Genomic DNA, 49,166 nt, shown 5'->3' with positions numbered 1-49,166 from the left:
ATTAGAGCGCCGGGCGGTCATATAGAATCGCGATCATTCTCCCTCCCCCTTGTGGGGAGGGATTAAGGGTGGGGGTCCCCGGGCTCAGGTCTTGGAGAATTGGACTCGTGGGCCCCCCACCCCTACCCCTCCCCACGAGGGGGAGGGAAATCCTAATGGAGTCAATTGACCGCCCGCCGCTCTAATGGAGTCAATTGACCGCCCGCCGCTCTAGGGGGTGGTCTATTTCTTGTCCAGGTCCCGCTGCACTTCCGGGCTGCGGAGAATCTCGTCAATGTGGCTGGCGTAGTCGAGCGCCGTATCCACGCGATAGCGAATCTCCGGCGTGAACCTCATCTCGAGCTTCGGCGCCACGAGGCCGCGGATGTAGCGCCTGTTGCGGTTCAAAGCTTCGAGCAGCGCCTGCTCCTTGCCGGGCTGGAGCGTGCGGACGAAGGCGGTGGCAATCTTGAGGTCGGGCGAGATCTGCACCTCGACCACCGTCGGATTCAGCCGCTCGAGATCGGGGTCACCCGATTCGCCGCGCAGGAAGATGTCCGCCAGCGCATGGCGGATAAGCTCTCCGGCGCGCAGCTGGCGTTGGGAGGGGGCACTGGCTTTGCTCATGTCTCGGATCAGTCCAGCGTGCGCTGGACTTTTTCCACGCGGAAGCATTCGATGACGTCGCCGGCGCGGATGTCCTGGTAGTTCTCGAAGGCCATGCCGCATTCCTGGCCCACGGGGACTTCCTTCACCTCGTCCTTGAAGCGTTTCAAGGTCGAGAGTGTGCCTTCGTGGATCACCACATTGTCGCGGATCAGGCGCACCTTGGCGCCGCGCTGCACGGCGCCTTCGGTGACCTGGCAGCCTGCAACCTTGCCCACCTTGGTGATGTTGAAGACCTCGAGGATTTTCGCATTGCCGAGGAAGGTTTCGCGCAGTTCGGGCGCGAGCTTGCCAGCCATGGCCTGCTTGATGTCGTCAACCAGGTCATAGATGATGTTGTAGTAGCGGATCTCGATCCCCGCGCGCTCGGCGGCATCGCGCGCCTGGGACGAGGCGCGGACGTTGAAGCCCAGCACCACGGCCTTGGAGGCCTCGGCAAGACCGATGTCGGACTCATTGATGCCGCCCACCGCATAGTGGATGACGCGGGCCTTGATCTCGGCGTTGCCGATCTTTTCCAGGGCCTGCACGATCGCTTCCGCCGAGCCCTGCACATCCGCCTTGACGAGGATCGGGAACTCGCTGGCGCCCTCCTTGATGGCTGACATCATCTGCTCGAGCGAGGAGCGTGCGGAGGCCGCGCCGCGGGTCTCGCGGCGCTTTCTCTCGCGGTATTCGGTGACTTCGCGCGCGCGCGCCTCGTTCGCCACCACGTCGAACTGGTCGCCCGCCTCCGGCGCCGAATTGAGGCCCAGCACCTCCACCGGCGTCGAGGGCGATGCTTCCTTCACCTGCTGGCCCTTGTCGTTGACCAGCGCGCGCACGCGGCCCCATGCCGAGCCCGCGACGAAGATGTCGCCGAGCTTCAGCGTGCCGCGCTGCACGAGCACGGTGGCGACGGGGCCACGGCCCTTGTCGAGCTGAGCTTCGACCACCATGCCGCCGGCCTCACGGTCCGGGTTGGCCTTGAGGTCAAGGACTTCCGACTGCAGCAGGATCACGTCCAGAAGCTTGTCGAGATTGGTGCCCTTCAAGGCCGAGACTTCGACCTCCAGCGTGTCGCCGCCCATGCTTTCGACCACGATCTCGTATTTGAGGAGTTCGTTCCTCACGCGGGTCGGGTTGGCGGCGGGCTTGTCGATCTTGTTGATCGCCACGATGATCGGCACGTCGGCCGCACGGGCGTGGTTGATGGCCTCGACCGTCTGCGGCATGACGCCGTCATCGGCGGCGACGACGAGGACGACGATGTCCGTCGCCTTGGCGCCGCGCGCGCGCATCGAGGTGAAGGCCTCGTGGCCGGGCGTGTCGATGAAGGTGACAACGCCGTTCTGTGTCTCGACCTGATAGGCGCCGATGTGCTGGGTGATGCCGCCGGCTTCGCCCGAGACGACATTGGTCTTGCGCAGCGCGTCGAGCAGCGAGGTCTTGCCATGGTCGACGTGACCCATGATGGTGACGACCGGCGGGCGCGGCTTCAACTGCTCCGGCGCATCGGTATCGCCCGCGAGGCCTTCGACCACGTCGGATTCCGACACGCGCTTCACCTTGTGGCCCATTTCCTCGGCCACGAGCTGGGCGGTGTCGGCATCGATCACGTCGTTGATCGTATGCATCTCGCCCTGCTTCATCAGGAACTTGATGATGTCCACCGCGCGCTCGGCCATGCGGTTGGCGAGTTCCTGGATGGTGATCGCTTCCGGAATGGTGACCTCGCGGCTCACCTTCTCGGTGGGCATCTGGAAGCCTTGCGTCTGCTTCTTCAGGCGCTCGGTGCGGCGGCGGAAGGCGGCGACCGAACGGGCGCGCTCGTCATCCTCGTTCAGCGCATTGCCGACCGAGAGGCGGCCGCGGCGCCGGTCGGCATCACCAGCCTTGGTGGGCCGCGCCGGAACGGGCGCCTTGATCTCGCGTTTCACCGCACCCGGGAAGGAGCGGCGCGGCGCCTCCTCTTCGTCATGGACGCGCTTGGCGGGGGCGGGCATGGCCCTGCCGGTGACCGGCTTGGTGGGTGCGGTGGCCGGCGTGACGATATTGGCCTGGGCGGACCTGGGCGCGAGCTTCTTGGCGGCTTCGTCAGCCTTGCGGCGGGCTTCATCCTCGGCGCGGTGGCGGGCATCATCCTCGGCCTTGCGCCTGGCCGCGGCCTCACGCTCGGCATGGTCGCGCACCTCCTGATCGGCGCGGCGCCGGGCCTCCTCCTCCTGGCGCTTGCGGTCTTCGGCCTCGCGCACGCGGGCGCCGGCAAGCGCCCGGTCACGCGCTTCCTTTTCTTCGGCGGTCAGCGTGCGAAGCACCACGCCGGAGCGCTGGGTGGACTGCGGCCTGGGCGCGGCGGGGGTCTGGGTATTGGATGGAGGAGCAGGCGTCACCGGTGTGACGCGCGGGGCTGCCTTGGGCTCAAGCGGGGCGGCGGGCTTGTCGTCACCGAAGCGCTTGCGCTTGGTTTCGACCACAACGGTTTTTGAGCGTCCGGCGCCGAAGCTCTGCCTGACCTTGCTCTGCTCGATCGACGGCCGCTTGAGGGTCAGCGTTCCCCCAGCCGGGCGGTTGCCCTCGGGCCTGCGGTCTTTGTCGTTGTTATCAGTCATCTTTTCTCTTCAGGTCCTCGGCTGGGCCGGTCATACGGCCCGCAAACGTCTCGATCCGGCGCACGGCTGCGGAGAGCTTTTCGGCAAGCCCTCCCTTGGCAACGGCAGCATGTACCACATTTGGGCGGCCAAAAGCCAAATCCAATTCGCGGATTTCGAAAAGAACGATCTTTTCGACGGCTCCGGGTTGCGCGAGCTTGTCGAGCTTGCGGCAACCATCCGGCCTGGCATCGGTTCCATGAAACAGCAGCCGCGCCCGGCCGCGCCCCAGCATGTCCTCGACCTTGGTGAAACCAGACACGGCCTCGCCCGCTTTCTTGGCGAGCGAGAGCAGCGACAGCGCCTGCTGACGGAGGACCGCCGATACGATGTCGGGGAGACCGGGCGGGATGGCGGTCTCCGCTCCGAAGCCCCTGGCGAAGAGCTTTCTGGCGATGGCCTGGTCCAGCAGCTTGCGGTCAAGGCTGACCCACACGCCACGCCCCGGAAGGTTCCGGGCGAGGTCGGGCACGGCCACGCCTTCCGGGCTGCGGACGAAGCGGATCAGTTCCGCCTCGTCCTTCACCGTGCGTGTGACGATGCACATGCGGTCCGCCAAGGGCTGGTCCGCCTCCCCGTTGACGTGGGCCCCGGTCAGGCTTCCACCCCGCCTTCTTCTTCCGTTTCGGGTTCCACCGGCGCCTCGATCCAGCCTGCATGGATGCGGGCTTTCATGATGAGGTCATTGGCTTCTTCGGCGGAGACCTCAAGGTCGGAGAAGGCGCCCTTGTGCTTCACCGCACCGCCGGCCTTGCGCTCCGTCCAGCCGATCAGCTCGTCGGTGTCGCAGCCGGCGAGATCCTCTATCGACTTGAGGCCGGCTTCGCCGAGCGCCACGAGCATGGCGGGGGTGAGGCCCTCGATCTCCTTCAGCTCGTCGAGCACGCCCAGTTCGGCGCGGCGCGCGTCGAGCTCGGCGGCCTGGCGGTCGAGGAACTCGCGCGCCCGGTTCTGCAGCTCTTCGGCGGTCTGCTCGTCGAGACCTTCGATGGAGGCCACTTCGCGGGCATCGACATAGGCCACCTCCTCGACCGTGGCGAAGCCTTCTGACGCGAGAAGCTGGGCCAGCGTCTCGTCGACGTCGAGTGCGGAGACGAAGAGCTCGGTGCGCGCGGCGAATTCCTTCTGGCGGCGCTCCGACTCCTCGGCTTCCGTCATGATGTCGATGTCCCAGCCGGTGAGCTGGGAGGCCAGCCGCACGTTCTGGCCGCGGCGGCCGATGGCGAGGGAGAGCTGCTCGTCCGGCACCACCACCTCGATCCTCTCGGATTCCTCGTCGAGGACGACCTTGGAAACTTCGGCGGGGGCAAGGGCATTCACCACGAAGGAGGCCACGTCCTGGGTCCACTGGATGATGTCGATCTTCTCGCCCTGCAGCTCGTTGACCACGGCCTGGACGCGGCTGCCGCGCATGCCCACGCAGGCGCCGACCGGATCGATGGAACTGTCCTTCGAGCGCACCGCGATCTTGGCGCGGCTGCCCGGATCACGGGCGACCGACACGACCTCGACCACGCCATCATAGATTTCCGGCACTTCCTGGCCGAACAGGCGGGCCATGAATTCAGGGTGCGTGCGCGACAGGAAGATCTGGGGCCCGCGCTGTTCGCGGCGCACGTCATAGACATAGGCGCGCACACGGTCGCCGGGGCGGAAGGTTTCGCGCGGCAGCGATTCATCGCGGCGGATGATGCCTTCGCCTCGGCCGAGGTCGACGATGACATTGCCATATTCGACGCGCTTCACCGCGCCATGGACGATCTCGCCGATCCGGTCCTTGTATTCGGCATACATGCGGTCGCGCTCGGCATCGCGCACCTTCTGCACGATGACCTGCTTGGCGTTCTGCGCGGCAATGCGGCCGAACTCGATGGGGGGCAGGCTCTCGGCGATCTGGTCGCCGATGTTGGCGGCGGGGTTCCTCCGCTGCGCATCGGCCAGGCTGACCTGGGTGGCTTCGTTCTCCACCTCCTCGACGACGAGAAGCAGGCGCTGCAGGCGGGTTTCGCCGGTGCGCGGATCGATCTCGGCGACGATCTCGTTCTCCGCGCCATAGCGGGCCTTGGCGGCCTTGGTGATCGCCTCTTCCATCGCATGCAGCACGACCGACTTGTCGATCGACTTCTCGCGCGCCACGGCGTCCGCGATCTGCAGCAGTTCGAGCCGGTTGGCGCTCACGCCATAATCAGCCATTGTCTTCGCTCCTTTTCTGCGAAATCTGGTCTTCGTCGATCTCGGCGCCGTCGCCATAGCCCCTGGCCGCCAGGCGGGTCTTGGCCGCCGCGATCAGCGCGTCGGTCAAAACAAGCTTGGCATCGGAGATATCGGCGAAGGGCACGCCGATCAGCACAGGTTCCTTCGATGCCCCTTCCGGGTTCTCGATGAACAGGCGAACCTCGCCCTCATGGCAGCCTTCGAGGGTTCCCTTGAAGCGCTTGCGGCCGGCGACCGGCACGGCCATCTCGACTTTCACCTCATGGCCTGCCCAGGACTCGAAGTCCGACGGACGCACCAGAGGCCGGTCGATGCCGGGCGAGGACACCTCAAGGTGATAGCGCGAGGAGACCACATCCTCGACGTCGAGAATGGGCGACATGGCGCGGCTGACCGCCTCGCAGTCGTCGATGGTGAAGGTGCCGTCCGGCCGCTCCGCCATGATCTGCAGGGTGGGGCCGCTCATCTTCACCCGCACGAGCCTGAAGCCCATGCCGGCGAGCACGGGTTCGGACAGGGCCGCCACCCGCTGCGCGGGGCCCGTCTCGCGGGCCAGTCTGGTGTCCGTTTCGGTCGTCATCGAAGCCCTTTCAGGCAATAAAAAAAGCGGGCCCCGGGACCGGGACCCACTCCCTATCTCCACTTTCGTGGCTATGTGAGTGAACCTAAGTTGGACCGGACATACGCGCTTCCAGGCCATTTCGCAAGGGGCGGTGTTGGGGGCGTTCGGGAGGGTCGCCGACAGGCCAGCTTCGAGCTTGGTTCAGCCCTTCCGCCGGAACCTCAGATAGTTCGATCCCCTGCCCTCGTGCCGCGCCTTGGTCTCGTAGCGCGTCCCGATCCAGTTCTCGTATGGCGCAAGCGGATCGCCCTCCTCCGTGAAGCCGCCATGGGCGGCCACATGCTGGCGCGTCCAGGACACATAGCCGCCGAAGTCGCTGGCAAAGAGGAACAGTCCCCCGGGCTTCAGCACGCGGTGGAACTGCGCGAGATTTTCCGGGCTCACGAAGCGGCGCTTGTTGTGGCGCGCCTTGGGCCAGGGGTCGGGATAGAGGAGGAATATGCGCTCAAAACCCGCCGCGGGCAGTGCTTGCAGCAGCGGGCGCGCGTCGGCGTCGTGGATCCGGACATTGGCGAGGGTTTTCTCCTCCACAAGGGCCAGCATCTTGGCAACACCGTTGACAAAGGGCTCGGCGCCGATGAACGAGACATCCGGATGCAGTTCGGCCTGGTGGGCAAGGTGCTCGCCGCCGCCGAAGCCGATTTCCAGCCAGCGCCGGTCAGCCATGCCCGCCAGCGGATCATCGAGAGCCACGCGCAGATGCGGCAGCAGCTGGTCCATCAGGCCGGAATGATGACGGCGCAAGGATTTCCCCTTGCGCCGCCCGTAGAACTGGAACCGCATTTCGGCCGGGATGATCACTTCACCGCGGCTTTGAGCGCCTTCGCGAGGTCGGTCTTCTCCCATGAGAAGCCGCCATCCTTTTCCGGCGCGCGGCCGAAATGTCCATAGGCCGCGGTGCGCGCATAAATCGGGCGGTTGAGGTTGAGGTGCGCGCGGATGCCGCGGGGCGACAGGTCCATGACCCTGGCCAGCGCTTTTTCGAGCTTCGCCTCCGGCGCCTTGCCGGTGCCATGGGTGTCGACGTAGATCGACAGCGGCTGGGCGACGCCGATGGCGTAGGAGAGCTGGATGGTGCAGCGCCTTGCGAGGCCCGCTGCGACAATGTTCTTGGCGAGGTAGCGCGCGGCATAGGCCGCCGAACGGTCAACCTTGGTCGGATCCTTGCCGGAGAAGGCGCCGCCGCCATGGGGGGCCGCACCGCCATAGGTATCGACGATGATCTTGCGGCCGGTGAGGCCGGCATCGCCATCGGGGCCGCCGATGAAGAACTTGCCCGTGGGGTTCACGTGCCAGACGGTGTCCTTGGTGATCCAGCCCCTGGGCAGGGCCTTCCGCACATAGGGCTTCACGATCTTCAGCACGTCAGCCGAGGTCAGGTCCTCCTTGGTGTGCTGGTGGGACACAACAATCTGCGAGGCGCCGACAGGCTTGCCGTTCTTGTAGATCACGGAGACCTGGCTCTTGGCGTCTGGCCCCAGGTGCTTCTCCTTGCCGGAATGGCGCGCCTCGGCAAGGAGCTTCAGAATCTTCTGAGAATAATAGAGCGGCGCCGGCATCAGTTCCGGCGTCTCGTCGCAGGCATAGCCGAACATGATGCCCTGGTCGCCCGCGCCCTCTTCCTTCTTTTCGCCGGCGGCGTCCACACCCTGGGCAATGTCAGCCGACTGGCTGTGCAGCATGATGACGATTCTGGCGTCCTGATGGTGGAAGCCTTCCTGTTCGTAGCCGATGTCCCTGATGGCCTTCCTCGCCGCAGCCTCGATTTTGGCGTGGGTGACCGTGGCGGGACCGCGGGTCTCGCCGGCGATCACCACGTGATTGGTGGTCGCGAGTGTCTCGCAAGCCACGCGCACAGCCCACGGATCGAATCCCTGCGCGAGCGCCTCGCGGTAGAACAGATCGACGATCTCGTCGGAAATCCGGTCGCACACCTTGTCCGGGTGGCCCTCGGAGACCGACTCGCTGGTGAACACGTAATTCTTGCGTGACATGTGATTCTCAGGGCCCCTCTTGCGTCAAGCCGCGCGCTTTTTGACAGCGTTGCGGACGCCGGTCAAGGCGGCCCCGGCTAAAGGGAGACCCGCAAAGTCACTCCTTGGTTTCGGCAATCACGCGGGCGATGGTGGAGATCAGCTTGCGTTTGTTGACGCTGTCGGCGTCACGGAAGGCCTTGGCCAGCGTCACGCCCTCGACATTCATCAGGGCGGCGAGCACGGCATCCTCGTCGCGGGCCTCGCCCATGCCGCTGCGCTCCTCCACGCCCGGCAGTTCCTCGAAGAAGAACTGAACCGGAACGCCGAGAATCTTGGCGGTGAAATAAAGGCGGCTCGCGCTGATGCGGTTGGCGCCCTTCTCATACTTCTGGACCTGCTGGAAGGTGATGCCAAGCAATTCGCCCAGCTTCTCCTGGCTCACGCCAACGAGCTGGCGGCGCATGCGGATGCGGCTGCCCACATGAACGTCTACGTAATTAGGATCGCGTCGTGTCATTTTGTCCTCAGACCTGATGCTTGCCGGTCTGATGCCTGGTTCTGCAACAAAGCTGCCAGTCATTACGTTGCTCGCCAAATCTCAAGCATGTCAACGTGTAGTCTACAAAACCATAGCGCGCAATTGCTTTAACCCCAAAACCGGGCCGCGTCGCCGAAAAAGAGGCTGCCTTGATCATTCTATCTCCCCGAGGCCGAAAATCTCGCGAGAAATGCGGGGCTGATTGCAAATACAGTCAAAAAGAGCAACCAGAAGTCGCCCATCCGCGCATAGGCTGTGACGGAAATCGCCATCGGCAGCGGAGAATCAACCACCCCTTTCTCCATCAGCGGCAACATCCGCAGTATTCGGCCATAAGGGTCGATGACGGCGGAAATGCCGGTGTTCGCAGCCCGGATCATGGGCAGCCCCTGCTCGATCGTGCGCAGCCGCGCCTGTGCCAGGTGCTGCCAGGGACCGGTGGAGCGCCCGAACCAGCCGTCATTCGTGACATTGACGATCACCTGGGGCCGGTCGGCGTCGTCCACCAGCCGGTCCGGGAAAATCGCCTCATAGCAGATGGTGAGGCCGGCCCTGATTCCGCCCGGCAGGATGACGGTGCGCGGGCCGATGCCGGGAACGAAACTGCCCGGAGTCTGCACAACCTGGCGGAAGCCCAGGGGCTCCAGCGCCCAGGCCAGGGGCAGAAACTCGCCGCCCGGCACCAGCCGCCACTTGTCATAGCGTGCTGCAACCTCTGCCATGCCGTCGAATACGATTATGCTGTTGTGCGCAGCGGGCTCCGCGCCATCGCCTTCACGGCTGGCCCGGACCGCGCCGGTGATGAGCGCGGTGCGGCCGCCGAGCAGCGGCTTCAGCTCCGATTTCGCCACCGGACTCTCGTCGATCAGGAAGGGCACCGCCGATTCGGGCCAGATCAGATGGGTGACGCCGTCGATGCCGTCCGGCCGTTCCGCCGTGGGCAGCATCGACAGCTGCAAGAGGTCGTCGAAGATCCGGCGGGCATTGTCCTCGCGCCATTTCTCTTTCTGCGGCAGGTTGGGCTGGACGATGCGGATGGCGACGCCCGGCGCCGTGGCGTCCGTGGCGCCCGCGAGACGCAACTCGCCCCAGCCCCACAGCGCGGGCAGCAGCAGGAGGATGGCCCCGCCCGCCAAACTCAGCCGCCGCCCGCCGGAGAGAAAGACATAGGGCAGCGACGCCCACAGCACGATGAGCAGCGTGAGCCCTGTCATGCCGATGACCGAGGCCGCCTGTGCGACACCGCCCATGCCATCAACGAGGAGCCCCGGGGCGGCCCAGGGAAAACCGGTGAAGAGATGGCCGCGCAGCCATTCCGCCGCCGCCAGCAGCGCGGAGAAGGCGAGCGCCAGCTGCAGCCCGCTGCCGCCGAAGCGCCTGGCAAGAAGCCCGGCGAGACCCCAGTAGATCGCCATTCCGCCGGACAGGATGCCGAGCATGAAGGGCATCATCCACAGATAAGCGTCCGCCTCGACAAAAAAGGCAAAGCCGATCCAGTGGAAAGCCACGGCGAAATAGCCCAGCCCGAAGGCCCAGCCGAGGCCGAAACCGCGGTGCCAGCTGGAGCGCTTCGCGGTATCGAGCAGCGCGAGGAACAACGGAAAACCGATGAAGGCGAGCGGCCACCCGTTGAGCGGCGGCAAGCCCAAGGCGATGAGCGCGCCGGCCATTGCGGCGAGCGCGCCCCGGACCGGTGCGGGCAGAAGCCCCAGGCGTCGGAACAGTCGAATCATGCGGCGGGGACTATAGGGGGCGGGCCGTTTCTCTGACAGGAATCATGGCGTTTCAGAACACCGCGCGTGAACGGCGGCCCGCCATCCGCCGTCGCCTGCGGCTGCACTTCCGCCGCAATGGCGATCGAGGCCTGGGCGAAAGTTCCCATCACCCCCTCCAACCACGCGATGGCCCGGCACGCGCTGCAAAGATCGGCTGAAATCAAGCCTTCAGCTGCTGCATGATGGTCTCCGCACCAGAGACATTGACCCCCTTCTCGGTCTCGATGTTGAGCGTCTTCACCACGCCATTCTCGACGATCATCGCATAGCGCCTGGAGCGCAGCCCCATGCCGGCCGCCGCAAGGTCAAGCTCGAGGCCCACAGCCTTGGCGAATTCGCCATTGCCGTCCGCCAGCATCAGGATCTTGCCCTCGGACCCGGTTGACTTGCCCCAGGCCTTCATCACGAAGATGTCGTTCACCGCGGTGCAGGCGATGGTGTCCACGCCGTGCGCCCTGATGTCGTCACAGGCCAGCAGGAATCCTGGCAGGTGGTTCATGTTGCAGGTCGGCGTGAAGGCGCCGGGAAGCCCGAACAGCACCACCTTGCGGCCGCCGAAGATCACGTCGGCCGGCATCTTTTGCGGCCCCTCGGCGGTGGTGACGGTGAATTCGACGTTGGGCAGCTTGTCGCCCGGCTTGATGGTCATGGCTGTCGTCCTTCTGGCTTTATCGGGTTCAGGGAAGCGTCAGGGTCTGTTCATAGCCCTTGCCGCCGATGAGATAGGTGATGGTGACGGTCTGGCCCCTGAGCCTGGCGGCATCGGCGAGGCTGCCGATCGCGAGCCGCGCCTCGCGGCCGTCCGCCGAGAGCACGGGGGCGTGGAAATAGGCCGTGGTGGCGCTTTCCACGAAAATGTCCCCGGGCCTTTCCGTCAGCGTGAGCCTGAGCGCGGGCTTGCCGCCGTCGCTGAGGATCTCCGCGCTGGTGATGGCATGGCCGGCGGCGGGCACGGCGGAACGCGCAGCTTCGACGCGCGCGCTGCCCAAAGGATCGCGCTGCTCCAGCCCGAGCGAGATCGAGGCCTCGGCCTGGGCGGGAATGCAGACGTCCTTGCATACGGCGAAGAACAGGCCAAGCTTCAGGTCCAGTGCGCCGGGCCCTTCCGGCGTGACGGTGACGGGGAAGATCACGTCCTGCAGGTAGCCGACGGTCTCGCCGCCCTTGTCGATGTGGCGCGCGGGCGCGGGGAACTGGACATCGACCTTGGCGGGCCGCGAGGGCGTCCAGGTGAATTCCGGCGGAATGCCGGAATCGCCCGGCATGCGCCAATAGGTCTTCCAGCCGGGCGCCAGCTCGATCAGCACGCCGGTATGCCAGGCGGCCCCGTCGAAACGATCGCCGGTCAGCGACACGCGCCATGGCTTGCCGTCCGCGGCGGCGGGGAGCGCGAGGGCGAGGGCTGCGGCGAAGGCAAGGCGGATCGTCATGATGGCTCTTTATGGAAGAAAAGCGAAGCCCCGCCAATCACCTTCGCGTCAGGCCGGCCTGCGGCACGATCTTCAGGCAACACTGCAAACGGTTCCCCTCCTCGGCCCGCTGCGCTTCTTGCGGTAAGATCATGCTCAAGCTTTTGATCTGGCGCAGGTTTCGGTTCAGTGAAATCGAAACCTGCCCGATCTCTTGATTTGGTCGCATTTTTGACGGTCAACCGGTGTCCACTTGGCCTGAAAATGCTCTATGCTTCGCGCCACACAAGGGAAACGGCATGACCAAGGGTCCCTATCTCGACGGGCAATTGCTGATCGCCATGCCGGGCATTGGCGATCCGCGTTTCGATCGCAGCGTCATCTACATGTGCGCGCATTCGGAACAGGGCGCGATGGGCATCATCATCAACAAGATCACACCGATGATGTGCTTCGGAGATCTGCTCTCGCAGCTTGACATGGCGGGCGAAGATGCGCCAGCACCGCCAGGCGAGCTCATGCAGATGCCCGTGCTGTTCGGGGGGCCGGTGGAACAGGGCCGCGGCTTCGTGCTGCACACGTCGGACTATTTCACCGCCGATTCGAGCCTGCCGGTGACCGAAAACATCGCCCTGACCGCAACCGTGGACATTCTGCGCGCCATGGCCAGGGGCGAAGGGCCGCAGCGCGCGGTGCTGGCGCTCGGCTATTCCGGCTGGGCGCCGGGCCAGCTCGAGAACGAGATCCAGCACAATGGCTGGCTCACCTGTCCTGCCGACGAGGACATCGTCTTCGGCATCGGCTTCGATGAGCGCTACACCGCGGCGCTGCGCAAGCTGAAGATCGACCCCGCCATGCTGTCGCGCGATTCAGGCCACGCCTGAAGCCTATGCTTCGCCCGCGCCGGGCAGCGCCACCTGGCGCTGCCGCATGCGCCGGCGGCGCGGGGGCGGAGCCTCGGGACTTGCAGCTTCAGGCACGGGCTCGGCCGCGGGAGGCTCAGTCGCGGCCGGGGCAACCGCTGCCTCAGTGGCGTCAGCCGAAGGCGGAAGTTCGCCCGCCTCAACGGCGGCAATGATCTCTTCCACAATGATCGAATTTGCCCCGGACGCCGCGCCGGAGGGCGGGAGCACCGCCTCAGCCTCAGCCTCAGCCTCAGCCCCAGCCTCAGCCGGCAGAGGCTCTTGCTTCGGCACGGGGTCAGGCTCCATGCGGCGGCGCGGATAGGGGCGCGCCGGGCGCTTTTCGGGCTCGGGGCGCTGCACATCCACGGCCGTCATCCGGCGCAGCGCGGGTTCCGGCGGCGGGTCCTTGATGGCGCGCTCCCACAGCCAGGTTATGGCGGTGCGGCCGGAGGTCTGGGCATAGGGCAGGCCCGCCAGCGCCTCGTTCACCTGCTTCGCCGACATCGGCTTGCCGATGAAGAAGCCCTGGCCATAGTCGCAGCCGAGCCCGCCAAGCCGGTCGACCTGGTCCTGGTTCTCGATGCCCTCGGCCACGATTGAGAGGCCAAGCTCGTGGCCCATGGCGATGATCGACCGCAGAATCACCCCGGCGCGGCGGTCCTGCGCCTCCTGCGAGATGAAGCTGCGGTCCACCTTCAGCGTGTCGAAGGGCAGCTTCCTCAGGCTTGAGAGCGAGGAATAGCCGGTGCCGAAATCGTCGCAGGAGAGGCCGACGCCCAATTCGCGGAAACGTTCGAGAATCTGCGCCGCGCGCTCCGGATATTCCATGACGAGGGATTCCGTGACCTCGATTTTGAAGCTGCCGCGCAGCAGGCCCTCGCGCCCGATCATCTGCTTGACGTCGTCGAGCAGGCCCGGCTCGATGAGCTGCGCCGACGAGATGTTGACAGCGATGAAGGCGGGCTCGGCCGAGCGGTAGGCGCGCTGCCAGATGCCGAGCTGGCGGCCGGCCTCGTTCAGCACCACGCGGCCGATGTCGCGGATCATGCCGGTTTCCTCGGCGAGGCTCAGGAAGCTCTCGGGCGCCAGGAGGCCCATCGCCGGGTGGCGCCAGCGCACCAGCGCCTCGAAGCCCGCGAGGTGCATGTCGGCAAGCCGCGCGATGGGCTGGTAATGGACCTCTATCTCGTTCCTCTCGATGGCGCGGCGCAGCTCCGCCTCGAGCACCACCAGTTCCGCGCGGTCATCGACCATGGCCGGGTTGAACAGCTCGACCGCGCCCGTGCCCTTGCGCCGCGCCTCGTAGAGGGCCACGGCGGCTTCCTTCATCAGCCGCTCGGCGTCCTGCTCGCCCGGCCGGTACTGCGCGACGCCGACGGAGGCCGTGAGGAAATATTCCTGGCCTTCGAATTTCACCGGGCGGCCCACCGTATCGAGCAGCGCCTGGGCGAAGGCATCCACGCCGCGGCCCCCCGGCGCCTCGTGATAGAGAAGGGCGAACTGATCGCCCGGCAGGCGCGCCACCGTGTCCGCCACGTCCGCCTCGGCCTTGAGGCGGCGGCCGATGATGGACAGAAGCGCGTCACCCGCCGCGTGGCCCATGGCGTCGTTGACGGTCTTGAAGCGGTCAAGGTCGACCAGCAGCACGAACAGTCCGGTGGCCGCACCCGGTTCCAGCCCGTCGATCGCCCGCTGCAGCCGGTCGGCGAAGAGCGCGCGGTTGGGAAGGCCGGTGACCATGTCGTAAACGGCGTCCTTCAGCAGGCGCTCCTCGGCGATCTTGGCATTGGTGACGTCGGTGACGGTGCCGATGCAGCGCGCCGCGCGATAGCCGTTGCCGCCGGTGATGGAGCGCGCCCTCAGCTCGAACCAGCGGTAGCCGCCATCGCCATGGCGGAGCCGGAACTTGCGCTCGATGGGGCTCCGGCCGTCAGCCTCCGCCTCCGCGATGGTGGCGAGATAGGCGGAGCGGTCGGCCGGGTGCATGAGTTCGAGAAAGGCCTCGCCCGCCGCGTCCTCGAAGGCATTGGCGGGTTGGGCCAGCGCGCGGGCGATCTCGGGGCTGAGGAAGAGTTCGCCGTCCTCCGGCTGCCAGTCCCACACGAAGGCGCGCGCCCCGGCGAGGGCCAGGGCATGGCGCCCCGCCTCGCGGAAGAAGTGGCGCGACAGATAGCCCTGCGCGAAGGCGTGATGCGCCAAAACGAAACCCAGCATCACGAGCAGCGCCACTAGCCCCACCGCCACCACCCCGGCAATCGAGGAGCCGGGATCGCTGAACAGTGCGGCCAGCATGGCCAGCATGGTCCACAGCAGCACGGCGGTCCAGCTCAGCACCGCCGTCTCGGCCTTCACCCCGCCGCGCCACCACAGATAAACGATGAGGACGAAGCCGCCCACCGCGGTGAGCGCGAAGACCAGACGCGCCAGGGCCACGGCCAGCATCGGTTCGGCGATGCCATAGATCGGAATGGCGAAGGCGAGGCAGGCGGCGATCAGCAGCAGGTTGCCCGCCATGCGCGAGACACGGCCAAGATCCGCCAGCATGGCCAGAAGCAGCAGCAGGAAGCCCGCCATCAACCCCTCGAAGACGGCCCGCAGCACCTGCAAGGTGAAACCCGTCATGCCCGACTGGGCGGTAAGCACGGTAAGGTGGCCCGCCTCCAGCAGCAGGAAGCCGGTGGAGGCCAGCGCAAAAGCGCCCGCCACCGGGAAGAGCGCACGCGCCCGGAAGCCGTAGAGCAAGATCATGGCGAGCGCGATCAGCACCGAAATGCCGAGCAGCGCGCCGCGGAAGAAGGAGATGAAGTCCTTGTGCGCGTCGAAGGCGGCGCGCTGCCACATGGTGACGGGGAGCGCACCGCCCGTCACCTCGAAGGCGACCGACACCGCGCCACCCGGCGGCAGGCTGAGCAGATAGGCGCTTTCGCCCGGCGCCGGGGGCAGATTGCTCAACTGCCCGGCCCCCGCCAGCTCTGTGCCATAGACGCGCGGCCCCACCAGCCGCGGGGGATAGAAGCCGGAGCCCGTGAAGCCCTGGTGCGGCACGGCCAGCACGACGGAAACGGGGTCCTTGGACGTGTTTCTGAAGGCGGCGGTCACCCAGTTGAACACCGGCCCTGGCGCCTTTGCGGTGAGCGTCATCTGCCCGGACGGGCCCTCGCCGCCATGCGGCCGCCGGATGACGGTCTCGCGCTCGGGCGTCTGCAGTCCGGCGAGGAGGCCTGTGAGGTCCTGCTGCGGTAGCGCCCGCGAAATGTCCACGATGTCCACGGCAAGGCCGGGCCGCGCCAGCCCCAGTGCGGCTGCCAGCAGCAGAACGACGAACAGCAGATTGCCGGCTGGAAAGCCTCCCGCCCTGGGTCCACCACACCTCATCGGATTACCTAAGCTGAGGCGCGTCCTCATGACAAGGAACGTTACACCACAGGGTTACTGTGTGTCAGAGCATTTTCCGGTCAAGTGGACACCGGTTGACCGCCGAAAATGCGACAAAACAAAGGACAAAGCATTTTCCGGTCAAGTGGACACCGGTTGACCGCCGAAAATGCGACAAGGCAAAAAGACAGAGCGGCGTTTCGGGTCTGCTGAATCGAAACCTGCGCTACCCCGAAAGCCTCGCAAACAGAAGATGATCGCGCCATTCGCCGGCAATCTTGAGGTAGCCGCGCGCCTGCCCCTCATAGGCGAAGCCGCATTTGTGCAGGAGGCCGATGGAGGGCACGTTGTGCGGAAGGCAGGCCGCCTCCACGCGGTGCAGGCCCAGGTGCCGGAAGGCAAAATCGCAGATCAGCCCCACGGCGGCGGTCATGTAGCCCTTGCGGACATGGGGTTGGCCGATCCAGTAGCCGAGTGTCGCCGTCTGGGCGACGCCACGGCGCACATTGGACAAAGTGAGCGCCCCGACCAGCACCTCGCCCCCGCGGTCGAAGATGAAATAGGGGTAGGCCAGGTCCTCGTCGATATCGCGCCAATACTGCCGGATGCGGCTTCTGAAGGCGGTGCGGGTGAGGTCGTTGGCGGGCCAGAGCGGCTCCCACGGGGTGAGGAAGTCGCGGCTCTGCGCCCTGAGCGCCGCCCACTGCTCGTAATCCGCCATGTCCGGCACGCGGATCAGCGCGCGGCCATTCCGAAGGGTGGGGGGCGGGTCGCCGACGAAGGGTGAGCGGAGGAAAGCCATATCACTGCTTACGAAAATTGCCCGGCTATCTTATCGTAGTCCGCCATGTCGGCAATGTGGCCGACGGCGCTGAAGGCCGGCTTCCGATGGCGGAACAGGCGCTCCGCCAGCGCCCGCACCTGTTCGGGCGTCACCGCCTCGATCCTGGCGGCGAGCGTCGAAATCGCTGGCACCACGCCGAACGCAAGGAACTGGCGGGCGATCTGGTCGGCCCGGGCCGAGGCGCTCTCGAGGTTCATGACCAGACTGGCCTTGAGCTGCGCCCTGGCGCGCGCCACTTCGGCCTCCGTCACCGCCCGCGCCACCGACAGCATCACCTGCGAGGTGAGGTCGAGAAGCTCGTTGGAGTGTTCGGGGGATGTGGCGGCATAGACGCCCACCTGCCCCGCATCCTCATAGGCCGAGCCGAAAGAGAAGACGCTGTAGCAGAGGCCGCGCTTCTCGCGCAGCTCCTGGAACAGGCGCGACGACATGCCGCCGCCGAGGATATTGGAGAGCACCTGCAGCACATAGATGTCCGGGTGGCGGTAGCCCGGCGCCTCGAAGCTGAGCACGATGTGGGCCTGGTCGAGGGGCTTTTCCGCCGTGCAGCAGGTGGGCAGGAAGCGCGGCGTTTCGCGTTGCGGGTCCGTGCCCTGCCCGATCTTTTCGAGCAGGGCGCGGGCCTCCGCCGCGAAGGCCTTGTGATCGATATGGCCCGCCGCCGCGACGACGATGCGCGAGCCCCCGTAATTGCGGTTGCGCCAGTCGAGAATCTGCTGGCGGGTCACGCCGCCGATCAGTTCCTGCGTGCCGAGGATGGAGCGGGCCAGCGGATGGCCGCCGAAGCTCGCAGCCTGGGCGAGGTCGAAGACCAGGTCATCCGGCTGGTCGTGTGCTGCCGCGATTTCCTGCAGGATCACGCCACGCTCGCGCTCGAGTTCGTCTTCGTCGAGGGCCGGCGAGGTGAAGATGTCGGCGAGGATGTCGAGCGCCAGAGCCCAGTCCTGTTTGAGGACGCGGGCATAATAGGTCGTGGTCTCCATGCCGGTGGCGGCATTGATTTCGCCGCCGGCGGATTCGATGTCCTCGGCGATGGCGCGGGCGGAGCGGCGCGGCGTGCCCTTGAAGGCCATGTGTTCGAGGACATGGGCGATGCCGTTCTCGTCCGCCCGCTCGTCGCGTGCCCCGGCCTTGACCCAGATGCCAATTGCCGCCGTCTCCAGATGCGGCATGTGGTGGGTGACGACATGGATGCCGTTGTTGAGGCGGGTGATCTCGACGCTCATGCGCTTGCTCTCGTTCAGGCCTGCTGCCGCGACAGAATGAAGTCGCGCACGCTGCCCACGTCATTGGGCAATACTGTGAACCGTTCCCTGGCCGTCAGCAAGCCGGAGAGGCGCGGCGGCAGGCCGGGGCGGACACCGCAGGCCTTCTCCACCGCATCGGGGAACTTGGCGGGATGGGCGGTGGCGAGCGTCACCATGGGGCTGGCCGAGGCTTCCGCCTTCCGCGCGACTGCATAGCCCACCGCCGTATGCGGGTCGAGAAGCTCGCCCGTCTGGGCAAGGGTCTCGCGGATGGTGAGCGCCGTTTCGGCCTCGTCCGCGGCACCGGATCCGAATTCATGGCGGATCTGTTCGAGCTCGCGGTCGCCGACCGTGAAGCTGCCGGACTGGGCGAGACCCGCCATCAAATGACGCACCGCATTGGGGTCTCTGGCATAGGCGAGGAACAGCAAACGCTCGAAGTTGCTGGAGATCTGAATGTCCATCGACGGGCTGGTCGAGGGCCTCACGCCGCGCTGCTCGTAGCGGCCGGTCTTCAGCGTGCGGTCGAGGATGTCGTTGACGTTGGTGGCGATCAGCAGCCGGTCGATGGGCAAGCCCATGCGCTTGGCCACGAGGCCGGCGAAGATGTCGCCGAAATTGCCGGTGGGCACCGAGAAACTCACCGCGCGGCCTGGCGCTCCCAGCGACAGCGCGGCGGTCACGTAATAGACCGTCTGCGCCATGATGCGCGCCCAGTTGATGGAGTTTACGCCGGCCAGCCCCACGTGATCGCGGAAGGCGTGGTCATTGAAAAGCGCCTTCACGATGGCCTGGCAGTCGTCGAAATTGCCTTCGATGGCGATGTTGTGGATGGAGGCCGACTCGACCGTCGTCATCTGGCGGCGCTGCACCTCCGACACGCGGCCATGGGGATGCATCATGAAAACCGAGGCATATTGCGAGGACTTGAAGGCCTCGATCGCGGCGCCGCCGGTGTCGCCGCTGGTGGCGCCGGCGATCGTTGCCCTGGTCCGGCGCCCGGCCAGCGCCCAGTCCATCAGCCGCGCGAGGAGCTGCATCGCCACGTCCTTGAAGGCGAGCGTGGGGCCATGGAAAAGCTCAAGCAGCCACTGGTTGTCGTCAAGCTGCTTCAGGGGCGCCACCGCCGGGTGGCCGAAACCCGCATAAGCTTCCGCGATCATGCGCCTGAGGTCCGCCTCCGGGATCGCCCCGCCGATGAAGGGGTGCATCACCGCGAAGGCCACATCCTCATAACTCCTGCCCTGCAAATGCGCGAGGGCGCGGCCCGGCAGCTCGGGCCAGACGGCCGGCACATAGAGACCGCCGTCGCGGGCGAGACCGGTGAGCAGAACGTCTTCGAAACCGAGTTCCGGGGACTCGCCCCGTGTCGACACATAACGCAAGGCCGTGACCCCTCAAGGATTGGGGCAGCTTTAGCCCCCGGCCCGCAGGCCTTCAAGCGGAGCTTTCCCTCAGCTCAGGTCATGCCAGTTCTTCCGCCGCCGGCGCAGGTCGAGGATATAAAAGCCGGCGACGCCCAGCAGGGTTGCCGCCAGGCCGAACCAGGTGATGGCATAGCCCAGGTGATTGTTGGCGAGATCGGCCTTGGGCTCCTGCGGCCTGGGGAACTCCACGCCATTCTCCGTGGGCACCAGCTGGATGGCGAAGGGGAAGGGCTTAAGCTCCGCGGGCAGGCCGCTCGCCGCCAGCATGGACTTGACGTCCCACCAATGCCACATGCCGGATGCGGGATCATTCACCGGGTCGAAATAGCCCTGGCCATTGGGATGGGTGCGGATGACGCCCTCGATCTCCTGCGGACCCTCGAGCAGCGTATAGCTGTCCAGCTTCTGGCCGGGCAGCCGGCCGCGGTCGACGATCGCCGCCCAGCCGTCCTCGCTCGCAACGGGCGCGATGATGGTCCAGCCCTGCCCGCCCGCATAGCCCGAGAGCATCTTCATGCGCGGCTGGTTCTTGTAGGAGCCGGTGAACTTCACCCGCACGAATTCGACGTTGCTGCCCGCGCGTGACATGTCGAGCGCCGTCGGCAGATCGACCGGAGCCGCGGCCGCATTGGCGGCGAGCCGCGCGAGCAGCGCCTCCTTGGCGGCCAGACGTTTCACCTGCCAGACGCCGAGCGAGACGAGGATGGCGAGGCCGATGACGCTGGCCGCCACGACCGGCCAGATGCGCGGCGGGCGCTCGTGCGGGCGGATCATTTCTGCAGGCGTCCTTCGCTGGCGCCGGTCTTCCATTGCTGGCTGATGAGCAGGCCCTTCACCGGGCGCAGCAGCAGCATGGGCAGGATGATGAGAAGCGGAATGGCAATCAGCGCATGCACCCAATAGGGCGGGCTGTAGGCCGCCTCGACGCCGAGGATGGAGCCGACACCGGCGACGCAGACAAAGAGCATGACGAACCACGCCGCCCCGTCGCCGCCATCGGCGAATTGATAGGAGAGCCCGCAGCTCCGGCATTTGTCGGCGACCGTGAGATAGCCGTCAAACAGCTTGCCCCGGCCGCAGCGCGGGCAGGCGCCGGCAAGGCCGGTCTTGAGGGGCGAGAGGTTGGGGTAATGGACGTCGTTCATCCAGTCCTCGAAAGCGAAGGGGCCGCAGCGGTTGTCCGTTGCGGCCCCGGTTTAGCAGAAAACCCGGCGGTCAGCCCTCCGGAATGATCACGCCCGCCGAGCCCCAGATATAGATGGAGGCGAACAGGAACAGCCAGACCACATCGACGAAGTGCCAGTACCAGGCCGCCGCCTCAAGGCCGAAATGCGCTTTCGGCGTGAAGGCCCCGCGCGAGGCGCGGATGAGGCAGACGAGGAGGAAGATGGTGCCGATGATGACGTGGAAGCCGTGGAAACCCGTGGCCATGAAGAAGGTCGAGCCATAGATATTGCCGCCATTGTCACGGTGGAAGGCGAAGGCGGCATGCGAATATTCATAGGCCTGGACCATGGTGAACAGCACCCCCAGCAGCACCGTCGCCAGCAGGCCCATCCGCAGCCCCTTGCGGTCGTTGTTGAGCAGCGCATGGTGCGCCCAGGTGATGGTGGTGCCGGAGGTGAGCAGGATCAGCGTATTGATCAGCGGCAGGTGCCAGGGGTCGAAGATCACCGTGCCCTTGGGCGGCCAGACGCCGCCGGTTGCCACCGCGCGCGAGGCCTGGATCGCCTCGCCGGGGAACAGGCTGGCGTCGAAGAAGGCCCAGAACCAGGCCACGAAGAACATCACCTCCGAGGCGATGAACATCAGCATGCCATAGCGCAGGTGGAGGGCCACGACCGGCGTGTGGTGCTGCTGGTCGCCCTCCATGATGACGTCCCGCCACCACATGAACATGGTGTAGAGCACCCCGGCGAAGCCGAGAAGCATCACCGCCGGGCTCAAATCCCCGTGCATCCAGAACACCGCGCCAACGGCGAGCACAAAAGCCGAAATGGAGCCGACGAACGGCCATGGGCTTGGATCGACCAGGTGGTAATCGTGATTCTTGGCGTTGGCGTCAGCCATGTCCCCTGCTCCTCAATTCGCGACGCTGGCGGGGGCCTCGGTCTTGGCCTCCGTCACAGCCTTGGTCTTGTCCACCGGATAGAAGGTATAGGACAAGGTGATTTCATCGATGCCCGCGGCGTCCGGGTCCTTCAGCATATCCGGGTCGACGAAGAAGGTCACGGGCATCTCGATCTTTTCGCCGGGCTGCAGCGTCTGCTCGGTGAAGCAGAAGCACTGGATCTTGTTGAAATAGGCCCCGGCCTGCGGCGGCGAGACGTTGAACACGGCGCTGCCCGTCACCGCCCTGCCGGAATGGTTCGCCGCCTCGTAATAGGCCATGTTCTGCTCGCCCAGCCTCACCCTCAGCGTGGTCTGCAGCGGGTGGAACGCCCAGTCGAGCTTGCCGGAGGTGTTGGCGTCGAACCGCACCGACACGGCCTTGTCGATGGCCTGCTCCGGTGCCGCCTGCGCGCGCTGCACCGTGCCGCCATAGCCCGTGACCTGGCAGAACAGCCGGTAGAGCGGCACCGAGGCATAGGTGAGCCCGATCATCGCCGCCACCGTGGCGGCTGACATCGCGACGACGCGGATATTCCGGTGCTGCTTCATCAGAGGCTCCGCATTGCAACCGAGCCGCCCAGACGGACGACGGTCGTGACGAAGAACAGCACCACGAGGGCGGCAAGAATCACCGCCATGGCAATGGCGCGCTTCTTGCGGCGCGCCATGTCTTCGGGTCCGAAGGGGGTATTGGTCATCGCATCCTTCATCCGAGGACCGGCGCAAAGCTGGGAATGCCCACCGCCCGCTCGGCCAGGATCAGCGCGAAGACGACGAACAGCCACATGGTGGAGAAGCCGAACAGCTTCTTGCAGGCAATCTCCGCCTCCTGGCCCTCGCGCAGCGAATAGACCCGCCAGGCATGCCAGATGAACACCAGCCCCAGCCCGGTATTGGCCGCGAGATAGAGCCAGCCCACCGTGCCGGTCAGCGCCGGAAACAGCGTCACCGGAAAGAGCAGAAGCGAATAGAGCAGGATCTGGCGGCGCGTCTCGCCAGCGCCGGCGACGACAGGCAGCATGGGCACGCCGGCCCTTGAGTAATCCTCATTGATTTTCTTCCACAGGGCCAGCGCCCAGAAGTGGGGCGGCGTCCAGGTGAAGATGATGAGGAACAGCGCGATGGAGCCGAGGTCGACCGAACCCGTCACCGACACCCAGCCGACCATCGGCGGGAAGGCGCCCGCCGCGCCGCCGATCACGATGTTCTGCGGCGTCAGCCGCTTCAGCCACATGGTGTAGATGGCGATATAGAAGAAGATGGTGAAGGCCAGCAGCGCGCCCGCCAGCACATTGACCAGCAGGCCCAGCACAAGAACCGAGCCCGCGGCGAGCACCATGCCGAAGCCCAGCGCTTCCGAAGGGGTGACGGCACCGGCGGGAACAGGGCGCTTCGCGGTGCGCTTCATCACCGCGTCGATATCGGCGTCATACCACATGTTGAGGGCCCCTGCAGCACCCGCGCCCACCGCGATCGCCAGCAGCGCCACGAAGGCAAGCCAGGGGTGCAGCGTGCCCGGCGCCGCGACGAGCCCCACGAAGGCCGTGAAGATGACAAGCGACATGACCCGCGGCTTGAGCAGCGCGAGGAAGTCCTTCACCGTGCCCTGGCCGCCGGATTCGGCGGCCGGGATTTCGGCGAGCTGGGCGTTGATGTCGCTCATCGTGTCGTCAGCGGGCTTACTTGATCACCGGCAGGGTGGAGAACTGGTGGAACGGCGGAGGAGACGACAGCGTCCACTCCAGCGTTGTGGCGCCGGCACCCCACGGATTGTCGCCCGCCTGGCGCTTTTTGGCGAAGGCGTCGTACACGCCGTAGAGGAAGATCAAAACGCCCACGGCCGAGATATAAGAGCCGTAGGAGGAGATCTGGTTCCAGCCCGCGAACACCGTCGGATAGTCGATGTAGCGGCGCGGCATGCCGGCGAGACCGAGGAAGTGCTGCGGGAAGAACACCATGTTCACGCCGATGAACGTCACCCAGAAGTGCAGCTTGGCGATCCCTTCATTGTATGTGTAGCCATACATTTTGGGGAACCAGTAGTACCAGCCCGCGAAAATGGCGAAGACGGCGCCGAGGGACAGAACATAGTGGAAGTGGGCCACCACATAATAGGTGTCGTGCAGCACGCGGTCGACGCCGGCATTGGCCAGCACCACGCCGGTCACGCCGCCCACGGTGAACAGGAAGATGAAGCCCAGCGCCCAGATCATCGGCGCCTTGAAGTCGATCGACCCGCCCCACATGGTGGCGATCCACGAGAATATCTTCACACCCGTCGGGACCGCGATGATCATCGTGGCGGCGACGAAGTAGGCCTGCGTGTCGGCGTCGAGGCCGACGGTGTACATGTGGTGCGCCCACACAATGAAGCCGACGACGCCGATCGCCACCATGGCATAGGCCATGCCGAGATAGCCGAACACCGGCTTCCGCGAGAAGGTCGCCACGATCTGCGAGATGATGCCGAAGCCGGGCAGGATGAGGATGTAGACTTCCGGATGGCCGAAGAACCAGAACAGATGCTGGAACAGCACCGGGTCGCCGCCGGCCGAAGGCACGAAGAAGGCGGTGCCGAAGTTGCGGTCGGTCAGCAGCATGGTGATGCCGCCGGCAAGAACCGGCAGCGACAGGAGCAGCAGGAAGACCGTGACCAGCACCGACCACACGAACAGCGGCATCTTGTGCAGCGTCATGCCCGGCGCGCGCATGTTGAAGATGGTGGTGATGAAGTTGATGGCGCCGAGGATCGACGAGGCGCCGGCGATGTGCAGGGCGAGGATCGCGAAGTCCATGGCGGGGCCGGGCTGGCCGGTGGTCGACAGCGGCGGATAGATGGTCCAGCCGCCGCCCGTGCCCATGGCGCCGGGCGGGCCTTCGACGAACATTGAAATGACGAGCAGGACCAGTGCCGGCGGCAGCAGCCAGAAGGATATGTTGTTCATGCGCGGGAAGGCCATGTCGGGCGCGCCGATCATCAGCGGCACGAACCAGTTGCCGAAGCCGCCGATCATCGCCGGCATGACCATGAAGAAGATCATCAGCAGGCCATGCGCCGTCACGAACACATTGTACATGTGCTTGCCGGCATCGACCGCGGCGTCAGCCGGCGTGCCGTAAACCATGGTGGCGAGGCCCTGGAAATACTGGATGCCAGGCTCGGCAAGCTCCATGCGCATAAGGATGGACAGGATGCCGCCGATGACGCCTGAGAAAATCGCGAACCACAGATACATCGTGCCGATGTCCTTGTGGTTGGTCGAATAGACGTAACGCTTCCAGCCCGTCGGGTGGTCGTCGTGCGCGGCGATTGCGTGTGCCATTCTGAATGCCTCGTTCCCGGTTACTTCTGAGCCAGCTTGCCGTCCGCGGCTTCCGCGCTGGCGAGATATTTGTAGGCTTCTTCAAGCCCGGCGGTCTGGGCGGTTTTGGCCCAGATGTCATAGTCGGCCTGCGAGACGACATGCACCTCGATCGGCATGAAGGCGTGGTCCTTGCCGCAGAGTTCCGAGCACTGGCCAAAAAACACGCCCTCGCGCTCGGCGTGGAACCAGTCCTGGTTCAGGCGGCCGGGGATGGCGTCGATCTTCATGCCGAACTGCGGGATCGTCCAGGCGTGGATGATGCCGTCCGGGTCGGAGGTGACGATGAGCTTGACTGTCTTGTCCACCGGCACGACGACCGGATTGTCGGTCTTGAGCAGGTAGGGGATATTCGCCTCTTCGGCGGTTTTGATGTCGCGCGCCTTGTCGTCGAGCGTGGCGGTGAAGGAGACCTTGGCGGAGCCGTCCTCATTGAGGCCGAGGTCAGGATATTCATAGGTCCAGTTCCACGAGGGGTTGCCGATGACCTTGATGGTCATGTCGGCGGCGGGGATGTCGCGCTGGAGATAAAGCAGCTTGAAGGAGGGGACGGCGATCGACACAAGAATGATAATGGGAATGACCGTCCAAAGCACCTCAACCGTGGTGTTGTGCGTGGTGCGGGACGGCACCGGGTTGGCCCGCGCGTTGAACTTCGTCATGACATAGACCAGCAGTCCGAGCACGAACAGCACGATCGCCGTAATGACCACCAGCAAATAATTGTGCAGGCTGTGAATGCCGACCATCGAGGGTGAGTTCGACGGCTGCAGACCCATCTGCCAGGGATGGGCATAGCCATCGATGGCCCAGGCCGCCGGGGCCCATGCGAGGACTGCCGCAAGGCCAAGTCCTGCCGTCAATGTGTTGCGAAACGTCATCGTAACCCTCTCTCAATCAAGGCCTTGCGGGTAAACGCACAAGGACAGTGGGGGCTGCGGCCGTTCACGGGACCCCCACCCCAGATAGTGAGTGTGAACCACATCCGCCGCCCCGCCGCAACTTGGGCAGGCGCGGCAAAACGTCGTGCCGTGGTCTGCCCCGGCCGCCACCGGAATTCCGCCCCAATTCCCCCCGAAACCGACCGCCGCCGATCCGGCAGGCAAGCAGCGCGCCGGCAATATCCGCAACGAATGCGGGTTGTGCAGGCCAAAAGGCGGCGCTAAACCCGCCAGGTCGGGATTACAGAAGGTAGAACTCCGTGCGAATCACACTCAAGCCGAGCCGCCTGCTCGCCCTCACCTCCCTCGGCATCGCGCTCAGCCTCGGTCTGTCCGGCGCCGCTTCCGCCCAAAACACCGCCGTCCAGAAGCAGGATCAGCAGGCGCCTGCGGGCGGCCAGCAGCCGCAGTTCGGCCCCCGCGCCAGCAAGGCGGCCCAGCCCGGTCAGCCGCAAGCCCCCAAGATCGATTTGATCGCCGAAAACGGTCAGTGGAAGGTGCAGTGCGAAACCGTGCCGGCCACGGAAGGCCAGCCTGGCGGCCGCCAGTGCGGCATGGTTCAGGTCACCACCAGCGAGAAAAACCCGAAGGCCTCGCTGACGCTCGTCATCGTCAGCACCCAGCAGAACGGCAAGCCGCTTTACAACATGCGGGTGATCGCGCCCATCGGCGTGTTCCTGCCCACCGGCGTGGCCCTGGAGATTGACGGCAATGCGGTGGGCCGCGTGCCCTTCACCCGCTGCATGCCGCAGATCTGCATGGCATTCGCGGAAGCCAGCCCCGACACGCTGGCGAAGCTCAAGAAGGGCAAGGCCGCCAACTTCATCATCTATGAGGCGCCGGGCATCGGCCTGCCGATGAAGCTGTCGCTTGATGGCTTCTCGGCCTCGCTTGCCGCCCTTGACAAGGCCAGCAGCGGCGGCTGATCCGCCCTTTTCCCGCATCGGACAGGGGCCGTTTCGCCGGAGCGGCCCCCTTTTCATTTCTGGCGGAATGCGCGCCGCTCGCCTATCTTGAGGCGTCACAGCGTCTGACCCAACAGGTGAACCCGTGCCCGACTCTGCCCCCGTTTCGCTCTTCGATACCGACGATTTCAGCCGCGCCGAGGCGGAAGCCCTGGTGGCCGACGCGCTGCGGGATGCGGAGGATGGCGAACTCTTCGTCGAGAAACGCCAGACCGAAAGCCTGGTCTGGGACGACGGCAAGCTGAAATCGGCAAGCTTCGATGAAACACAAGGCTTTGGCCTCCGCGCGGTGAGGGGCGAGACCGCCGCCTATGCCCATGCGACCGACCTCTCGGTTGCCGCATTGCGCCGTGCTGCCGATGTGTGCCGCACCGTGGCCACCGGAAGCCCCGTCGTCCACGCGGTGGCGCCGGAGCGCACCAACCGCAAGCTCTATGCCGATGCCAACCCGTCCGACGCCATGGACTTTTCCGGGAAAGTCGCGCTGCTCGAGAAGGCCGATGCCTATGCCCGCGGCCTCGACCCGCGGGTGAAGCAGGTTTCAGTCTCCATGTCGGCCGACTGGCAGGCGGTGGAAATCCTGCGCGGTGACGGCTCCAGCTACCGTGACGTGCGGCCGCTGGTCCGCTTCAACATTTCGGTGGTTTCATCCGACGGCAGGGAACAGGGGCAGGGCAGCCATGGCCTGGGCGGCCGCGGCGAGCCGCTTTCCTATTTCACCGACGATGTCTGGATGGCCGCCACCCGGGAGGCGCTGCGCCAGAGCCTCGTGTCGCTTGAAGCCCGTCCGGCCCCGGCCGGAGAGATGGACGTGCTGCTGGGTCCCGGCTGGCCCGGCATTCTGCTGCATGAGGCGGTGGGCCACGGCCTTGAGGGCGACTTCCACCGCAAGAAGACGAGCGTGTTCACCGGCATGCTGGGAAACCGGGTGGCGTCCAGGGGCGTCACCATCGTCGATGACGGCACGATCGCCGGACGCCGCGGCTCCATCACCATCGACGACGAGGGCACGCCGTCCGGCTGCACCACGCTGATCGAGGACGGCATTCTGGTGGGCCTCATGCAGGACCGGATGAACGCCCGCCTGATGGGTGCGGCCCCCACCGGCAACGGCCGCCGCCAGTCCCATGCACATGCGCCCATGCCGCGCATGACCAACACCTACATGCTGTCAGGCGACAGGCATCCGGAGGAGATCCGGCGCTCGATCAGGCGCGGCCTCTTCGCCAAGTCCTTCGGCGGCGGACAGGTGGACATCACCTCGGGCAAGTTCGTATTCTCCTGCACCGAGGCCTATCTGATCGAGGATGGCAGGATCACCCAGCCGGTGAAGGGCGCCACCCTCATCGGCGCGGGGGCCGATGCGCTCACCCGCATCTCCATGGTGGGCAACGACATGGCGCTTGATTCCGGCGTCGGCACCTGCGGCAAGCAGGGCCAGGGCGTGCCGGTGGGCGTGGGCCAGCCGTCGCTCCGCATCGACAGGCTCACCGTCGGCGGCACGGCCGCCTGAGGAGATGAAGCCCGAGGCCGTCATCTTCGACATGGACGACGTGCTGTGCCGCTACGATCTCGGACGCAGGCTGAGGGCGCTGGCCCGCATCACCGGCCAGACGCCGCGCGACATCCGCGCCGCCATCTGGGATTCAGGGTTCGAGGATGCCGCCGATTCGGGCGATTACCCGGACCCCGATGACTATCTGCGCGAATTCGCCCGCCGCCTGGGTTTCCCGCTCACCCGCGGTCAATGGGTGGACGCGCGGCGCGAGGCGATGACGCCCTGGCCCGACATGCTGGCGCTGGCGAAGTCGGTGGGCCAGCAGGTGCGCATCGCCATCTATTCCAACAACGGTCCGCTCACCAGGGCGGCCCTCGCCGAGCTGTTTCCCGCCTGTGCCGCCATCTTCGCCGAGCATTACCACTCCTTCGAATTCGGCCTCAGGAAGCCGGACCCCAGGAGCTTCACCAGGCTGATGGAGCGCATGGGCGCCGATCCGGCGCGCTGCTGGTTCATCGACGACAAGAAGTCGAACGTCGCGGGCGCGCGCCTGGCGGGCCTCAAGGGCCACCACTTCGTCAGCCACGATCAGCTCCTGCCCGCCGTCCGCGGCATGGGCCTTGCCGCATGAGCCGCGCAGACGGGGAGATGCGCGCCGCCCCCTTCATCACCGGCTCCACCATGCGCCATGTGGTGGTGATGACGCTCACCGGTGCGGTGGGCCTCATGTCGCTGTTCATGGTCGATCTCGTCGACCTCTTCTTTCTGTCGCTTCTGAACGACACGGAAGTGACGGCGGCCGTGGGCTATGCCGGAACCATCGTGTTCTCCAACCTGTCGGTGTCGATCGGCTGCGGCATTGCGGCGGCGGCACTCGTGGCGCGCAACGTCGGCGCGGGCGACCGGCAGCGGGCGCGGCAGTTCGCCACCAGCGCGCTGATGTTCGCGCTCATCACCGCGTCGCTCATCACGCTCGCCATCGACCTGGGGAGCGGCGCGCTGCTCGCGCTGCTCGGCGCCCATGGCGAGGCGCGGCGGCTGGCGCAGCTTTTCATCTGGACGCTGTCGCCCGGCTATGTGCTGATCGCCGGGGCGATCTCGTGTTCCTTCATTCTGCGGGGCCTGGGCGATGCGCGGCGGGCCATGTACATCACGCTGTCCACCGCAATCGTCACGGCCTGCGCCGACCCCGTCTTCATCTTCGGTTTCGGCTGGGGCATCCAGGGCGCCGCGGCGGCCACGGTGCTGGGCTATATCGTGTCCTTCGGCATCGGGCTCCATGGCGTCGTGCGGGTGCACCGCTTCATCAACCCGTTCCGGCTTGGCGGCCTGAAGCGCGATTTCCCGCCGCTCTGGGCCATTGCCTTCCCGGCCATCCTCACCCAGCTCGCGCAGCCCTTTGCCAATGCCTATATCACCTATGGGATAGCCCCCTTCGGCGATGAATCGGTGGCGGGTTTCGCCATCGTCGGGAGGTTGGTGCCGGTGGCCTTCGGCATCATCTTTTCGCTGGCCGGTTCGGTGGGGCCCATCATCGGCCAGAACTACGGCGCCAGGCGCCATGACCGGGTGCGCAGGACACTCACCGACGGGCTGATCTTCTCGGCCATCTACACGCTCCTCACCTCGCTCCTGCTGTTCCTGTTCCGCCACCAGATCGCCGAGGCCTTCAACGCGGCCGGCCGCTCGCGCGATCTCGTCGTTTTCTTCTGCACCTTCATCGGCATCAGCTGGGCCTTCACCGGCGGCCAGTTTGTGGCGAACGCCGCCTTCAACAATTTGGGAAGGCCCACGCTGTCGAGCTGGTTCAACTGGGCCAAGGCAACGCTCGGCACCATTCCCTTCGCGATGATCGGGGCGCGCATGGGCGGCCCGGAGGGGCTGCTGGCGGGAACCGCGCTGGGCTCCGTCATCTTCGGCATTGCATCGGTGATCGCCGCCTATGCCATCGTGAGACGCAGCGCAACCAAGGCAGCCGGATAAGCCCGCTCACAGCCCGTGCCGGCGGCGGCGGTTGGCCCGTTCCTCCAGCTCCAGCGCGGCATTGACGCTGAGCGGCAGGCCTGCCGCCCAGCGCACCTCCGGGCGGGTGACGCCGATGTCGTCGAGCAGGAGGTCGTCCAGCGCGTCAAGCCGGGCAACCGCCCGGCGGGCCCCCCAGTTGCGGAGCAGGTTCCACAACAGCGCCAGGCTTCCCGTGGCTTCCGCGGCTTCAGCACGATGCAGGGCATAGTCTTCCATGGCAAAGTCCTCCTCGTTGACGGAGTGGACCATTCCCCTTCCGCCGTCTGGCCCCTGCCGTGGGGCCGCATTCATTTTGCGATGGTTGAAGAATGCACGAGGACCATTGATTTATCCAACGAATGTATCTTATGGTATTGATCACAATCACTGATGGGTTATGCCATGATCCCCAACCTTGACATCGACCTTCTGAAGACCTTTCTCGCCATTTCGGACACCGGCAGCTTCACCCGCGCCGCCGAGGAGGTGAACAAGACCCAGTCCGCCGTCTCGATGCAGATGAAGCGGCTGGAGGAGCTGCTGAGCCGACCCCTCTTCGCGCGTGACGGGCGGGCCAGCCGCCTCACGCCGGACGGCGAGCGGCTGGTCGAATATGCGCGGCGGCTGGTGTCGCTCAATGACGAGGCGGTGGCCACCTTCAAGCGCCCGGAGCTCACCGGCACGGTGCGCTTCGGCACGCCGGATGACTATGCCGACCGCTTCCTGCCCGAAATCCTCGCCCGCTTCGCCCGCACCCACCCGCTGGTGACGGTGGATGTCGAGTGTCTCAACACCTCCGTCCTCTTCGAACGCACCAGGCGCGGAGAGCTGGACCTGGCGCTCGTCACCTTCGGCTGCAATGTCCAGACCGATGAGCCGGTGCGGCGCGAGCCGCTCGTCTGGGTCACCTCGGCCCGCCACTCGACCCATCTGCTGGATGTGATGCCGCTCGCCATTACGCATGCCGGCTGCGAATGGCGCTCCACGGTTATCGAAGCACTGGACCGGATCGGCCGCAAATACCGCGTGGCCTATTCGAGTTCCAATTCCAACGCCTTGAATGCCGCGGTGCAGTCGGGCCTCGCCGTGGGCGCGGTGCCTGAACTGTGCGTGCGCCCCGACATGCGCGTGCTCACCGGGAAGGACGGCTTCCCGCCGCTCGGCTCCTTCGAAATCGGTCTCATGAGAAAGCCCGGCCGCGGCAGCTCCGCCGTGGAGGCTCTCGCCCGCCACGTGGCCGAAAGCCTGGGCAACTTCAGTGTGGGGATGATGGCCGCGGAGTGAGCGGCAGGCCTCAATAGGCGAAGTCGCGGAACACCCGCGTCACGTCCTGGCGCCAGTCGCCGTGATAGAGCGCGAGCAGGTTTTCGGCCGCCGTCCTGCCGCTCTGGGCAATCTCGTCGAGGGGATCGAGGAAGGCCGCTTCCGTCCTGCCCTTGCAGCCCTGCCGCCCCCGCGCCTCAAGGCCCCCGCGGGCGATTTTGAGAACCTCTTTCGCGATGTCCTGAACCTTCCGCCCACGGACCGTCGCGTGCAGCGCCTGCCTTGGCGCGTCGTCGCGCAGCTTCTGGCGCTCCTGCGCCGTCCAGTCCTTGACGAGGTCCCATGCCGCATCGAGCGGGGCCTGCTCGTAGAGCAGCCCCACCCACAGCGCGGGCAGCGCGCAGAGCCTCCGCCACGGGCCCGAATCCGCCCCCCTCATCTCAAGATATTTCTTGAGGCGCACCTCGGGGAAGATCGTCGTGAGATGATCGGCCCAGTCCTTCATCACCGGCTTCTCGCCGGGCAGCTGCGGCAGGCGGCCGTCGAGGAAGGCGCGGAAGCTTTCTCCCGAGGTGTTGATGTATTTGCCGTCGCGCATCACGAAATACATCGGCACATCGAGGGCATAGTCCACATATTGCTCGAAGCCGAAGCCATCCCCGAAGACGAAGGGCAACATGCCGGCGCGCGCATTGTCGGTGTCGCGCCAGACCTCGGAGCGATAGGAGAGGAATCCGTTCGGCTTGCCGTCAAGAAAGGGCGAATTGGCGAACAGCGCGGTCGCGACGGGCTGCAGCGCCAGCGACACGCGCAGCTTCTTCACCATGTCGGCTTCCGAGGCGAAATCGAGGTTCACCTGCACGGTGCAGGTGCGGAACATCATGTCGCGGCCCCTGGTTCCCACCTTGTCCATATAGGGCGCCATGATGCCATAGCGGCCCTTGGGCATGACCGGGGTTTCGGCGAGACTCCACAGCGGCGAGGCGCCCAGCCCGAGGAAGCCGATGCCCAGCCTGTCGCCCACCTCGCGCACCTGGCTCAGGTGCTCATGCACCTCCTCGCAGGTCTCGTGCACGGTATCAAGCGGCGCGCCGGAGAGTTCGAACTGGCCGCCCGGCTCCAGCGAGACATTGCCGAGGCCCTTGGGGTCCGACAGCGCGATGATGTTTTCGCCTTCATGGACGCCGGTCCAGCCATAGCGGTCCTTCAGCCCATCAAGCAGCGCCTTGATGGAGCGCGGACCATGATATTGCACCGGCTGCAGCGTGTCGGTGAGGAAGGGAAACTTCTCGTGCTCGGTGCCGATCTTCCAGGCGGACCTGGGCTTCGAGCCAGACGCCAGCTCCCCGATGAGCTGGGCCTTGGTCTCGATCGGCATGCGCGCTTTTGGCGTGTCGGGGGCGGGTCCGCTCAAGGGGTGTCGATCCTGTCAAAACTGTGTCCGGGCATGTAGGCGGGCGGCCCCTCTTCGGGCAAGCGAAGATTCGGAATGGACCCATCAGGGCTTGTGATGCCAATCGCCCAGCACGGCCTGCAGCAGCGTCAAGGCCGCCACCGCCGCCGTGTCCGCCCGCATGATGCGCGGCCCCAGTGAAATCGCCGTGACGAAGGGTGCTGATGCGAGCAGCGCCTTCTCTTCCTCCGTGAATCCGCCCTCGGGCCCGATCAGAACCGCGGCGGGCGCCCTGAGCGGGCGCAGCGCCTCGATGGGGTTGGCGATGGCCGCCGTCTCGTCGCAATGCACGAGCGCGCGCTCCGTCTCCCAGTCGCACAGCAGCCTGGGCAGCTTCACCGGCTCATGCACGTCCGGCACAAACACGAGGTTGCACTGCTCGGCCGCCTCGATGACATTGGCCCTCATGCGGTCGAGGTTCACCCGCTCCGCAATGGTGCGCCGGGTGATGACGGGGCGCAGACGGCGCGCGCCAAGCTCGGCCGCCTTCTGCACAACATAATCGAGCCGCGCATGCTTCAGCGGCGCGAAGCAATAGTCGATGTCGGGCGGTGGCGTGACGGCCGACACCTGCCGCTCGCAGCGGATGCCGACACCCTTCTTCGTCACTCCGGTGAGATGGGCCAGCCACTCCCCGTCGCGCGCATTGAACACCGAGACAGGGTCACCCGGACCAAGCCGCAGCACGCCTCCAAGATAATGCGCCTGCTCCCGGTCGAGAGCGATCTCCCGCTGAGCGGCAAGCCCGGCATCAAGGTGAAGGCGAGGGGTGGTCTTCATGCTGCGCCCGGTGTACACCGCCCCCATGAGCGAAGCCAGTCACTCCGAACCGTGCATTGCGGACGCGCTGCCGGACCATTGGGCGGACCGCGCGCTGCCAGGCTGGGTCCGCCCCTATGCCCGGCTGATGCGGCTCGAAAGGCCCATCGGCTGGTGGCTCCTGCTGCTCCCCTGCTGGTGGGGCCTGACGCTCGGGCAGACCGCCAGGGGCGGCGGCATGCCGAACCTCTGGTATGCCGCGCTCTTCCTCGCCGGCGCCGTCATCATGCGCGGTGCGGGCTGCACCCTGAACGACATCGCCGACCGCAACTTTGACGGCCGCGTGGAGCGCACAAGACTGCGCCCCATCCCGGCGGGCCAGGTGAGCGTTCCGCAGGCGCTGGCCTTCCTCGTGCTGCTCTGCCTCCTGGGCCTCGCCGTCCTGCTGCGGTTCAACTGGTTCACCGTGGCGGCGGGGGCGGCCTCGCTTGTCATCGTCGCCGTCTATCCCTTCATGAAGCGCATCACCTACTGGCCGCAGGCGGTGCTGGGGCTTGCCTTCAACTGGGGCGCGCTGGTGGGCTGGGCGGCGGTCCACGGGTCGCTGTCGCTGGCTCCTCTCCTCCTCTATGCCGGCGGCATCTCCTGGACGCTCGCCTATGACACGATCTATGCCCACCAGGACAAGGAGGACGACGCGCTGATCGGCCTGAAGTCCACGGCCCTCAGGTTCGGCGGGCAGTCGATCTGGTGGCTCAGCCTGTTCTTCGCGCTCGCCATCATTCTGATCGATGCTGCGGCCTGGGTGGCGGGCGGCGGCATCATCGCCCATGCCGGCGTGGCGGGGGCCGCACTTCAGGGCGCGTGGCAACTGGCCCGCTTCCAGCCGGACAATGGCGCCCGCTGTCTTGAACTTTTCCGCTCCAACCGCATATTCGGCCTCATCATCGCCATTGGCTTTTTTCTGGATTCGCTCCTCGCATGACCGACGATCTTATTGCCCTTGCGGGCGAGGCCGTGGCCCACGCCCGCAAACTCGGCGCCGACGCCGCGCACGCCGTGGCCGCCGACGGCCGCTCCACCGAAATCTCCGTGCTCGACGGCAAGATCGAGAAGGTGGAGCAGGCGGAGGCCCGCGACCTTTCGCTCAAGGTCTTCGCGGGAAAATCCTCCGCCTCGGTCTCCGGCAGCGTGCTGACCAGGGAGGCGATCCACCGTCTGGCCGAAAATGCCCTGCGCATGGCAAGGCTCGCCCCGCCGGACCCCCATGCCGGCATCGCGGACCCGGAGCAGCTTGTGACCCAAATCCCCGAACTCGACCTCGCCGCCGATGACCTGCCTGACCCGGCGAAGCTCGAGGAGCTGGCGAGGCGCGCCGAGGCTGCCGCACTCGCCGTCAGGGGCGTGACCAAGTCGTCAGGAGCGGACGCATCGCGCTCGGAAACCTCGGTGGGCATCGTCATCTCCAACGGCTTCGCGCAAGGCTACCGGCGCACCGGCGTGGGCGTTTCGGTGTCGGCCATCGCCGGCGAGGGGCTCGGCATGCAGCGCGACTACGACTATTCCTCCGCTGTCCACTTTGTCGACCTGCGTGACCCCGAGACGGTGGGCCGCGGCGCGGGCGGGCGCGCGGTGGCGCGCCTCAACCCGCGCAAGGTGAAGTCGCAGTCCGTGCCGGTGATCTATGACCGGCGCGTGGCCTCAGGGCTGATCGGCCATCTGCTCGGCGCCATCAATGGCGCGGCCATCGCGCGCGGCGCCTCCTTCCTCAAGGATGCGCTGGGCCGGCAGATTTTCGGTTCGCACATCACCATCGTCGAGGACCCGCACATGCTCAGGGGCCACGGCTCGCGCCCCTTCGACGGCGAGGGGCTGGCCTGCGCAAGGCGCAACCTCATCGACAAGGGCATCCTCACCGGCTGGGTGCTCGACCTGCGCTCGGCCCGGCAACTGGGGCTTCAGCCCACGGGCCAGGGCTCGCGCGGCGGGCCCTCCACCGCCAACGTCTTCCTGCCTGCGGGCAGGGAAACGCCGGAAGACCAGATCAAGGGCATCGCGCAGGGCCTCTACGTCACCGAGCTCATCGGCTCCTCGGTCAACAATGTGACGGGCGACTACAGCCGCGGCGCCTCCGGCTTCTGGATCGAGAACGGCGAGCTGACCTTCCCGGTGAGCGAGATCACCATCGCCGGAAACCTGAAGGATATGTTCAAGACCGTCCGCCCGGCCTCCAACCTCGAATTCCGCTCTTCGGTGTCGGCCCCCAACTGCCTGGTCGAGGGCCTGACCATTGCCGGTGTCTGACGCCGGGCTTCTCTTCGACGTGGTGCGCGAGGCGGGCGAACTGGGCCTCACGCTCGGCAGGCAGAAGAGCCTGAAGCACTGGACCAAGCCTGACGGCAGCCATGTCACCGAGGGCGACCTCGCCATCAACGGCCTCTTCGAAGAGCGTATCCGCGCCGCGAGGCCCGGTGACGGCTGGCTGTCGGAAGAAACCGCCGACGATCCGCGGGCGCGCATGGCGCGTGAGCGGCTGTGGATCATCGACCCCATCGACGGCACCCGCGCCTTCCTCGAGGGCCGCAAGGAGTGGTGCGTGGCGGCGGCCCTCGCCGTCAACGGCCGCCCGGTGCTCGCCGCCGTTTTCGCGCCTCATCGTGATGAATTCTTCACCGCTGCTGAAGGCCGGGGCGCAACGTTCAATGGCGCGCGCCTCAGCATGCCCGATCCCGTCTCGCTCGCAGGCGCCCGCATCGCCGGCAACAGCAAGGCTCTGGCCCGGCTCACCCATCTCGGCATCGCCGCCGATCCCCCCGGCTCGCTTCCCCTGCAGCTGCGGCTTGCGCATGTCGCGGCCGGGCGGCTGGATGGCGCGGTCTCGATCGGCAGGCGCCATGACTGGGACCTCGCGGCGGGCGAATTGCTGGTCGCCGAGGCGGGCGGGCGGGTCTCGGGCGCCACCGGCGAAGGATACATTTACAACCGGCCTGAGCCGTGGCAGCAAGGCCTCGTTGCTGCGGGTGCGAAGCGCCATGCGGCGCTGATCGATGCCCTGAACTGCCAGAGGTCTGCATGACGAAGAGCACGCCCGAGCCCGGCCAGCAGCTTCTCCACCTCGTCTTCGGCGGCGAGCTGGACGACGTGAAATCCGTTACTTTCAAGGACCTCCACAGGCTCGACGTCGTCGGCTTCTACCCCAATTACGCCGAGGCCCATCGGGCCTGGTTGGCCAAAGCGCGCGAGACGCTGGACAACGCCCAGATGCGCTATTTCATCGTCCACCTGCACCGCCTGCTCGATCCCTCCACCCAGAAGCCGGACTGAAGAGCAGGGCCTGCTCCATCTCTTTTTTGGTCGCATTTCCGACGGTCAACCGGTGTCTACCTGACCTGAAAATGCTCTATATCCTCCCCTCGGCCTGCAGCCTGCCGAGCGGAAACGCCGTCACCGCATCGTCCGGCGCGTTGAGCCGCTTCACCGCCGCGTCGCAGTCCATCTTCATCTGCGTGACCAGTTCATCGATGGACGCAAAGCGCCTGTCGGGGCGGATCAGGTCGATGAACTCGACGAACAGATGCCGCCCATAGAGATCGCCCGCAAAGCCGATGAGATAGACCTCAAGGAAGGTGCGCCCGGTGTCAAACGTCGGTCGGTCGCCGAAATAGCCTGCTCCCTGCCACACCGGGGCAGCGGGCGTCTCAGCATCGCGCACCCTGACCGCATAGATGCCGCGGAACGGGTCCGCCCCCTTGTCCAGCACGATGTTGAGCGTCGGAAAGCCGATGGTGCGGCCGCGCTGGTCGCCCTTCACCACCTCGCCCAGCACGCTCCAGCGATAGCCAAGCTCGCGCGCCGCCGCCGTCACGTGTCCGTGCCGCAGCGCCTGGCGGATGTTGCTCGACGAGAAGGGCGAATGCCGGTCGCCCTCATCCGTCACCTGTTCGACGATGGTGACGCCGAAACCGAATTTCGCGCCCAGCTCCGTCATGGTGGCGGGCCCCCCCTTGCGGCCCTTGCCGAAGTGGAAGTCATAACCCATCACCACATGCCTCACCGCCAGCCGCTCCACGAGGTGCAGCCGCACGAACGCCTCGGGCGTAAGTTCCGAAAGCGCCCTGTCGAAATCCAGCACCGCCAGAAAGGAGGCGCCCAGCGCCGCGACGAGCCGCGCTTTCAGCGGCCCCGGGGTGAGCCGGAACACCGGCTCGTCCGGGCGGAAGAAGCTGCGGGGATGCGGCTCGAAGCTCATCACGCCCCACGGAATTGCAAGCCGCGCGCCCTCCGCCGCCGCCCGCGCCAGCAGCGCCTGGTGGCCGCGGTGCACGCCGTCGAAATTGCCGATGGCGGCGACGCCGCCGCGGCAGGCTTCAGGAACAGGCGACAGGCCCGCGATCGCTTGCATTCCGGTCCCTTATCACGTCTGCGGCGCGCCGTGCCATGACAGGTCATGGACGGTGGCCACGATGCGGGCATGCGGCACGGCGTTCAGCACCCGGGCCTCCGCCGCATGCAACCCCTCGCCCGCATCCGTCACCCCTTCTGCAACAAGCAGCGCGTCAAGGCCATAATCGGCGGCGCCGCGGATATCGGTGTCCGGCCCGTCGCCGATCGCCAGGATATCCGCCGCGGCCACATCCGCGCCGCGGATGCGCCGGGCCTCGGCCAGCGCGAGGTCATAGATCGGCGCGAAGGGCTTGCCCGCCATCAGCACCTCGCCGCCGCGCGCCTGATACATCTCGGCAAGCTTTCCCGCGCAATAGAGAATGCGCTCGCCCTTCTTGACGATCTTGTCCGGGTTGGCGCAGATCATCGCAAGTCCGCGCCGCTTCATATCGTCGAGCAGCGGCTCGTAATCCCCGAGCCTGTCGTTGAGATCATCGAACAGCCCGGTGCACAGCACGGCCTCGGCCGCGTCGAGGCCAACGCGCGCCACCCCCGTGCCCTCATAGATCGACAGGTCGCGTGCGGCGCCCACGTGATAAACGCCCCTGCTTCCATGCAGCCTCATCAGCACCTGCGTGACGTCGCCCGAGGTCACGATGCGGTCATGCGAGGCGGGGTCAACGCCGATTTCGAGCAGTTGTCTCTCCACACCCAGATTGCTGCGCGGCGAATTGGTGACGAGGATGACGGCGCCGCCCCTCGCGCGGTGCCGCTTCAGCGCCGCCACCGTTACGGCAAACGGCGTCACGCCATTGTGCACGACGCCCCAGATGTCGCAGAACCATATGGGATAGGCGTCGGAGAGTTCCTGCATGACGGGCGGCGCGCCGTCAGGCGGCGTTGGCCGTGCGCGCGGCGGAGGCCGCAATGCCGGCATCGGGCTTCACTTTGCGCGGCGGAGCGAAGAAAGGACCATAGCCGAAACGCGCGGCGCGGCTTGCGGCTGCGGCCTGCTGGGGCGTCTTCACGTCGCCCACGATCACCTGAATCTGCAAGGCGCGCGCCTGCCTGGCGAAATCGGCCCAGGCGGCATGGGGGCCGTTTCCGGCATCCACCGCATGCGGCGGAAAGGCCAGGAAGCGCACGCCGATCTGGCGCAGCGCGGCCAGGTCCAGCCCGCCGAGAAAGACCTCGCGCAGCGCCAGCGTGGCGCCGTTGCGGGCGAGCCTCGCCAGGTTCTCGATCCCCGCCGCGTCGAGGCTTCCCAAATCCTGCTGGGCGAATTCGAACACCATGCCCTGCGCCACGTCGCCATCCTTCTGCAGCAGCGCCATCAGCTTTGCCGCTTCCTGAGGCGCGCCGAGCGTCGCCCTGCCCACCGGCACGAAGACGCGAAGCCCGGGATTGCGGTTGCGCAGGCGGCGCAGCACCGGGGCCACCATCTTCACCATGCGCAGGTCGAGCGCGGGCCGCATGCCGCCCTGATCGGCCTTCAGTATCACATCGTTATGGCCGATCAGCTTGCCGAGGGCATCGGTCAGCCCCACCATCGCGCGATAATGGCTGGTCGAACCGGATGCCAGGTCCACCACCGGCTCGAGCAGCAGCGTCAGCTCCTCGCGGCCCGCGGCCTTGCCCGGCTGGGGCGGCGGCGCGGCGGCGGCGGCCGGGGGCTCCGCCTCCGGGCCATTATGGCGCCACTGTTGCCGGGCGCCCGCATAATCATGGAGTTCGCGGCGCAACAATTTCATATCGCGCGATACGGCGGCGAGTTCGGCGGTCGTCACCGTGTCGCCACGCAGATGTTCCACTCTCCCGAGGCGCGTTGCAAGATCGTCGGACTTCACGGCCAGCCCGCGCAGCGAATCCTGCTGCAGCCACAGCCATTCGTCATGGCGCTGCAGCTTCACCACCGCCACGGTCACGGTCAGCAGGATGCAGCAGGACAGAAGCAGGATCGCCCCCGCCACTGCCATCATCTGGGGCCCGGCGGACGCGACGATGTAGGCCGCAATTCCGATCGCAGCCAGCGGAAAAGCGGTGAGCCCCAACATCACCGGCGCCATGTGTCGTGACATTCTGCCTCGACCCTTTACCCCGTCACGTGTTCCGCCCGGCAATGATTCGGTCACGATTCCGAGCAACTGCTTATGGGATTGCATGAATCGCCCTTTCCGGGAAGCCCCGTTTTCCGCTGTCCCACGCAAAAAGGCCGGAGGGGTTGCCCTCCGGCCTTCGCAACTGCGGTAGAACTTCTTGCGATCAGGCCACGGAGGCCAGGATCTTCGGCATCTTGTCGGAGAAGATTTCGTCGATCTGGTTCTCGTTGATCATCAGCGGCGGCGAGAGTGCAATCGTGTCCGCAGTGATGCGGACCAGCATGCCCACGTCATGGAAGCCATTCTCCATGGCTTTATAGGCGCGCAGTCCCGGCGAGCCCTCCACCGGCTTGAGGTCGATGGCGGCCACGAGGCCCAGGGTGCGGATGTCCTCGACCAGCGGGTGGCCCTTGAGCGTGAAGGCGGCCTCGGCCCAGACGTTTTCAAGCTTCCTGGCGTTCTCGAACAGCTTCTCGTCGCGATAGAGGTCCATGGTGGCAACGCCCGCCGCGGCCGCCATCGGGTGGCCGGTATAGGTATAGCCGTGGAACAGCTCGATCACATGGTCCGGCCCGTTCATGAACTTGTCGTAGATGCCCTGACGCACCATGCATCCGCCCATCGGCACGGTGCCGGAGGTGACCCCCTTGGCAAAGGTCAGGATGTCCGGGGTGACGCCGAAGCGCTCGGCGGCAAAGGCATGGCCAAGGCGGCCGAAGCCGGTGATGACCTCGTCGAAAATCAGCAGGATGCCGTGCTTGGTGCAGATCTCGCGCAGGCGCTTCAGATAACCCTTGGGCGGCGGCAGCACGCCGGTCGAGCCCGCCATCGGCTCCACGATCACCGCGGCGATGGTCGAGGCGTCATGCAGCGCCACAAGACGCTCAAGCTCGTCCGCCAGGTGCACGCCCCACTCCGGCTCGCCCCTGGTGAAGGCCTGTTCCTTGCGGTTGTAGGTGTGCGGCAGGTGATCGACGCCCGCCAGCATGGCGCCGAACCACTTGCGGTTGGCCACCATGCCGCCCACCGAAATGCCGCCGAAGTTCACGCCGTGATAGCCGCGCTCGCGCCCGATCAGGCGGGTGCGGCTCGCCTCGCCGTTGGCCCGGTGATAGGCCAGCGCGATCTTCAGCGCCGTGTCGGCGGCCTCCGAGCCCGAGTTGCAGAAAAAGGCATAGTTCAGGTCGCCCGGCGCCATGGTGGCAAGACGCGAGGCGAGTTCGAACACCTTGGGGTGGCCGAACTGGAAGGTTGGCGCGAAGTCGAGCTCGGCGGCCGCCTTCTGGATGGCGTTGACGATGGGCTCGCGGCAGTGGCCGGCATTCGAGCACCACAGCCCCGCTGAACCGTCGAGGATCGGGCGGCCGGTCATGTCGTAATAGTGCATGTCCTTGGCGCGGGCGATCATGCGCGGGCGCTTCTTGAAGGCGCGGTTGGGCGTGAAGCCCATCCAGAACGGCTCAAGATTGTTGGGCGAGGGCTCCCAGTTGGTCGCGCCGTCCAGGTTCACAGGCTTGTTCATCGGTCAATTCTCCTCCAGGCGATGCGCAGTGATAGCAGAAAGGCCATGGGCAGGGAAATGCGCCAGCTTTGACCGTTGCCTGGACCAGAGCCTGTTTCCGGACACCATCCCGCAATGTGTCAGAACAAGCGCAGCACGGCCCGCACTGGGCTTGCGTCGAGGTTCTCGAACTTCAGCGGCAGCGCGATGAGTTCATAGTCGCCCGGCTCCACATGCGCGAGCGCGAGGTTCTCCAAAATCCGCATGCCGGCCTTGCGGCAGGCATGATGGGCGGCGAGGGTCTTCGAGCTTTCCGGGTCGACCGACGGGGTGTCGATCCCGGCGAGCATTGCGCCCCTCGAGGCCAGCAGTTCCACCGTCTCCGGGGCCAGCGCGCGGAAGCCGCCGGGCCACCTCTTCGGGTCGAGCGCATCCATCAGCCGCAGCAGGATGCGCGGGGGTGCATCGTCCAGTGCGGCGGCAATGCCGGAGGGCATGCACAGCGGCCCCGCCCCGCGCGCATCGATGACGCGGCAGGGGCCGATATAGGGCTCCAGCGGCAAGGCGGCGGCGGGCGCACCCGTCGCGTCGTAATGCAGCGGCGCATCGGCATGGGTGCCGCAGTGCACGGAGAAGGACACGCGCGAGACATTGACGGGGCAGCCGGGGCCGAGCCGGAAAGTCCAGGCCTCCTCATAGGCCGCATCGCCGGGAAAGCCCGCCATGCCGGGGGAAAGCCCCTGCGTGATGTCGATGATCACGTGACCGCCTTCCGCGCCAGAAATTGCGGCTCGTTCCATTCAGCCCTGTCGAGGATGCGGGCGAGGATGTCGACGGCGTCCCACACCTCCGTGAAGCTGGTGTAGAGCGGCGCGAAGCCGAAGCGCATCATATCCGGCGCGCGGAAGTCGCCCACCACATTGGCGGCGATCAGCGCCTGCATCACGGCATAGCCTTGCGGGTGGTGGACCGACACGTGCGAACCGCGCCCGTTCATGTCGCGCGGGCCTGCCACCATCACGCCATGCGGCGCGAGGCGCTGCTCGACGAGGTCGATGAAGGTCTTGCACAGCGCGAGGGACTTGCGCCGCAGCACCGTCATGTCGACATCGTCCCAGACGTCGAGCGCGGCGTCGAGAGCCGCCATGGACAGGATGGGCTGCGTGCCGCACTGGTTGCGGATGATGCCCGGCGCGGGCCTGTACTCGGGTTCGAAGGCGAAGGGCGCGGCATGGCCCCACCAGCCCGAGAGCGGCGGCCGCACCTTGTCCTGCAAGTCCGACTTCACATAGAGGAAGGCGGGCGCCCCCGGGCCGCCGTTCAGATATTTATAAGTGCAGCCCAGCGCGAAATCGGCGTCGGCCGCCGCAAGCTGCACCGGCGTCGCGCCCGCCGAGTGCGCGAGGTCCCAGATGGTCAGCGCGCCCTTATCATGCGCGCGCCTGGTCACCGCCTTCATGTCGTGGAGGCGCGCGGTGCGATAGTCCACCTCGGTGATCATGGTGAAGGCCACGCTCTCGTCGATCGCGTCCATCACCTGCCCGGGCTCGACGACCTTGAGCGCATAGCCGTCATCCATCAGGCCGCGGAAGCCTTGCGCCACATAGAGGTCGGAGGGGAAATTGCCCGTGTCGGACAAAATCACGCGCCGCGCCGGGTTGAGCTTCGCCGCCGCGCCCAGAAGCTTGAACAGGTTCACCGAGATGGTGTCGCCCGCGATCACGCTGCCCGCCGGGGCGCCGATCAGCCGTGCAATGCGGTCGCCGATCTTCCGCGGCAGGTGGAACCAGCCATGCTCGTTCCAGGACTTGATGAGGGTCTCGCCCCATTGCCTGGCCGCAACCTCGGCGAGGCGGGCGGGCACGTTGACGGGCAGCACGCCCAGCGAATTGCCGTCGAGATAGATGAGCCCCTCGGGAATCGAGAAGGCGGCGCGCTTGTGGGCGAGCGGGTCTTGCGCGTCCAGGGCTTCGCAACGGCTGCGGTTCATCGCATCAGGCTCCGTATCTCTCGAGATAATCCGCGTGGACCTTGTCGAAGCGGCCCAGATATTCCTTCGCATAGGCGGCATAGTCGACGCCGGGCGCGGCGAGGAAGAGTTCCGAGATCATGCCCCACACCGCCTCGCGGAGCGCACTCGCCGCCTTCATGGCATGGAAGGCGCGCCACATGGCCTCGGTCGGCTCGCGGCCGAAATAGCGCTCGAGGATCAGCGTCTCGCCCGCCGCATCGAAGGAGTTGTTGGCGGAGATCGAGGAGAGATCGAACATCGCGGTTCCGAACGCGCCATACTCCCAGTCGATGAGCCAGAGCCTCTTGCCGTCGTCCATGAAATTGCCGGGCAATATGTCATGGTGGCCGAAGACGATGGGGAGCGGCAGCTGTGCTGCCTCCAGCCGGTCCACGATTTTCGCCCAGCGCGGCGCCTCGCCCGCCAGCCGGTGGCCATGCCGCTGAAGCGTCGCGGCGTAGTCGCGCAGGATCTGGAACACCCAGAAAACCGCGCCCTGCCCCGTGATGCGCCTTCCCATCTCCGCATGGCAGCGCTTGAGGATGTCGACGCAGGCCCCCGCATTGGCGCGCACATCGGCCTCCGCATAGGTGCGGGCCTCCACGAAGCGCAGCACCATCAGCCCGTCCCCGGCGTGGACCAGTTCCGGCGACAGCCCGGCCTCGAAGGCGGCGCGCGAGGCAATCGCTTCACGTTCGCGTGAAACCTGGTGGAAGGGATAGTCGCCACCCAGCCGGGCCACATAACTTCCGGTCGAATCGGTGACCTTGAAGCTCGCGTTGCTGACGCCGCCCTTCAGCGGCGTGACGGTGATGGGGCCTTTCCACAGGGGAAGCGCCCTCATCCGGGCTTCCGCCGCCCCGCCATCTGCCTTTTCCGCCGCCTGCATGGCCTGTTCCCGACGTTTCCCGTTGTCCGCGCGCGACATTCCACCGCAGCGCGCCTGCAAGTCAACGCCGCGCCGCGGCATGGCCGGGTCTCCCGCGCGTCTTATTCGCGCGGCCGGCACGCACGGCGGTTGACCTTTGGGGTCCGGGTGGCCCAAAATGCCATCCGATATTTAAACAGGTGACGCACCATGCAATATGAAGCACCAGAAACGACCAAGGCGGCAGTCGGCCTGCTCGCCAAGGCCAAGGGCAGTGCCTATGTGCTCGCGGGGGGCTCGGACCTTCTCGTGCGCATGAAGGGCGGATTCGTCGAACCCGATCTCGTGGTCGACATCAAGCGCATCAAGCCGATGCGCGAAATCAGGAAGACCGCGAGCGGCTTCACCATCGGCGCGGCGGTGTCCTGCGCGGAGATGAACGAGAACAAGGCGCTCATCAAGGCCTGGCCGGGCGTGGTGGAGGCCGCGGGCCTCATCGGCTCGAAGCAGGTGCAGAGCCGCTGCACCGTGGTGGGCAATCTGTGCAATTCCTCGCCCGCCGCCGACAGTGTTCCCGCGCTTTTCGCCGCCGGCGCCAGGGCGGTGATCCAGGGTCCCAGGGGCAAGCGCAAGGTGGCCGTCGAGGACATTCCCGTGGGCCCCGGCAAGAACGCGCTGAAGAAGGGCGAGCTGATCGAGGCGATCGAGCTTCCCGCCCGCAAGGGCAAATCGGGTGACGCCTATCTGCGCTTCATCCCGCGCAGCGAGATGGACATCGCGGTGGTCTCGGCCGGCGTCAGCCTGACGCTCGACGCCAAGGGCGTGATCAAGGATGCCCGCGTGGCGCTGGGCGCGGTTGCTCCCACCGTTGTGCTGGTGAAGGCCGCCGCCAAGGCGATCGTCGGCACGAAGCTTGACGGCACGGCGCTCGAAAAATTGGGCGAGGCCGCGTCGGCCGCCTGCAGCCCGATCGACGACAAGCGCGGCACCGTCGAGTTCCGCACCAAGGTTGCCGCCGTGCTGGCCAGGCGCGCCGCTGAGATCGCATACAAGCGCGCGGGAGGTAAGTAAGATGGCCGTTCTCGTTTCCACCACCATCAACGGCGACAATGTGGAGTTCGCCTGCGATCCGCATGAGTCGCTGCTCGACGTGCTGAGAAACCGCCTTGGCCTGACCGGCGCCAAGGAGGGCTGCGGCACGGGTGACTGCGGCTCCTGCTCGGTGCAGGTTGACGGCCGCGTCGTGTGCGCCTGCCTCATGCTCGGCGTCGAGGCGGAAGGCCATGAGATCGAGACGGTCGAGGGCATGTCCCACGGCGTGGAGCTGCACCCGCTGCAGACCAAGTTCATCGAGCATGCCGCGCTCCAGTGCGGCGTGTGCACACCGGGCTTCCTGATGGCCGCCAAGGCGCTGCTGGAAAAGAACCCGGATCCCACCGAGGAAGAAATCCGCTTCGGTCTGGCCGGCAATCTCTGCCGCTGCACCGGTTATGACAAAATCGTGCGCGCCGTCCAGGACGCCGCCAAGGTTATGAGGGGTTAAGACAATGGCTTCTGAAAGCACCATGGCCCATCCCTTCGAGGATGCGCCGAACCACGTGACGCCGACCGTCATTCACGATCCGGTCCTCGCCAGGACGGATTTCAAGAGCGTGGGCACGCGGCCCCTGCGCCCCGACGGCCTCGACAAGGTGACGGGCCGCGCGCGCTATGGCGCGGACTTCAGCATGCCGGGCCAGCTCGTCGGCCTCGTGCTGCGCAGCCCGCACGCGCACGCCAGGATCAGGAAGATCGACACGTCCAAGGCCGAGAAGCTTCCCGGCGTGAAGGCCATCGTCACCGCGGCGGATCTGCCCGATCACACCGGCGGCGACCAGTCGATGTATGACATTCTCGAGAACTGCATGGCGCGCGGCGTCGCGAAGTATGACGGCCACGCGGTGGCCGCCGTCGCCGCTGTGGACGCGCCCACCGCCCGCAAGGCGCTGAAGCTCATCAAGGTGGACTATGAGGTCCTGCCGCACGTCACCGACGTGGACGAGGCGGTGAAGCCCGGAGCCCCCCTGGTGAACCCCAGGCTCCTCACCGAGGGCGTGGAGCCCAGGCCCACGAAGCCCTCCAACATCGCCAAGCGCACCGAGTTCGGGCACGGCGACGTGGACGCGGGCTTCAAGCAGGCCGACGTCATCGTCACGCGTTCCTTCCGCACCGAGCAGACGCACCAGGGCTATATCGAGCCGCATGCCTGCGTGGCCTCCGTCTCGCCCGACGGCACGGGCGAACTCTGGGTCTGCACGCAAGGCCACTTCGTCTACCGCAACCACTGCGCCATGCTGCTCGGCATGGACGTCTCCAGGCTGCGCGTCACCTCCTCGGAAATCGGCGGCGGCTTCGGCGGCAAGACGCATGTCTGGGCGGAGCCGGTGGCGCTCGCCTTGTCGCGCAAGGCCAACCGCCCGGTGAAGATCACCATGACGCGCGACGAGGTGTTCCGCGCCTCGGGTCCGACGTCTGCGACCTCGATCGACGTCAGGATCGGCGCCAGGAAGGACGGCACGATCGTGGCGGCGGACGCCACGCTGCGCTTCTCCTGCGGCCCCTATTACGGCATGTGGGCCGAGCTCGGCTCCATGACGGCCTTTGCCTGCTACGATCTCAAGAACGTCCGCACCGTCGGCTACGAGGTTCTGGTGAACCGCCCGAAGACCGCCGCCTATCGCGCGCCGTCGGCCCCCATGGCGGCCTTCGCGGTCGAGAGCGTCATGGACGAGCTCGCCCACAAGATCGGCATGAACGAGGTGGACTTCCGCATCAAGAACGCGGCCAGGCAGGGCACCAAGGCCTCCTACGGCCCGGTCTATGGGCCGATCGGCATCGGCGCCACGCTGGAAGCGGCCAAGAAGCACCCGCACATGTCCGCACCTCTGGGCAAGAACCAGGGCCGCGGCATGGCCTGCGGCTTCTGGTTCAACTTCGGCGGCCAGACCTGCACTGACATCAACGTCGGGCCCGACGGCTCGGTGACGCTGACGGTCGGCACGGTCGACGTCGGCGGCTCGCGCGCCTCGATCGCGCTGTGCGTTGCGGAAGAACTGGGCGTTTCCTACGAGCAGGTGAAGTGCATCGTGGCCGACACCGGCTCGCTCGGCCACAATGACATGACCGACGGCAGCCGCGGCACCTTCTCGTCGTCCATGGCCGGCATTTTCGCCGCCCGCAACGCCATCACCGTGCTGCGTGAGCGCGCCGCCAGGATGTGGGAAATCCCGGTGGACGACGTGAAGTGGGAAGACGGCCACGCCAAGGCGGTGGGCGAGAAGTACGGCAACCTCGCGCCCCTCTCGCTGAAGGAGATCGCGGCGGCCGCCGTCAACACAGGCGGCCCCATCGCGGGCCACTCCGAAATCGTCGCTGACGGCGCAGGCGTGTCATTCGCCACGCATATCGCCGACGTCGAGGTCGATCCCGAAACCGGGCGGAGCAAAATCCTGCGCTACACGGTCATCCAGGACGCCGGCAAGGCGGTGCACCCGGCCTATGTGGAAGGCCAGTACCAGGGCGGCGCGGCCCAGGGCATCGGCTGGGCGCTGAACGAGGAGTATATCTACGGCAAGGATGGCCGCCTGCAGAATGCGGGCTTCCTCGACTACCGCATCCCGGTGTGCTCCGACCTGCCGATGATCGACACGCAGATCCTTGAGATCCCCAACCCCAACCACCCCTATGGCGTGCGCGGCGTCGGCGAAACCTCGATCGTTCCGCCGCTCGCCGCCATCGCCAACGCCATGTCGAACGCCTTCGGCGTCCGCATGACGCATGTTCCCATGTCGCCCCCGCGCGTCCTCAAGGCGCTCGAGGCGGCCAAGAAGGCCTGATTGGCCGAGATACACCTCTGGGGGGCGCTCCGTCCGGCAGCGGGCGGAGCGCCCACCGTTTCAGTCGACGCCAAAACCATCCGCGAACTGTTCCGCAAGCTCGAGGAAACCTACCCCGGCATGGCCCCGCACCTGGCGCGCGGCGTGGCCGTGTCGATCAACGGCCGCATCTACCGCGACGACTGGGGAAAGGAACTGCCCGAGGGCGCGGAAATCTATCTGCTGCCGAGGATACAGGGCGGCTAGCTCACGGCTCCACCTTCTCCCACCCATCATGGCCGGGCTCGTCCCGGCCATCCTTTTTGGTGGCAGCGAAAAAGATGCCCGGGACAAGCAACTGTCGATTTTCAGTAGCTGTGGCGGAACTCCGTGTTGTCTCGCATGATGGCATTGAGGATGGTGAGGAACTTGTGCATGGCTGCGACGAGGGCGACCTTGAAGGGTTTTCCGGCTTCCCGGAGTCGT

47 protein-coding genes and 1 pseudogene are annotated in these 49,166 nt (G+C 66.3%); 14 read left to right on the top strand and 34 right to left on the bottom strand.

Going from position 1 to position 49,166, the window contains the following annotated elements; all coding sequences use genetic code 11:
- Positions 1-222 precede the first annotated feature (222 nt).
- The 11 genes from rbfA to IOC69_RS04800 all read right to left on the bottom strand — a co-directional run bounded on the left by rbfA (position 223) and on the right by IOC69_RS04800 (position 11,830).
- Positions 223-606, bottom strand: a complete 384-nt coding sequence (gene rbfA, locus IOC69_RS04850) for a 30S ribosome-binding factor RbfA (protein ID WP_290542405.1) — start codon at positions 604-606, stop codon at positions 223-225.
- Positions 607-614: 8 nt separating this feature from the next.
- The gene (infB, locus tag IOC69_RS04845) at positions 615-3,236 is read right to left on the bottom strand and encodes a translation initiation factor IF-2 (RefSeq protein ID WP_290542404.1); all 2,622 of its coding nucleotides are present in this window, start codon (positions 3,234-3,236) and stop codon (positions 615-617) included.
- The gene (locus IOC69_RS04840; protein WP_290542403.1) at positions 3,229-3,822 is read right to left on the bottom strand and encodes an RNA-binding protein; all 594 of its coding nucleotides are present in this window, start codon (positions 3,820-3,822) and stop codon (positions 3,229-3,231) included. Before IOC69_RS04840 ends, infB begins: the two co-directional genes overlap by 8 nt.
- Before the next feature lie 47 nt (positions 3,823-3,869).
- Entirely contained in the window at positions 3,870-5,468 is a 1,599-nt protein-coding gene (gene nusA, locus IOC69_RS04835) for a transcription termination factor NusA (protein ID WP_290542402.1), read from the bottom strand.
- The gene (gene rimP, locus IOC69_RS04830) at positions 5,461-6,069 is read right to left on the bottom strand and encodes a ribosome maturation factor RimP (RefSeq protein WP_290542401.1); all 609 of its coding nucleotides are present in this window, start codon (positions 6,067-6,069) and stop codon (positions 5,461-5,463) included. The genes nusA and rimP overlap by 8 nt, the downstream gene beginning before the upstream one ends.
- 183 nt (positions 6,070-6,252) lie before the next feature.
- Positions 6,253-6,894 (bottom strand): tRNA (guanosine(46)-N7)-methyltransferase TrmB, encoded by a 642-nt coding sequence (gene trmB, locus IOC69_RS04825; RefSeq protein ID WP_290542408.1) that lies wholly within the window; start codon positions 6,892-6,894, stop codon positions 6,253-6,255.
- Between the two features lie 14 nt (positions 6,895-6,908).
- Positions 6,909-8,105 (bottom strand): methionine adenosyltransferase, encoded by a 1,197-nt coding sequence (gene metK / locus IOC69_RS04820; RefSeq protein ID WP_290542400.1) that lies wholly within the window; start codon positions 8,103-8,105, stop codon positions 6,909-6,911.
- Positions 8,106-8,202: 97 nt separating this feature from the next.
- On the bottom strand, positions 8,203-8,604 hold the full coding sequence (locus tag IOC69_RS04815) for a helix-turn-helix transcriptional regulator (RefSeq protein ID WP_290542399.1): 402 nt from the start codon (positions 8,602-8,604) through the stop codon (positions 8,203-8,205).
- A gap of 179 nt (positions 8,605-8,783) precedes the next feature.
- Positions 8,784-10,358, bottom strand: a complete 1,575-nt coding sequence (lnt, locus tag IOC69_RS04810) for an apolipoprotein N-acyltransferase (protein ID WP_290542398.1) — start codon at positions 10,356-10,358, stop codon at positions 8,784-8,786.
- Between the two features lie 202 nt (positions 10,359-10,560).
- On the bottom strand, positions 10,561-11,049 hold the full coding sequence (locus tag IOC69_RS04805) for a peroxiredoxin (protein WP_290542397.1): 489 nt from the start codon (positions 11,047-11,049) through the stop codon (positions 10,561-10,563).
- Between the two features lie 28 nt (positions 11,050-11,077).
- Entirely contained in the window at positions 11,078-11,830 is a 753-nt protein-coding gene (locus IOC69_RS04800; protein WP_290542396.1) for a protein-disulfide reductase DsbD domain-containing protein, read from the bottom strand.
- A gap of 278 nt (positions 11,831-12,108) precedes the next feature.
- Here IOC69_RS04800 and IOC69_RS04795 point away from each other — a divergent pair, with 278 nt between their 5' ends.
- Complete coding sequence (locus IOC69_RS04795) at positions 12,109-12,693, top strand: YqgE/AlgH family protein (protein ID WP_290542395.1); 585 nt, start codon at positions 12,109-12,111, stop codon at positions 12,691-12,693.
- Between the two features lie 3 nt (positions 12,694-12,696).
- Here IOC69_RS04795 and IOC69_RS04790 read toward each other — a convergent pair whose 3' ends face one another.
- From IOC69_RS04790 to coxB, 12 genes are all read right to left on the bottom strand, one after another.
- Positions 12,697-16,119, bottom strand: coding sequence for an EAL domain-containing protein (locus IOC69_RS04790; protein ID WP_290542394.1), 3,423 nt, complete (start codon positions 16,117-16,119; stop codon positions 12,697-12,699).
- 196 nt (positions 16,120-16,315) lie between these two features.
- Complete coding sequence (locus IOC69_RS04785) at positions 16,316-16,891, bottom strand: GNAT family protein (protein WP_290542393.1); 576 nt, start codon at positions 16,889-16,891, stop codon at positions 16,316-16,318.
- Positions 16,892-16,899: 8 nt separating this feature from the next.
- Positions 16,900-18,159, bottom strand: a complete 1,260-nt coding sequence (locus tag IOC69_RS04780) for a pitrilysin family protein (protein ID WP_290542392.1) — start codon at positions 18,157-18,159, stop codon at positions 16,900-16,902.
- Between the two features lie 14 nt (positions 18,160-18,173).
- Positions 18,174-19,565: a threonine synthase gene (thrC, locus tag IOC69_RS04775; protein WP_290542391.1), complete on the bottom strand. Its 1,392-nt coding sequence runs from the start codon at positions 19,563-19,565 to the stop codon at positions 18,174-18,176.
- Positions 19,566-19,634: 69 nt separating this feature from the next.
- A complete protein-coding gene (locus IOC69_RS04770; RefSeq protein ID WP_290542390.1) occupies positions 19,635-20,381 on the bottom strand; it encodes an SURF1 family protein in 747 nt (248 codons plus the stop codon).
- Complete coding sequence (locus IOC69_RS04765) at positions 20,378-20,752, bottom strand: DUF983 domain-containing protein (protein ID WP_290542389.1); 375 nt, start codon at positions 20,750-20,752, stop codon at positions 20,378-20,380. Before IOC69_RS04765 ends, IOC69_RS04770 begins: the two co-directional genes overlap by 4 nt.
- Before the next feature lie 70 nt (positions 20,753-20,822).
- Positions 20,823-21,677 (bottom strand): cytochrome c oxidase subunit 3, encoded by an 855-nt coding sequence (locus IOC69_RS04760; RefSeq protein WP_290542388.1) that lies wholly within the window; start codon positions 21,675-21,677, stop codon positions 20,823-20,825.
- Positions 21,678-21,689: 12 nt separating this feature from the next.
- Positions 21,690-22,268: a cytochrome c oxidase assembly protein gene (locus tag IOC69_RS04755; RefSeq protein ID WP_290542387.1), complete on the bottom strand. Its 579-nt coding sequence runs from the start codon at positions 22,266-22,268 to the stop codon at positions 21,690-21,692.
- Positions 22,268-22,417 carry a hypothetical protein gene (locus IOC69_RS04750; RefSeq protein ID WP_290542386.1) on the bottom strand — a complete coding sequence of 50 codons (150 nt, stop codon included), beginning with the start codon at positions 22,415-22,417 and terminating at the stop codon, positions 22,268-22,270. The genes IOC69_RS04755 and IOC69_RS04750 overlap by 1 nt, the downstream gene beginning before the upstream one ends.
- 8 nt (positions 22,418-22,425) lie before the next feature.
- On the bottom strand, positions 22,426-23,382 hold the full coding sequence (locus IOC69_RS04745) for a heme o synthase (RefSeq protein ID WP_290542385.1): 957 nt from the start codon (positions 23,380-23,382) through the stop codon (positions 22,426-22,428).
- Between the two features lie 16 nt (positions 23,383-23,398).
- Positions 23,399-25,042, bottom strand: a complete 1,644-nt coding sequence (gene ctaD / locus IOC69_RS04740; RefSeq protein WP_290542384.1) for a cytochrome c oxidase subunit I — start codon at positions 25,040-25,042, stop codon at positions 23,399-23,401.
- Between the two features lie 20 nt (positions 25,043-25,062).
- Positions 25,063-25,962: a cytochrome c oxidase subunit II gene (gene coxB, locus IOC69_RS04735; protein ID WP_290542383.1), complete on the bottom strand. Its 900-nt coding sequence runs from the start codon at positions 25,960-25,962 to the stop codon at positions 25,063-25,065.
- Between the two features lie 320 nt (positions 25,963-26,282).
- Here coxB and IOC69_RS04730 point away from each other — a divergent pair, with 320 nt between their 5' ends.
- From IOC69_RS04730 to IOC69_RS04715, 4 genes are all read left to right on the top strand, one after another.
- Positions 26,283-26,948 (top strand): invasion associated locus B family protein, encoded by a 666-nt coding sequence (locus IOC69_RS04730; RefSeq protein ID WP_290542382.1) that lies wholly within the window; start codon positions 26,283-26,285, stop codon positions 26,946-26,948.
- 190 nt (positions 26,949-27,138) lie between these two features.
- A complete protein-coding gene (tldD, locus tag IOC69_RS04725; RefSeq protein ID WP_290542407.1) occupies positions 27,139-28,500 on the top strand; it encodes a metalloprotease TldD in 1,362 nt (453 codons plus the stop codon).
- A 4-nt stretch (positions 28,501-28,504) separates the two neighbouring features.
- The gene (locus IOC69_RS04720; RefSeq protein WP_290542381.1) at positions 28,505-29,116 is read left to right on the top strand and encodes an HAD family phosphatase; all 612 of its coding nucleotides are present in this window, start codon (positions 28,505-28,507) and stop codon (positions 29,114-29,116) included.
- On the top strand, positions 29,113-30,468 hold the full coding sequence (locus IOC69_RS04715; RefSeq protein WP_290542380.1) for an MATE family efflux transporter: 1,356 nt from the start codon (positions 29,113-29,115) through the stop codon (positions 30,466-30,468). Before IOC69_RS04720 ends, IOC69_RS04715 begins: the two co-directional genes overlap by 4 nt.
- A 6-nt stretch (positions 30,469-30,474) precedes the next feature.
- Here the strand turns inward: IOC69_RS04715 and IOC69_RS04710 are convergent, their stop codons facing one another.
- Positions 30,475-30,759: a DUF1127 domain-containing protein gene (locus IOC69_RS04710; RefSeq protein ID WP_290542379.1), complete on the bottom strand. Its 285-nt coding sequence runs from the start codon at positions 30,757-30,759 to the stop codon at positions 30,475-30,477.
- Positions 30,760-30,891: 132 nt separating this feature from the next.
- Between IOC69_RS04710 and IOC69_RS04705 the strand changes: the two genes are divergently transcribed.
- Entirely contained in the window at positions 30,892-31,773 is an 882-nt protein-coding gene (locus IOC69_RS04705; RefSeq protein ID WP_290542378.1) for a LysR substrate-binding domain-containing protein, read from the top strand.
- 10 nt (positions 31,774-31,783) lie between these two features.
- On the opposite strand, the gene IOC69_RS04700 is transcribed toward IOC69_RS04705, so the two are convergent.
- Both IOC69_RS04700 and IOC69_RS04695 read right to left on the bottom strand, forming a co-directional pair.
- On the bottom strand, positions 31,784-33,130 hold the full coding sequence (locus tag IOC69_RS04700; protein WP_290542406.1) for a glutamate--cysteine ligase: 1,347 nt from the start codon (positions 33,128-33,130) through the stop codon (positions 31,784-31,786).
- A 120-nt stretch (positions 33,131-33,250) separates the two neighbouring features.
- Entirely contained in the window at positions 33,251-33,985 is a 735-nt protein-coding gene (locus IOC69_RS04695) for a 16S rRNA (uracil(1498)-N(3))-methyltransferase (RefSeq protein WP_290542377.1), read from the bottom strand.
- Between IOC69_RS04695 and ubiA the strand changes: the two genes are divergently transcribed.
- Genes ubiA through IOC69_RS04675 form a run of 4 tightly spaced genes read left to right on the top strand, consistent with a single transcriptional unit; the run spans position 33,984 to position 37,288 of the window.
- Positions 33,984-34,949, top strand: a complete 966-nt coding sequence (gene ubiA / locus IOC69_RS04690; RefSeq protein ID WP_290542376.1) for a 4-hydroxybenzoate octaprenyltransferase — start codon at positions 33,984-33,986, stop codon at positions 34,947-34,949. The genes IOC69_RS04695 and ubiA overlap by 2 nt on opposite strands.
- Positions 34,946-36,268, top strand: a complete 1,323-nt coding sequence (locus IOC69_RS04685) for a metallopeptidase TldD-related protein (protein ID WP_290542375.1) — start codon at positions 34,946-34,948, stop codon at positions 36,266-36,268. The genes ubiA and IOC69_RS04685 overlap by 4 nt, the downstream gene beginning before the upstream one ends.
- Positions 36,261-37,040 carry a 3'(2'),5'-bisphosphate nucleotidase CysQ gene (locus tag IOC69_RS04680; protein ID WP_290542374.1) on the top strand — a complete coding sequence of 260 codons (780 nt, stop codon included), beginning with the start codon at positions 36,261-36,263 and terminating at the stop codon, positions 37,038-37,040. Before IOC69_RS04685 ends, IOC69_RS04680 begins: the two co-directional genes overlap by 8 nt.
- Complete coding sequence (locus IOC69_RS04675) at positions 37,037-37,288, top strand: DUF4170 domain-containing protein (protein ID WP_290542373.1); 252 nt, start codon at positions 37,037-37,039, stop codon at positions 37,286-37,288. The genes IOC69_RS04680 and IOC69_RS04675 overlap by 4 nt, the downstream gene beginning before the upstream one ends.
- A 76-nt stretch (positions 37,289-37,364) precedes the next feature.
- On the opposite strand, the gene IOC69_RS04670 is transcribed toward IOC69_RS04675, so the two are convergent.
- The 7 genes from IOC69_RS04670 to IOC69_RS04640 form a co-directional block, all read right to left on the bottom strand.
- The gene (locus tag IOC69_RS04670) at positions 37,365-38,366 is read right to left on the bottom strand and encodes a bifunctional riboflavin kinase/FAD synthetase (protein WP_290542372.1); all 1,002 of its coding nucleotides are present in this window, start codon (positions 38,364-38,366) and stop codon (positions 37,365-37,367) included.
- Positions 38,367-38,378: 12 nt separating this feature from the next.
- On the bottom strand, positions 38,379-39,221 hold the full coding sequence (locus IOC69_RS04665) for a TIGR01459 family HAD-type hydrolase (RefSeq protein ID WP_290542371.1): 843 nt from the start codon (positions 39,219-39,221) through the stop codon (positions 38,379-38,381).
- Between the two features lie 16 nt (positions 39,222-39,237).
- Positions 39,238-40,425 carry an EAL domain-containing protein gene (locus tag IOC69_RS04660; protein ID WP_290542370.1) on the bottom strand — a complete coding sequence of 396 codons (1,188 nt, stop codon included), beginning with the start codon at positions 40,423-40,425 and terminating at the stop codon, positions 39,238-39,240.
- A gap of 184 nt (positions 40,426-40,609) precedes the next feature.
- Positions 40,610-41,968 carry an aspartate aminotransferase family protein gene (locus tag IOC69_RS04655; RefSeq protein WP_290542369.1) on the bottom strand — a complete coding sequence of 453 codons (1,359 nt, stop codon included), beginning with the start codon at positions 41,966-41,968 and terminating at the stop codon, positions 40,610-40,612.
- 119 nt (positions 41,969-42,087) lie between these two features.
- The gene (kynB, locus tag IOC69_RS04650) at positions 42,088-42,708 is read right to left on the bottom strand and encodes an arylformamidase (RefSeq protein ID WP_290542368.1); all 621 of its coding nucleotides are present in this window, start codon (positions 42,706-42,708) and stop codon (positions 42,088-42,090) included.
- Complete coding sequence (gene kynU / locus IOC69_RS04645; RefSeq protein ID WP_290542367.1) at positions 42,705-43,937, bottom strand: kynureninase; 1,233 nt, start codon at positions 43,935-43,937, stop codon at positions 42,705-42,707. Before kynU ends, kynB begins: the two co-directional genes overlap by 4 nt.
- A 4-nt stretch (positions 43,938-43,941) precedes the next feature.
- Entirely contained in the window at positions 43,942-44,802 is an 861-nt protein-coding gene (locus tag IOC69_RS04640) for a phosphotransferase (RefSeq protein WP_290542366.1), read from the bottom strand.
- 234 nt (positions 44,803-45,036) lie between these two features.
- Here IOC69_RS04640 and IOC69_RS04635 point away from each other — a divergent pair, with 234 nt between their 5' ends.
- Genes IOC69_RS04635 through IOC69_RS04620 form a run of 4 tightly spaced genes read left to right on the top strand, consistent with a single transcriptional unit; the run spans position 45,037 to position 48,947 of the window.
- The gene (locus IOC69_RS04635) at positions 45,037-45,897 is read left to right on the top strand and encodes a xanthine dehydrogenase family protein subunit M (protein ID WP_290542365.1); all 861 of its coding nucleotides are present in this window, start codon (positions 45,037-45,039) and stop codon (positions 45,895-45,897) included.
- A gap of 1 nt (position 45,898) precedes the next feature.
- The gene (locus IOC69_RS04630; RefSeq protein ID WP_290542364.1) at positions 45,899-46,369 is read left to right on the top strand and encodes a (2Fe-2S)-binding protein; all 471 of its coding nucleotides are present in this window, start codon (positions 45,899-45,901) and stop codon (positions 46,367-46,369) included.
- Positions 46,370-46,373: 4 nt separating this feature from the next.
- Positions 46,374-48,701, top strand: a complete 2,328-nt coding sequence (locus tag IOC69_RS04625; protein ID WP_290542363.1) for a xanthine dehydrogenase family protein molybdopterin-binding subunit — start codon at positions 46,374-46,376, stop codon at positions 48,699-48,701.
- Positions 48,702-48,947, top strand: coding sequence for a MoaD/ThiS family protein (locus tag IOC69_RS04620; RefSeq protein WP_290542362.1), 246 nt, complete (start codon positions 48,702-48,704; stop codon positions 48,945-48,947).
- Positions 48,948-49,048: 101 nt separating this feature from the next.
- On the opposite strand, the pseudogene IOC69_RS04615 reads toward IOC69_RS04620, so the two are convergent.
- Positions 49,049-49,166 (bottom strand): annotated as a pseudogene (locus IOC69_RS04615) (IS110 family transposase); the annotation flags it as partial.

The sequence above is a fragment of the Aestuariivirga sp. genome, from assembly GCF_020252405.1.
Taxonomy (GTDB): Bacteria; Pseudomonadota; Alphaproteobacteria; order Rhizobiales; family Aestuariivirgaceae; genus Aestuariivirga.
Note: the sequence above shows the minus strand (reverse complement) of the source record. Positions and strands in the feature narration are given on the sequence as shown.

Coding starts and splice junctions, on each gene's coding strand:
- rbfA (WP_290542405.1), bottom strand. CDS start 606: ATGAGCAAAGCCAGTGCCCCCTCCCAACGCCAGCTGCGCGCCGGAGAG.
- infB (WP_290542404.1), bottom strand. CDS start 3,236: ATGACTGATAACAACGACAAAGACCGCAGGCCCGAGGGCAACCGCCCG.
- IOC69_RS04840 (WP_290542403.1), bottom strand. CDS start 3,822: ATGTGCATCGTCACACGCACGGTGAAGGACGAGGCGGAACTGATCCGC.
- nusA (WP_290542402.1), bottom strand. CDS start 5,468: ATGGCTGATTATGGCGTGAGCGCCAACCGGCTCGAACTGCTGCAGATC.
- rimP (WP_290542401.1), bottom strand. CDS start 6,069: ATGACGACCGAAACGGACACCAGACTGGCCCGCGAGACGGGCCCCGCG.
- trmB (WP_290542408.1), bottom strand. CDS start 6,894: ATGCGGTTCCAGTTCTACGGGCGGCGCAAGGGGAAATCCTTGCGCCGT.
- metK (WP_290542400.1), bottom strand. CDS start 8,105: ATGTCACGCAAGAATTACGTGTTCACCAGCGAGTCGGTCTCCGAGGGC.
- IOC69_RS04815 (WP_290542399.1), bottom strand. CDS start 8,604: ATGACACGACGCGATCCTAATTACGTAGACGTTCATGTGGGCAGCCGC.
- lnt (WP_290542398.1), bottom strand. CDS start 10,358: ATGATTCGACTGTTCCGACGCCTGGGGCTTCTGCCCGCACCGGTCCGG.
- IOC69_RS04805 (WP_290542397.1), bottom strand. CDS start 11,049: ATGACCATCAAGCCGGGCGACAAGCTGCCCAACGTCGAATTCACCGTC.
- IOC69_RS04800 (WP_290542396.1), bottom strand. CDS start 11,830: ATGACGATCCGCCTTGCCTTCGCCGCAGCCCTCGCCCTCGCGCTCCCC.
- IOC69_RS04795 (WP_290542395.1), top strand. CDS start 12,109: ATGACCAAGGGTCCCTATCTCGACGGGCAATTGCTGATCGCCATGCCG.
- IOC69_RS04790 (WP_290542394.1), bottom strand. CDS start 16,119: ATGAGGACGCGCCTCAGCTTAGGTAATCCGATGAGGTGTGGTGGACCC.
- IOC69_RS04785 (WP_290542393.1), bottom strand. CDS start 16,891: ATGGCTTTCCTCCGCTCACCCTTCGTCGGCGACCCGCCCCCCACCCTT.
- IOC69_RS04780 (WP_290542392.1), bottom strand. CDS start 18,159: ATGAGCGTCGAGATCACCCGCCTCAACAACGGCATCCATGTCGTCACC.
- IOC69_RS04770 (WP_290542390.1), bottom strand. CDS start 20,381: ATGATCCGCCCGCACGAGCGCCCGCCGCGCATCTGGCCGGTCGTGGCG.
- IOC69_RS04765 (WP_290542389.1), bottom strand. CDS start 20,752: ATGAACGACGTCCATTACCCCAACCTCTCGCCCCTCAAGACCGGCCTT.
- IOC69_RS04760 (WP_290542388.1), bottom strand. CDS start 21,677: ATGGCTGACGCCAACGCCAAGAATCACGATTACCACCTGGTCGATCCA.
- IOC69_RS04755 (WP_290542387.1), bottom strand. CDS start 22,268: ATGAAGCAGCACCGGAATATCCGCGTCGTCGCGATGTCAGCCGCCACG.
- IOC69_RS04750 (WP_290542386.1), bottom strand. CDS start 22,417: ATGACCAATACCCCCTTCGGACCCGAAGACATGGCGCGCCGCAAGAAG.
- IOC69_RS04745 (WP_290542385.1), bottom strand. CDS start 23,382: ATGAGCGACATCAACGCCCAGCTCGCCGAAATCCCGGCCGCCGAATCC.
- ctaD (WP_290542384.1), bottom strand. CDS start 25,042: ATGGCACACGCAATCGCCGCGCACGACGACCACCCGACGGGCTGGAAG.
- coxB (WP_290542383.1), bottom strand. CDS start 25,962: ATGACGTTTCGCAACACATTGACGGCAGGACTTGGCCTTGCGGCAGTC.
- IOC69_RS04720 (WP_290542381.1), top strand. CDS start 28,505: ATGAAGCCCGAGGCCGTCATCTTCGACATGGACGACGTGCTGTGCCGC.
- IOC69_RS04715 (WP_290542380.1), top strand. CDS start 29,113: ATGAGCCGCGCAGACGGGGAGATGCGCGCCGCCCCCTTCATCACCGGC.
- IOC69_RS04710 (WP_290542379.1), bottom strand. CDS start 30,759: ATGGTCCACTCCGTCAACGAGGAGGACTTTGCCATGGAAGACTATGCC.
- IOC69_RS04705 (WP_290542378.1), top strand. CDS start 30,892: ATGATCCCCAACCTTGACATCGACCTTCTGAAGACCTTTCTCGCCATT.
- IOC69_RS04700 (WP_290542406.1), bottom strand. CDS start 33,130: ATGCCGATCGAGACCAAGGCCCAGCTCATCGGGGAGCTGGCGTCTGGC.
- ubiA (WP_290542376.1), top strand. CDS start 33,984: ATGCTGCGCCCGGTGTACACCGCCCCCATGAGCGAAGCCAGTCACTCC.
- IOC69_RS04695 (WP_290542377.1), bottom strand. CDS start 33,985: ATGAAGACCACCCCTCGCCTTCACCTTGATGCCGGGCTTGCCGCTCAG.
- IOC69_RS04685 (WP_290542375.1), top strand. CDS start 34,946: ATGACCGACGATCTTATTGCCCTTGCGGGCGAGGCCGTGGCCCACGCC.
- IOC69_RS04675 (WP_290542373.1), top strand. CDS start 37,037: ATGACGAAGAGCACGCCCGAGCCCGGCCAGCAGCTTCTCCACCTCGTC.
- IOC69_RS04670 (WP_290542372.1), bottom strand. CDS start 38,366: ATGCAAGCGATCGCGGGCCTGTCGCCTGTTCCTGAAGCCTGCCGCGGC.
- IOC69_RS04665 (WP_290542371.1), bottom strand. CDS start 39,221: ATGCAGGAACTCTCCGACGCCTATCCCATATGGTTCTGCGACATCTGG.
- IOC69_RS04660 (WP_290542370.1), bottom strand. CDS start 40,425: ATGTCACGACACATGGCGCCGGTGATGTTGGGGCTCACCGCTTTTCCG.
- IOC69_RS04655 (WP_290542369.1), bottom strand. CDS start 41,968: ATGAACAAGCCTGTGAACCTGGACGGCGCGACCAACTGGGAGCCCTCG.
- kynU (WP_290542367.1), bottom strand. CDS start 43,937: ATGAACCGCAGCCGTTGCGAAGCCCTGGACGCGCAAGACCCGCTCGCC.
- IOC69_RS04640 (WP_290542366.1), bottom strand. CDS start 44,802: ATGAGGGCGCTTCCCCTGTGGAAAGGCCCCATCACCGTCACGCCGCTG.
- IOC69_RS04635 (WP_290542365.1), top strand. CDS start 45,037: ATGCAATATGAAGCACCAGAAACGACCAAGGCGGCAGTCGGCCTGCTC.
- IOC69_RS04630 (WP_290542364.1), top strand. CDS start 45,899: ATGGCCGTTCTCGTTTCCACCACCATCAACGGCGACAATGTGGAGTTC.
- IOC69_RS04625 (WP_290542363.1), top strand. CDS start 46,374: ATGGCTTCTGAAAGCACCATGGCCCATCCCTTCGAGGATGCGCCGAAC.